Genomic DNA, 57671 nt, shown 5'->3' with positions numbered 1-57671 from the left:
ACTCTATTTCAGACCACAGATCACGGGACGGAGTGATCTCTCTTTCGTCAATCTGCTTTTTGATCTGATATTCAATATTATCTTTAAACGTTTTCATTTTTCACTTTTTTTGTTGTTGAAAGTAGATCTTTCTTAATTTTCTTTTGCCCTGAAAAGTTGTGTTTTACTCACGGCAATTGAAATCTGCAAAGTATCGGCAATTTCCTGATGAGAATATTCTTCCAGTACATACAGGTTAAAGACCATTCTGTAGGCATCCGGAAGCTGATCCAAAAGTTCCTGCGCATTAAAATCACAGTCAATCTCCGTTTCGTGGATATCTTCATGAAAAGATTGATTGATCTCATCCAGATAGAAAACTGTTTTATGACTTTTGATAAAATTCAGGCATTCATTGACCACAATTCTTCTTGCCCAGCTTTCCAGGTTCGACTCTCCTCTGAAGCTTTCTATATGCTTAAAAATTTTACAGAATGCTTTAATGAGACAATCTTCTGCCTGGTACAAATCGCTTACATAGCTTTTGCTTATACTCAGAAATTTCTTTACATTCTGTTCATAGAAAATCTTCTGTGCCGCCGGATCCTGTTTTTTCAGGAGGCTCAACAAGTCATTCTTTTTATTTCCGAACAAGAGTTTCATGCTTATGCTGTTTCTATACTAAAGACAATGAAAACAAAAAAGGTTACACGTTTTTAAAAAAGTTTATTTACAATCTGTTTTAAGCTTTTCAGAATCATTTAATTCCGAATAACAAAAAGTTTAAACAGTTTCTATATTAAAAAAGCTGCCTTGAAAGAGGCAGCCTTGCATTTATCCTGAGAATTCATCAAGCATATTTCTGGTAGGAACAAAGAAAAGCGTTCCGGTAACGGCTGTGCTGAAGTCTAAAATCCTGTCATAATTTCCCGGCGGGTTACCTATAAACATGTTGGTCAGCATCTTTCTGGTTGTTGTAAATGTGCTTGCATAAGAAATAAAATAGGTCCCAAAGTCATTAGTAGAAGGGCTTCCGAAAGGCATATTATCCCTGACAATTTTCAATTCTTCCCCATTTTCACCTTCAATATTGGCTAAGGCAATGTGAGAATTGGAAGGTTTTACATCATCAGACATTTCAATATCATTTTCTTTTGATCTTCCGATTACTTTTTCCTGCTCTTCTGTGGATAATCCTTTCCATGCATCCATATTATGAAGGTATTTCTGTACAAAAAGATAGCTTCCGCCTTTATACTGAAGATCTTCATCTCCGATTTTTGCAAAGTAATCACGGTCGTCCCCATGCGGATTTTCAGTTCCGTCTACAAAACCAAGAATAGAACGTGCATCCCAGTATTTGAATCCGTGAATCTCCAGAATACTTTCGCCTACCGGGCTCAGCAGTTTGGATATTTCCACAGCCATATCAAAGATCAGGCTTTTGTTATCTGCTCTCAGGTGAAAATGGAGATCTCCGGGAGTGGAAACAGCGGTATGTTTTATTCCTTTTATTTCTTCAAATCTGACTAATTCCTTTGGAGGAGGTGTCGGAAGTTCCAGTTTTCTCCATGCCTCGGCACCAATTCCCATCACACAGCTTGCCCTGTTGTCCGGAAAACGGTTGAAAACCGAATTATTAAGATTTAAAACCAAAGCGCTTAGCCTCTGAAAAACATCCTTCAGCTGTGGACTTTCATTAAGTTTCCAGACCATAAAAATAGTATTGCTATTTGGATAATCTGTTACGTTCTGTGATTCTATCGTATTCATACCTCTTTTTTTGTGGTATTAAATATCCGAAACAGAAACCTGATCTGCAAAATATTGCTCAAGATCTTTCAGGGTTTCCGGGTTGGTCTGAATATCTTTTACCAAAAGACCTTTATTCACTACCACAATTCTGTTACACACTTCTGTGGTGTGAGAAAGATCATGGCTCGATATCAGGAAAGTAACTCCATCCTGTTTAGACAGTTCTTTGATCAGGTTTTTGAGCTTGATCTGCGTAGACGGATCCAGATTGGCAAACGGTTCGTCTAGAATAATAATCTCAGGATTCCCAATGATGGCCCCTACAATTCCCACTTTTTTCTGATTCCCTTTTGAAAGGTCACGGATATATTTGCCGGATTTAAGGATCTCCCCATTGAAAAAATCATGGAAAGGTTTCAGGAATTCATCTACAGATGCCTTGTTCTGGCCTCTCAGCTCCCCGATGAAGTAAAAATATTCTTCAGGAGTAAGATAACCGATGAGGAATGTATCATCCACAAAAGCTGAAACTTTATTCTTCCACGCTTCGGATTCGTTAACTTTAATGCCATCAATACTTACATACCCTGTAGAAGCCTGGATCAAATCCAGCATCAGGCTGAAAAGCGTTGTTTTTCCCGCCCCGTTATTTCCTACAAGACCAAATGTTTCCCCATTTGGAATTTCAAGATGTTCGATATTAAGAACAGTTGCTGTTCCGTATGTTTTGGATAAATTATGGATGTTGATCATGGCTTAACTTTTATTTTTAAATGCATCAAGTGTGCTGTATTTTTCTTTCTTATAATGTTTTACAATGATATCGAAGATCTTTTCTCTCAGGAAAAACCCGATAATTCCAATAACGGCAATACTTATTACTCCTGCGGTAATACCGGAAAAATATTTTGCCACCGCAAATACTCCCATTGGAAGAAGCATTTTTGGAATCAGCAGAAGCATTGCCACAAGATTGAAACTTCCTTTTTGCCCCATTCTTTTTTCTTTTGAATTCAGATCAATCTGGGTTTTGTTGAAGGCGCCAGACCATAAGGTAAACTGGGAGTTCACTCCAATATTGTATAATCCGGCTGCAAAAAAGGTAATGTAAACTTCCCAGCCAAAATACGCATAACAAAGAGCTATAATCACAGAAGCTGCTGTTACAATATTCATCAGCCACCATTTTGCTTTCAGATATTCTTTGTAAGGAACGTTCAGGGTCATCATCAACGGATAATATGAACTGTCAAAAGCCGGTACTCTCTGCCCGAACAGAAACTGGAAGCCTCCTGTTACAAAAAGCCCCATAAACATCATCATTGCCGGAGTTTTATACAGTGAGGAGGTAAACATCAGTAATCCGTAGAATAAGAACATAAAGCTGCCCAGCAAAATGCCTTTGGTCACCTTATTACGTCTCAGCATTTTTATATCATTATTGATAAATGTACCGGTAACTCCATACTTGTTTAGGAACGCTATATTTTCTGTTTTTCCAACGGTTTTCTTCGCTTCAAGTCCCTGATCAAGATAAAATTCGTTACGAAGGTAGCGGAAGCATATCCACCACAATATTACGAACAAAGCAACAGGAATCAGGGCAAAGTAAGGTTTTTCATAAAAGCTGAAGAAAACAGACTCAGAATAAGACAAAACCGGAATCATATTGTAATATCCCAACGCTCCTATTGTCAGGAAGCATATACCAATGATCACCGCCAGGGTCTCCTTACCGTTGAAGAAAATATTGATGAAATTATTCAGATAGAGTAATGAAATCACCCCTATAAGCCAGAGTACGATCCCGGGAATACTATATCCGTTGAATACAGCAATGAGTGAAAATGTAATGAAGAACAAAGAGCTCAACCAGCTGAATGCTGAAAGAAAAGTTTTAGCCAGCATATAATTGACCAATGTATTCTTCCTGATATTCAGGGTGAGAAACGGCTTGATATTCTGTGTAGGAATTTCCTGCCAGAGGTATTTGAGGGCAAGATCAATGATCCAGCCAACAATCAGAAATTTCGAAACCACTTTTAAAGGATTCTGGTGCATTTCCTCCTGCACGTAGAAAAAGCAATAAAAGCTCCTCCTACCAGACAGCCCATGAAATAAAGTATTCCGATAAACCGGAGTATTTTCATGGTTAAATTGATCCCTAAAGATGTACCACGGAAAAAGCTTTTGATTTCAAGCCTAAGGAACTTTAGAAACATATGTTAGTTTTTTTACATTAGTAAATATAATGTAAAATATGTTACAAATTTTTCAGTAAAAGTATGATTTTGCCACTATCCGATAAGCTCTTTCGCCTGGGCTAAAGCAGCTTCCGTAATTTTACTTCCGGAAAGAAGCTGGGCAATTTCATTCAGCTTTTCTTCGCTGTTCAAAGGAATAATTGTAGATTGTGTTCTGCCGGAAATATCCTGTTTCACCACTTTATAATTGTCATTACCTTTAGCGGCAACCTGTGCAAGGTGGGAAATAACAATGAGCTGCATGTCTTCAGACATTTCACGCATAAGGTTTCCGATTTCTTCTGCTACTTTTCCTGACACTCCGGTGTCAATTTCGTCAAGAATCAAAGTGGGAAGCTCGTCGCTTTCTGCAATAATTTTTTTTACAGCAAGCATCACTCTTGATCTTTCTCCTCCTGAAATAGCTGTCTGGATCGGCTTTAAAGGAAAACCGGAATTGGCCTGGAACAACAGCTGGATATTTTCCTTTCCAAACTGATTGAATTCATCAGCATCCTGCAGTTCAATATCAACTTTTGCTTTTTCAAGCCCTAATTTTTTCAGAAGACTTTCCGCTTTTTTAATAAAAACAGAAATATTCTTATGTCTGTTCTTTGAAAGTTTGGAAGCAAGACTTAGAAGTGTTTTTTCTTTTGAGAAATATTTTCTTCTGTTTCTTCAATCTGTGATTCCAGTTCTGAAGCTCCTTTCTGATCTCCTGCAAGCTGGTTTCGGATTTCTATCAGCTCATTCAGATCCGAAACATTATGTTTAAGGAACAGGGTATTGATTTTATTATTCAGATCGGTAAGGTATACGAGATTTTCCGGATTAATCTCTACTCTTTCCGCTTGATGTTCAAGTTCAGAAATAATGTCTTTAAGTTCAACAAAAGAGGTTTCCAGCCTTTCATCCAATTCTGCGAAACCGGCAGAAACTTCGGAAATTTTTGAAAGCTTATTGGTTGCCTCATTAAAGAAGGACAGAATTCCTATTTCCTCCTGATGAAACCTGGATAAGATCTGCCCAAGATTTTCAGAGATCATCCCTGCATTTTCCTGGACGGAAAGCTGGTTCCGGATATCTTCATAATCAACGTCATCAAGCTTCAGCTCTTCCAATTCGTTCAGTAAAAATTCTTTGTAATCACTTTCTTTATTGGTTTCAGAAAGTTGCGTTTTCAGTTTTTTCAGCTGCAGTTTAAGATTTTGAAAATCAGAAAATTCCTGCTGATATTCTTCAATGATCTTTTTATTTTCAGATAATCCGTCGATAATTTTAAACTGATATTCAGAGGTGAAAAGATTGGAAGTTTCAAACTGGGAATGGATATCGATCAGTTGAGAAGAAAGCTCTTTAAGAATATCCAATGTTACCGGCACATCATTAATGAATGCACGTGACTTCCCTGAAGGAAGAATCTCTCTTCGGATAATGGTCTGAAGCTCGTAATCCAGATCGTTTTCTATAAAGAATTTCTTAAACTGGTTATTGAGTGAAAATTCAGTTTCCACCACACTTTTTTCTTCAGTTTTAGCGATAGATTTTACATCTGCCCTCTCTCCTAAAATAAGCCGGAGAGCACCTAAAATAATAGATTTTCCAGCTCCTGTTTCTCCGGTAATAACCTGTAAACCATTTTTCAATGATACTTCAAGGGTATCAATCAGGGCAAAGTTTTTAATGTAAATTCTCGAAAGCATTGATAATCCGGGTTATAATCCAATTTCAGTTTGAAATGTAAAAATAAGTTTTTTTTTAATGAATTGAGAAAATGTTTTTCACTCCGCTCACCAATAATGTCGAGTATTTAACTTATCCGGAATTTCTAGACTTTCCACTTATTCCATTTATTGTCTATATTTTTTGGCGAAAGGATGATCATTGTTTGTTTTAGATCATTGAGAATCAAACCTCCGTTATTTCCGGAATTGAAAATATTGAAGATTTCATCACTTTTGGTATCCATGAACAGGTTAAAGAAAAATGCCTGCTGAAAACTGTTCTCATACATTTTCAATTGCATCAGGGCATCAAAAATCACTTTTTTTCCAGGCGTCTGGTCCTGATTGAAAAGGTTATCCAGTCCTGCTCTGTGGTAGGTATAAATGGTAGAACGTAACTGACTCCAGTTAGGGTTCATGATTTCGTTAATCAAAATAGAACGGCTTCTGGGCTCGTTGATGGTATTCCATCCCTCATAGTTTCTGTTTTGGGAATTCTGGGCAATCTGTTGTGCTTTTGCATACCATTGCGATCCTCCCATAGACTGAAAGCTGTCTGCATCCATCCCCAGAATCACATAAATATAGAAACTGATTACATCTGTAAGGTTTTTTCCTGAAAATTGTCTTTCATTAAAAATAAGGCTTTCATTCTCAATATATTCAAAAGCAAATCTCTGATCCTGAAGATTCAGCAGGGGAGATTCATAGGTAGTATTATAAACAGGCCTTACTGCCTGAATAACAATAGATCCCTTGAACTTGTTAACATCCCTTTCCGAAATAACAATGGAAAAACCACATTTTATTTTTTCAAAATTCTGAAGTTTTTTGCCTGTCCAGCTGGTATTATTGATAAAGTCTCTGAGACTTTTCTCCAATGCCTTATACGCCTGCTGGTTACTTCCTCCCAACTGCTGGGAGTTTACCTGCACCGTTGCCAGCAGCTCCTGGGAAAAACTTTGGGTGTATAGAAAAAACAGAAAAAATAAACTTATAATTTTTTTCATTGTCTATTAAAAATTGAGAACGGAAATTTATTAAAATTATTTTAAAAGTTGAGACTCAACAAAATCGAGAATATCTTTTGCCACATCATCTTTGGATTTCAGGTTGAATTCCTTCTTTTCTGTTTTGGTAAATATCCTGATTTTATTGGTGTCATTTTTAAACCCGGCTCCTTCGTCACGCAAAGAGTTCAGAACAATCATATCCAGATTTTTCTTTTCTAACTTCCCTTTTGCGTTTTCCTCTTCATTTTGGGTTTCAAGCGCAAATCCTACCAGAAACTGATGGGTTTTCTTTTCTCCCATCGTTTTAAGGATATCCGGATTCTTAATCAGTTCTATGGTAAGGTTTTCATCATTCTTTTTGATTTTTTCCTTAGCCACCTCTTTGGGGGCATAGTCTGCTACGGCAGCACTTGCAATTCCGATGTCTATCCTGTCGTAAAATTCAAAAACTTTTGCCAGCATTTCTTTTGCAGAAGTCACTTTATGAAGCTCAACATTCGGGTCGTTAATAGTTTGAGAACTTGGACCGGAAATCAGAATAACTTTTGCTCCTCTTTTTGAAGCTTCCCCTGCAAGAGAAAACCCCATTTTTCCAGAGGAATGGTTCCCGATGAATCTTACCGGATCGATAGCTTCGTAGGTAGGTCCGGCTGTAATTAAAACTGTTTTCCCCTCCAGGCTTCCGGAATGGTTTTCTGAAGTAAAATAATGTTCAACAGTATTAAAGATCGTAGCCGGCTCAGCCATTCTTCCCTGACCGATCAGTCCGCTTGCCAGCTCTCCGTTCTCTGCAGGTATAATGATATGCCCGAAGCTTTCTGCCAGCGACAGATTATTTTTAGTGGAAGGATGCGCATACATATCAAGATCCATGGCAGGAGCAATGAACACCGGGCATTTTGCAGACATATAAGTTGCAATAACCAGATTATCACACATCCCATGGACCATTTTGGCTAAGGTATTGGCTGTACAGGGAGCTACAATCATGATATCTGCCCATAAAGCCATTTCCACATGGCTGTTCCATGTTCCATTATCTCCATAAAAATCTGAATACACCGGCTTTCTGGATAATGTAGACAGGCTTAATTTTGTTACAAAATTTTCTGCATCAGGAGTCATTATTGTCTGTACTTCGGCACCATTCTTCACAAAATCCCTGATCAGGAAGTGAATTTTATAAGCCGCAATTCCTCCGGAAACAGCGATAAGTATTTTTTTACCGGAAACACTCATTTAGTTCTAATTTTTTGAAATACTAAAGTACTTATTTTTTCCCACACAATGAGGCTTTAAAACAACAAAGGTCATAAAAGAAGTGAATTCCTTTATGACCTTGATTTATTAAAACACAGACGATTACTTTCTCTCTTCTGTTTTTCTGAAATAGACTTCATCGTTTAACCATTCTTCAATAGCAATTGAAGTAGGCTTTGGAAGCTTTTCGTAATGTTTAGAGATCTCAATTTGTTCTCTGTTTTCGAAAACCTCTTCTAATGTAGAATTGTGAACAGCAAATTCATCCAGTTTATTGTGAAGTTCCGTACGGATCTCCGCATTAATCTGCTCTGCTCTCTTTCCCATGATAACAATAGCTTCATAGATTGAACCTACTTTATCTTCAATCTTATCTTTATCGTAAGTAATTGTATTTACTTCTGCTTTTGTATCTTTTACACTCATTTTGAGAAAATTATTTTTATTTTAAGATGGCAAATTTACGAATTATCTTTGAATTTTGAAAGTCGCTGCCGGAGGAGGGGTCTTAAGTGCTGCACTGTCCCTCTGTAACTGCATTGCTTTCTTTTCATTGCTGATCTGATCTTTAATCTGCTGCTCGGTTTTATCTTTATCTGCCAGTTTTTCAGCTTCTTTTTTCTGTCTTGCTGTTAAGGCTGCCATTCTCGCTTCAGTCTGTTTTTTAACAACAGCAAAGTTCTGTTTTTCCTTTTCCAGTTTTCCTCTCAGATCTACAGCAGTTTTAGAATATTCCGTATCCGGAAGTTCTTTTTCTACCAGTTTTGTATAGGTTAAAGCACTCTCAATACGTTCTTCTTTAAGATTATACACGGATTTCATTGCCAGCTCGTAACGGGACTTCATGATATAATCATAAATTTTTGAACGAAGTTTTGTACTTGGAAAATCTTCCAGAACATTATCAAATGCTACATTTGCTGCTTTATATTCACCCATTTTGTAGTATTGTCTTGCATTTTCATAAGCCTTAAATTCCAGCTTATAAGACAATTCATCAATTAACTGGCTGATGTTCTTAGATCTTTCAGAGTTAGGATAATTGTTCAAAAAGTCCTGAAGCTCATTGATTGCCAATTCTGTACTTGACTGATCCAGGTTGTAATCCATAGATCCTTCATAATAGCATAATGCAGACATATATGCTGCCTCTTCTGCTCTCGGGTCTTTGGGAAAACTTACTGCGAAATTTTTAAACTGATGTCCTGCCAACTTATAACTTTTGTCATAATAGTTGGCGTACGCTGTATTGAAACCTACGTTAGGGAAATCATCTGTTCCCGCCACAAGATTAGCAAGTCTGTCATAAAGAGCCAATGCATTTTTCCACTTTTTCTTGGCGAAATTTTCATTAGCAGCTTTTAAGATAAAATCTTTATCAGCACTCCTCATTGCTCTTTCCTGCTGGCTTACACAAGACGTAACCACCGCTACAGCAAAAAGACCTAAAATATATTTTTTCATATAAAAAATTCAACAGTTTTCGGATTATACAGCCGATTTACTAATTTGCAAAAATATAACTTTTTTGTCAATAGATTTTTTTATGAATATTTAACGTAATTTTAGTCTGCAGCGTATCCCAAAATTGCAAAAACACTTAATAAAAGATTCATTCTCACCTTTTTCTCAGCTTCTTTTGCATAGGTTTCTTCATTTTTACTGGGAACATACAGTTCGTAAAAGTTTTTATTCCTGATCACAAATAAAGTAGAGCCTATGATCATCGTAAGAATATCCTCAGGCTTGGGAGTAAATGTAAAAACACCTGACGCAACTCCTTTTTTAATGACATCATCCAGCTTTTTTACAAACAGCTGATAGAAATCAAGCAGCTCATCCTTCAGGTTTTCTGTATGACGGAGCTCCTGGGTCACAAACCCATGGAAATAATTATACTTGAAAAGCTGGGCAACGATATACTTAATCATCTCGCGAAGCTGCATTTCCGGTTTGCCGTCTTTGATGGTATCTGCAAATTCTGAAAAGTTCTCTCTGGTCTTCAAAACCCTGTACTGATAGAGATAGGACATCATTTTCTCTTTAGAACCGAAGTAATAAGAGATCATGGCGACGTTGATATTTGCTTTAGAACAAATATCTCTTACAGAAGTTCCCTCGTATCCTTTTTTTGCAATCAGCTCTTCTGCAATATCCAGTATGTGAATCTGTTTTTCTGTAAATTTTTTTTTCATGAAGTGTACTTTGAGTAAAGTTAAGAAATTTTTAACACATTTATAAACGATCGTTTAATAATTTTAGATTAAATCTGAAATTACTTATTTTTGAATATGGATTTTTTTGATTTTCATCATCATAAGAAATATATCAGAAACGGAATTTATAACCTGGAGATCGGCCAGATGCCACCTAATTTTCCTTATTCTATCGGAATTCACCCGCAGGATATTGACGTTAACAATATAGAGGAGCAGTTTTCCCGGATGAAAAGCACGATATTCCAAAACTGTTTTGCCATTGGTGAATGTGGTTTGGATTCTTTGGTTTCTGTGGACCAGAAAATCCAGGAGGAAGTTTTTTTAAGACAGATAAAGATCGCCAATGAAGTAAAAAAACCTCTGATTATTCATTGTGTAAGAAAATTTTATGAGGTCATTTCATTTAAAAAGAGGACGGAACAGCCTATGATCATCCATGGTTTTAATAAAAAGCGTCAAATTGCGGAAGATCTTCTTTCCAATAATTTTTACCTGAGTTTTGGAAAAGCTGTTTTGTATAATTTATCTTTGCAGGATATTTTGAAAAACACTCCATCAGACAAGATCTTTTTAGAAACTGACAATGAAGATTTTAACATCGAAGAATTGTACCATAAGGTTTCGGAAATAAAAGGAATTTCTTTGGAACAACTCAATGAACAAATTTTAGAAAATTTACACACAATAAAAAATGGATAAATACTGGCTGGAAAGAACTGAACTTTTGATAAAGGAAGATGGATTGGATAAACTGACCAAAGCCAATGTACTTGTTGTAGGCTTAGGCGGGGTAGGTTCTTTTGCCGCAGAATTTCTGGCAAGAGCCGGTGTAGGGAATATGACCATTGTGGATGGTGATACGGTAGATATTACAAACATCAACAGACAGCTTCCTGCACTACACTCTACAGTTGGAAAGCATAAAGTAGAAGTGGTAGCTGAAAGGCTTCTTGACATCAACCCGGAGCTTCATTTAACCAAAATCAACGAATTCCTGAATCCGGAAAGGATGGATGAAGTGCTTGATTCCGGAAAGTTCGATTATGTCCTTGACTGTATCGACAGCGTAACGCCGAAAATCTGTTTGATAAAAGCTGCAAGAAGAAGAAAAATCAAGATTGTAAGCTCAATGGGCGCAGGAGGGAAAACCGACCCAAGCATGGTAATGGTAAGGGACATCAGTAAAACCCACAACTGTTTCCTTGCAAAACAGGTGAGAAAAAGGCTGAAGAAAGAAAAATCAATAAAGGGTTCAGATGTGTATTCTCCAATGAAATCCAGAAAGAGGAAAGCCTTAAGATGACTGACGGGAGTAATTTCAAAAAGTCATTCTACGGTACTATCAGTTTTATTCCTGCCATTTTCGGGTTGTATGCTGCAGCTGAAGTAATTAATCATTTAGTGAAGAAAAAAGATTAATGCAGAATTCCAAATATCCCAGAGCGGAAAAGCTCAAAAAAATACGGAGATCAGTTTGCTTTTTGAGAAAGGCAAATGGAGAACCAGCGGAAATCTGAGAATTATCATTCTGAAAGACAAGCCCGGTCTTCCTGTATCATCAGGAAAATTTGGTGTTTCTGTATCTAAAAGATATTTTAAACGGGCTGTTCACAGGAACCGTATCAAGAGATTGCTGAGAGAATGCTACAGGCTGAATAAAGAACTGTTTAAACAATCTTTCGGAAAGAAAACAATGGCTATGCTGTTTTGGGTTTCTTCTGATATGCCCCCAAAATTCCAGGATGTGGAGGCTCAGTTTATCAAACTTTGTGAAGCGCAGAAAAAATAATCTGTTTTCAATGATCTGATATTAATAAAATTCTGCTGAAGTTTATTTTTCCACGGATGACACGGGTAAATACAGATGATTGCACCAATGCTTTTTTTATTCAAGAACAGTAAAGTTCACATCACACATCACTGGGCCCCGGCTTAAAAATTAGCAGCACTTAATATCATATAGTTTTTGTAATTTAGGGAAAACAATAAATCTGAAAATTAATATGTTAGACAATGTTCCCTATTTTTCTTATATCATCAGTGCATTTATCGGCATTGGACTCGCTGCAGCTACGGGCTTCCGGGTGTTTCTCCCTATGTTTATTGTAAGCATTTCCTCTTATTTCAACTGGATCCCTATGAATGAGCATTTTGAATGGCTTGCGGGCCTGCCAACGCTTATTACCACCGGAATAGCCACCATTGTTGAGATTCTGGCTTATTATATCCCTTTTATTGATCATTTGCTGGACACCGTATCTATTCCTATGGCAACGGTTGCCGGCTCTATATTATTTGCCAGTCAGTTTACTGAGCTCGGAACCTTTCCGCAATGGGCATTGGCTTTAATAGCCGGTGGAGGTACAGCAGCTACCATCAGTTCCGGGTTTGCAGGAATACGGGCCGCCTCTACAGCCACTACCGGAGGATTGGGGAATTCTGTGGTAGGAACAACAGAAACTGCAGGTGCAGGTCTTATGTCTGTTCTCGCAATGGCCGCTCCTGTTATTGCTGCAATCTTCGCCGTAATTACATTAATTCTTGTTATTGTATTTGGACGGAAGGCCTGGAAAAAGCTGAAAGGAAGTAAAAACGATTCCCAGAGTTTATAAAAATAAAAGGTACTGTTCTGATCAGTACCTTTTATTTTTAATTTTTACTTCTGAAATCCTTAATATCCTGAATTCTGGATTCAAAATATTCTTTTTTCTCAGGAGTCTTTTTGATTAATATTTCAAACGCCTTTATTGCTTTTGTATATAATTTCTGTTCAAAATAAAGATTAGCCAGTGTTTCTGTCATCAGATGCGAGATATCGTCATTCTTTTCTTTTACTACATATGTACTTTCTTCTTTTAACTGACTGATTCTCGGATTATTTTCAATAAAGGTTTCAATAGCCTTTTCTTTAATTACCGACTTTTCCTTTTCGATTTCCTGCTTTCTGTCTATCTTCAGCCAGCTTTGCCATGTATTGATAAAACCGGGAACATTGCTGTCTATTGGTGACTGAGTCGTATTCTTCATAGTTACCTCCTGTACTTTTTCCACAGGCTCTTCTTTCTTTTCCTCCTGCTTGTCTTCAACTTTAAGTGTAGAAATATCGGTTCCGAAGAATGAAACATTCATTACAGGAACATCTTCTTTTAAGGTTTCTGTTTCAGTTTTTTCTTCTTCAACGGCTTCAGTTGATACAGATTCTTCCTGAGTTTCTGCTGACTGCTGAACTTCTTCCTGAGCAGCTGTCTTAACATCTTCAACGGCCTCAGCATGCTGTGCCTCTTCTATAACAGCTTTGCGTTCCACAACAGGAGTTACTTCTTCTGCCGGAGCTTTTATTTCTGGAACTGATACTTTTTCAGATTTATTGATTAAAGAATCCGGCAAATTAGATTCTACACTCATTGGTTTCCATGCTGACTGAACTTCAGGTACTTTTTCTCCTTTTTCTTCTGCAGCTTCAACGACAACATTTTCATCTACAGGCAATTGGTTTTCAATAATTTCTTCCTGTACCGGCTCTTCTTTGATTTGCTCAAGTTTTTCTTCGCTTGTTGACCAAAAATGAAAACTCTGGGTCTCAGCAAAGCTAATTTCATGATCTTCAACGGATTCAGGCTCTGTTTTTTCTTCTTGCGAAACAGACTTAGTCTCCTTCATCTTTTTCTCAACCTCTTCGATCAGACGTCTCATTTCCTCTTCATGTTTATTAACATTCGGCTGGGAAATTTCAACGGTCTCAATAGTTTCCTCATTATTTGCCTGGATTTTAACGTCCGGCATAAATGAATCGGTACCATGGAAGCTTACTTCAGCATCAGATATATCTGCGGAATGCGTTTCTTCATTACTATTTCCTTCTTTTGAAATCTGATCTTCATCAATAATGATTTCCGGTGTAAAGCTTTCTCCTGCATGTTCTGCTTTTTGCTGAGCAGGTTTTTCTATATTTTATTTTCAATGTCTTCTTCAGGCAATAAAGGTGCTACTTCATGGAAGCTTGTATTTTCGTTTTCTTCAATTTTTTCTTCTTCTTTCTCTGAAGATATCTGATTTTCATGAATGATCGTTTCCGGAGTAAAGTTTTCTCCTGCCTTTTCCTCTGTTTCAGCCTGTATTTCTTCTTTTGATTTCTGAACAGGTTGTTCTGCTGGCTCAGCCTTTTGCGTCACCAGAGTTCCTGATTCCAGAGTGGATTCAATATCTATTGTTTCAGAAGTCTGTTCATTCAGGAAATTTTCTTCTCCTTCAAATAAAATCCTGTTTCGCTCACCATTTACATAAATATGCTTAACCTCATGTGCAATGGGTAAAACACCTGCTTTTTCCTTCTCTTCTGCCAGTTTCTCTGCCGCAACTTCTTCTTCTCTTTTAATAGGAAAAGACTTCGTTTTCGGGGCCAGTTGTGCAGGCTTTTCAACTGTTTTAGATGGTTTCTTTTCTTCAGCAATTTCAGCTCTTGGTTCCTGCCTGATCTTTCCGTTGATCAGCTGATACAGAATTTTTTTATCTGTAGTATAGGCCGCTGTTGTAGAAAGCTCTTTCTGATAGTTCTCTTTTTCGTACAGGTGCACTCCATACAGATGGAGCGCCCTGATATTCTGGATATAAGGAAAAGTGTGAATCTCTTCTTTCAAAAGACCAAGGTCTTCCAACTGAATATTTTTCGGATTTTTTATTAATTCTAAAACTCTCGGATTCATCTTACCAATTCGCTACAATGTCGTTAAATATCTTATTAATAATTCTATCTGTCACCAGCTTTACCTGCTGGTCTTCGATCTGGCTTAGAGATACATCACTGTTGAATGCAGCTTCATCAGAATACGTTCTGTCAAAACTCGCATCCGGATGAATTTTATTTTCATAATGTACCTTTACTGTAATCGTAAGTTTATTCTGTGCCTGCTGAACTACTCCGCCCGAAGGATTTGTCTGGGTATTGGAGCTGATTGTGGTAGGGGTAATGGAATAGTCCGTAATTTCACCTTCAATCAGGATATCAGGATTTTCTTTTGTTCCCTTTAAAGTTGTTCTCTGAAGGAATCTGTTTTGTATTGCCGTAGAAAACTGCTGTGATAATGCAGGGTTTACAAGAGGTGCATTATTGGGAAATTCATTGATCTGAACTGTTTTCTCGTCTGTAAGAGATGATCCCGTAAAACTGTAGCATGAATTTAAAACTCCCAGCAATGCAAAAAGCATTACCGTTAGCAGCGACTGTTTCAGGCTGATATTTTTAATCCTGATATTCATTTTTGTGGTATTTCCTGTTATTTAAAATCTTAAATCTTCATTTTTGATTTTAATCTTCCAGATTATATTGTTTTATTTTTCTGTATAAAGTTCTTTGTGAAATTCCCAATTCATCTGCCGCTCTGTTCCTGCGTCCCTTATGCTTCTCCAATGCTTTGATAATCAAATCTTTTTCATTATTCTGAAGAGAAAGAGATTCCGGTCTGTTTTCTTCAATTTCAATATCTTCAACATCTTCGTAACTGTCTTCAGGATTTGAAATAATTGTAGGAGTCTGAACTGTCGGTGTATCATTATTGTTCTCAAAATATAATAACGATCCGGAATTCATCTGCGACTGACTTTCAGGGGTATAAATCCTGTTAATAAGGTTTTTCTCATGATTACTCAGATCTGCAGTTCCTCTGTTCTTGATCAGTTCCGAAGTTAAGGATTTTAAATCATTAATATCATTCCTCATATCAAACAGAATTTTATACATAATTTCCCTTTCGCTTCCGAAATCATTCTGCTTTGAGGTGCTCTGGTTATTTACCACCATTGGAAGATGTGTTTCCATTGGAATATATTCAGCAAGCTTCTCTGCAGTGATATTCCGGTTTCTTTCCACAACGGTCATCTGTTCCACTAAATTTCTTAGCTGACGGATATTTCCCGGGAAAGAATAGCTTTCTATGTAATGAACTGCACTCGGCTCCAATTCAAGCTCAGGCATTCTGTATTTCTCAGCAAAATCTATTGCAAATTTTCTGAATAACAAATGAATATCCCCTTTTCTTTCTCTTAAAGGCGGCATATCAATCTGAACAGTATTCAGACGGTAATACAAATCTTCACGGAATCTTCCGTCGTGGATGGCCTTCATCATATTAACGTTGGTGGCTGCCACAATTCTTACATTGGTTTTCTGAACCTGTGAAGAACCTACTTTCATAAATTCACCGCTTTCCAGCACTCTTAAAAGACGAACCTGGGTCTGCAGAGGAAGTTCTCCTACCTCATCCAGAAAGATGGTTCCGCCATCTGCCACTTCAAAATAACCTTTTCTTGTAGCTGTAGCTCCTGTAAAGGCTCCTTTTTCGTGTCCGAAAAGCTCAGAATCAATGGTTCCTTCCGGAATTGCCCCGCAGTTTACGACGATATAAGGCTGATGCTTTCTTCTGGATTCTGAATGAATGATTTTCGGAATAAACTCTTTTCCCACTCCACTTTCTCCGATCACCAGTACAGAAATGTCTGTAGGTGCAACCTGGATAGATTTTTCCAGGGCACGGTTGAGTGCAGGAAAGTTTCCGATAATTCCGAAACGGTTTTTTATGTTTTGTAGCTCGTTGCTCATAAGTAAATTTTTGATTATTGATTTAATGTTAATCTTCTACAGCGTTTCAATCTGTTGTCTGTAGACTTTGTTAAAGTGATGAGTGTAGACATCTTTCATTGTCTTTCCTTCATCATACGTTTGTAAGGCTAACTTTTTTAAATCCAAATAATCTTTGTTTCTGATCTTAGAAACTTTACTTTTAAAGTATATATTCTCAGCAAAGTCGTATTCTTTGCTTTGTTTTTCAAAATTTTCCAGGGCTCTGTCATATCTTCCCAGCTCAAAATAGGTAACTCCCAGCTGATAATGATCAAACATTCCTTTCACATAACCTCTGGTAGCCAGAAGCCTTTCTATAATCCCTGCGGCTTTTTCTTTCTCCCCTAGCGCACTGTAAGACATGGCTCTTACCACATCCAGATTATAATCGCCATTCTGGGATCTTCCAGGGTCCCCCGGGTAATATTTTTTTAATTGTTCTAAATCCTGAACAGCTCCTTTATAGTCTCTTAAAAACTGAAACTTTGTCCAGCCTCTGTAACCAAGGTACGTTTTGGGATCTAAGGCAACTGCTTTATCAATCAGAATCTTCCAGGTTACGAAATCCCCGTTTTTAAGATATGGAACTGCCTTTTCCATATAAGCATGGGAGAAATCAGGGCAAAGTTCAATAGCTTTATCAAAGCCTTCCTGGGATTCTGCGAAACCTTGTAAATCTGAAGCCCAGTTGTATAACCCGCACGCTTTTTTGCAGTTCTCACCCTCTACTGCATTACAGTTGACCTGTGCAATAGTATTGGTGTAAACTATAAGTAGCAAAAAGCTAAGGTAATACCTCTGAAACTTTTCCATTTTCAATTTTATAGGTTAAATACTGATAATAATCTACTTTTAAACCTTGTATCTCTTTCGGCATCCAGCCATCGAGTGATTTTGTAAACTGCAGCAATTTTTTTCCAATTCTTCATCCGGCACAGAATCTTTCAGATCCGGACTCATATGCCGTAATCTAAACAGGCCTGTCTTTCCTTCACAATTTACTAAAAATCTTACGGTAATATAACCGTTGATGTTTTTTCTGAATATATATTTTCTTTTTAAGTTTTTCAGTGATTGCGATCTTTTCTCCTCTGTAGCTAAATTGCTTTGCACCCTGATAGTACTGAAAGCTGACGCGTCCCCATTTTTCTGAACCGCACTTTTTAAAGTCAGGATCATCCTGTCTTTTATCAAACTCAATATCACCTACGGTATCAGGATACTTTTTCAGTTTGTTTTCTGTCTGGCAGGAAGCCATAACAAAAGCAAACAGGGCAAAAAGATAAACCGCTTTAATCAAAACTTACATTTATTCCGCTGTTCTCCCTAAAAGTGTGCCCTGCGTATTGTCATACACAAAAACGTTCACAATGTCACCTATTTTCTGTCCTTCAAGCTTATCAAAGACACATACGGCATTCTGAGAGTTTCTTCCCTTCCATTGGTTTTTATTCTTCTTTGAGATACCTTCTATCAGAATCTGATGTACTCTTCCCACATAGGATTTCATTCTCTGTTTGGAGAGCTCACCCTGAAGAGCAATTACCTCTGCAAGGCGTCTCTGCTTTACATCAGCAGGAATATTGTCTTCCATTTTTTTATGTGCAGGGGTTCCCGGTCTTTCTGAGTAAGCAAACATATAACCGTAGTCATATTCCACTTCTCTCATCAGGCTTAGGGTATCCTGGTGATCTTCTTCTGTTTCGTTACAGAATCCCACAATCATATCCTGTGAAAATGCTACTTCCGGAACAATTTCTTTTGCTTTTCTGATCAGATCAAGGTATTCTTCACGGGTATGCTGTCTGTTCATCGCTGCCAGCATATTATTGCTTCCGCTTTGTACGGGAAGGTGTACATATTTGCAGATGTTGTCATGTTTTGCCATCATTCTGAACACCTCAAGACTCATATCCTGTGGATTTGAAGTAGAGAACCTGATTCTCAGTTCAGGAACAGCTTTAGCTACGAGATCAAGCAACTGGGCAAAATTAACAGCTGTTGCTTTCTGCATTTCAGATGCCTTGGCAAAATCTTTTTTAGGACCGCCACCATACCAAAGGTAAGAGTCTACGTTTTGTCCTAAAAGGGTAATTTCTTTGTATCCGTTATTGGCAAGATCTTTACACTCTTCAATAATAGAGTGCGGATCACGGCTTCTTTCTCTTCCTCTGGTAAAAGGAACCACGCAGAATGTACACATATTGTCACAGCCTCTTGTAATGGTAACAAAAGCAGTCACTCCGTTCCCTCCTAAACGAACGGGATTGATATCTGCATAGGTTTCTTCTTTGGAAAGAATTACATTGATGGCATCTCTGCCGTCATCCGTTTCTTTTAAAAGATTAGGCAAGTCCCGGTAAGCATCCGGGCCAACTACAAGGTCAACCAGTTGTTCTTCTTCCAGGAATTTAGTTTTCAATCTTTCCGCCATACATCCCAAAACCCCAACCGTCATATTCGGTCTCTCTTTTTGAGATTTTTGAACTGGGAAAGACGCATTCTTACCGTTTGTTCTGCCTTTTCACGGATAGAGCATGTGTTTAATAGAATCAGATCAGCTTCTTCCACTTTCATCGTTGTATTGTATCCCTGTTCGTTAAGAATGGATGCAACAATCTCAGAGTCAGAGAAGTTCATCTGACAACCATAGCTTTCTAAAAACAGCTTTTTAGAATTTTCCGGTCTTTCGGCAATAGCAAAAGCTTCGCCCTGCTTTGTTTCGTCTATATATTTTTCCTGCACGATAATCAATTTAAAGCCCGCAATAGTAAATTACGAACAGATAAGTTTGCAAAGATACAAAATATTGTGACAGAATGTCAGCGGTATTATTTTAACAAAATCATAAAGTTACAGCTATCCGGAAAGTAGAGACTGACGGCATCCCCCGAAAAGATTCCGGTTCCCATTTTTCTGTAATCTGCTCTACAGCTTTTGTGATTTTATTTCTGATATCTTCCTGCAAATCTTCAGGTCCTATTTTAATATCGTTTAAAACCCCGTTTTCACTTATTTTAAATTGTATTTCAGCTGTTATCCCATCTGCATTCTTGATGTTCTGCTTTTCAAGATTAGAGATCAGTCTGTTTCTAAACGCTCCCATTCCTCCCGGAAATTCAGCGTATTTTTTAAGCCCCTGAGTAGTGTAATTTTCTTTAAAATTATCGAAGTAATCAATCGGATAAAATATAATAGAAACAGATCTCTGTACGTCTGAGCCTTTTTTCCATTTTTTCAATTTATTGATCTCCTCAAAAGCCTTTACAAAAATACGGGTAGGACAATCATCAGAAAGATTCTTATTTATAATTTTTGCCTGTCCTTTTTCGATTTCAATTTCAGCCAGAAACATTTCAGACATTCTGTTATTGCAGTGTTCAGAATTATTTTTGACCAGAATTGTATTTAAATCTTTATAAAACTGCTCAGCACCTCCTTTATAAGGACTCATATCCCCCCGGAGAGATCAAATGTCTGTGCTTTTCCTACAGCAAAAAGTAAAATTAATCCCAATAACTGTAGGATTTTTCTAATCATGATCATAAGTAAGTCTTCTCCTTGTTGAATCTGAATCTGAGCTTTGGTTTCTTGTGATAATCCTTTAACCCCTAGATAAAATCAAGAGATATTTTATCATTTATCGGTATTAGTCAATGTCCGTTGAGATTGAAGAGAAATTCATTTTAACTTTAATCTGTGAAGCCACAGGCTGCCCGTTACAGGAAGCCGGAGACCAGTTTTTTTTGATTCGCCTTACTACATACTGCATGTCGTCAAAGAAAACTTCGCTGTTGGCCACTTTAGGCATTCCCTTCACATCCACTACTTTTCCTTTATCATCAAGCACCAGAGTAAACGTAAAATCACCTGTAAGGGCATAGAAGTCAGAATTCAGATATGCATACATATATTTGTTCAGGATATCTTTATAGGCTGCAACGCCTCCTTCATAAGCTGCCGGTTTAAAATCAGTACATTTCACGGCAACCTGCATAAAAGGTTCTTTGATATCTATTTTTAAAAGATTTTTATTGCTTTCCCGGATAAAAGAGTCATCACGTTCTTCCTGATCCTGTGCAAAAGAAAAATTCACCGCACATAAGGCCAAAAATAAAAGTATCGTTCTCATAATTTACTAATAATAAACAAAGGTAAATATTTAGCCCTGTTATAAAAAAGAAAAACTTCATACAATGTATGAAGTTCTATAATATGAATATCCTGAGTTCAGAATGTATTTTGAAATAAATACCCTTAGACCTTACAGCAGACCTTTAATATGCTTGTAATTGGTTTTTACCGTCTCAAAAACCTCATCCATTTTACCTCCCAGCATCAGTTGTGCCATAGATTTGGTCATTCCCATAATTTGGTCAAATTCAATCTTCGGAGGAAGGGCCAGCGCATTAGGATTCGTAAAAATATTCAGAAGATAGGGTCCGTTGTAATCCAGGCATTCTTTGATAGCGCTTTCTACATCTTCCGGCAGATGAACGTTTTTACCCGGATACCCCATTGCATGAGCCACCATCGCAAAGTCAGGATTAATCATATCTGTTTCATTATCGGGCATGCCGCCAACTTCCATTTCGAGCTTTACCATTCCCAGAGCTCTGTTGTTGAAAACAATCAGTTTTACGGGTAATTTATATTGAAAAATTGTTGCCATATCACCTAATAACATGGATAATCCGCCATCACCACACATTGCAATAACCTGCTTTTCAGGATGAGCCAAAGCCGCCCCGATAGCCATTGGCATCGCATTGGCCATTGAGCCATGATTAAATGATCCCAGCATTTTCCTTTCACCGGTTCCTGTAATGAATCTTGCCCCCCAAACACAGCACATCCCTGTATCTACTGTAAAAACAGCATCATGCTTAGCCAGTTTATCTAAAGTATAGGCAACGTATTCCGGCTGGATTGCATTTTCTTTTCCCGAATCTTTTACATACTCCAGCTGGCTTTCTTTTACTTTTTCGTAAAATGCAAGCTGTTCATTCAGAAAATGGTCATCTGTTTTTTCTTCCAGCAGAGGAAGCAATGCTTTAATTGTTTCTTTGACATCGCCGGTAAGTCCCAATTCCAGCTTTGCTCTTCTTCCTAATCTTTCGGGGCTTTCATCGATCTGTACTATTTTATTTTTTACAGGCATGAATTTCTGATACGGGAAATCTGTACCCAGAAGAATCACCAGGTCAGCTTCATGCATGGCATGATAGGCAGAAGGAAAGCCCAGCAGCCCTGTAAGCCCCACTTCATTGGGATTATTCGGCTGAATAGCCATTTTCCCACGGAATGAATATCCTACAGGTGCTTTTAAATGCTTTGATAATGCAATGACTTCCTCACTTGCTTCAGCAGCACCGATTCCGCAATATAAAGTCACTTTTTTACTATTGTTTATAAGCGATGACAAGCTTTTTAACTCTCCGTCCGAAGGCCTTATTACAGGATTGGTTTTAAAGATCTGCGCTGAAGTAGTTCCTTCTTCTGCTTCCAGTTCCGATACGTCTCCCGGAAGGCCTATCACAGCAACTCCCTTTTTGGAAATGGCATGCTGAATAGCCGTCTGAACGGTTCTCTGTACCTGTTCCGGCCTTGTAATCATTTGATTATAATAGCTGCAGTCATCAAACAGCTTTATTGTATTGGTTTCCTGAAAGTAATCCATTCCCATTTCATCACTGGGAATTGTAGAAGCAATAACCAGCATCGGAACATGAGAGCGGTGAGCCTCATAAACCCCATTGATCAGATGAACGTGTCCCGGTCCGCAGCTTCCTGCACATACAGCCAGGCCATCCAGCTCAGCTTCTGCAGCTGCCGCATAAGCACCTACCTCTTCGTGGCGTACATGAATCCATTGGATACTGCTTTTTTTAACAGCAATATTCAGATGGTTGAGGCTGTCGCCGGTTACTGCATAAATTCTTTTCACATTGGCATTTTCGAGCATTTCAACAATCTGCTCTGCTATGTTTTTGGCCATAATTACTCTGTTTTGGTGGTTGTTCTTTTATGAAAAATAAGAATTGTAATGGGTATAAATCCCTACTTCTATCAAATTTAGCTAATAAAGTTGGAACTATCACCCCGTTTCAATGTTAAAACTTTGTAATTTTTGTGGTGGAAGCTTATTGTTTATTTTTATTTTCACTCAAACCTTATAGGTTTAGAATATCAACAAATCATACACAGGCTCAATTAAAACAAAACAGCCACCCAAAATGGCGGCTGTCATATATTATATTTGAGAATTACATCACTATTTCGATCTGATTTCTCAGCAGGTCTTCAAACTCATCTCTTTTACGGATAAGATGAGCTTTTCCGTCCAGGAATAAAACTTCAGCAGGTTTTAATCTTGAATTGAAGTTGGAACTCATTTCAAAGCCGTAGGCTCCTGCATTATGGAAGGCAAGAATATCTCCTTCTCTTACCTCATTCAGTTTTCTGTCCCAGGCGAATGTATCTGTTTCGCAGATATTTCCTACTACTGTATAAATTCTTTCTGCTCCTTTTGGATTGGATAAATTCTCTATCAAATGGTAAGAATCGTAGAACATCGGACGGATAAGATGATTGAATCCTGAATTTACGCCTACAAATACGGTAGCGGTCGTCTGCTTGATTACATTAGCTTTCACCAGTAAATATCCGCTTTTTCCCACCAGGAATTTCCCTGGCTCAAACCATAATTCAAATTTTTTACCGGTAGATTTTGAAAACTCAGAAATTACTTTTTCTACTTTTTTGCCTAATGTTTTCACATCCGTTTCTTCCTCACTGTCCTGATAAGGAATTTTAAAACCACTTCCCATATCCAGGTATTTCAGGTTCGGGAAATGCTCAGAAAGCTCCAGCATAATATCCAGAGCCTGCAGGAATACATCCGGATCTTTAATTTCACTTCCTGTATGCATGTGAAGTCCTTCCACATTCAGATTCGTGCTTTTCATCACTCTTTCGATATGACGAACCTGATGAATGGAAATACCGAACTTACTGTCGATATGCCCTGTTGAAATTTTATAGTTACCCCCGGCAAAAATATGCGGGTTTATTCTTACCAGAATAGGATATGTATTACCATACTTATTCCCGAACTGCTCAAGAATAGAAATGTTATCAATGTTGATATGAACTCCAAAAGTCATTGCTTCTTCTATTTCAGCCAGGTCAACACAATTGGGAGTAAACAATATTTTTCTTTCGGAAAACCTGCTTTTAACCCAAGTTTAACTTCGTTAATAGATACACAATCCAAAGATGCTCCCAGGTTCTTGACGTACTTAAGGATATTGATATTTGTCAAAGCCTTCGCTGCGTAGAAGAACTTAGTATGTTTTAAAAATGAAGAGGTAAGTTTTTCGTATTGAATTTTGATGGACTCAGCATCATAAACATACACCGGGGTGCCAAACTCATGGGCAATCTTTAATAATTCTTTTGAATTCATAATTTCATTTTAACATAAAAAAAGGCAGATTCTTCGGAAAAGAGCCTGCCACAATGATTATTTTTTATGCAAGACAACTCTTTTAAATATTCCAAACCTTAGAGAACTTTACAGCTCCCTTTTTTCCAGTTTTATTTTGTTTAAAATTTTGCATTGCTTCTATTTATTTTTCTGCAAAAATACTATTTATTTTTTTATTCTCAGAAAATGATTTGAGCAGCCATTCTTCTGAATAAAACGGTAAAGTGTTAATTTTTATATTATTTTGGCAGCGGTAAGGTTTCAAAATCGCCGCGAAGTAAAGCCAGCTGTAATTCATTATTCAGATCTGTGGAGGATAACTGGAGATCGATTTTCAGCTTCGCTAGCTTACTCAAAGTCTGAATCTGCGTAAACAGCTCATAAAAGCCGAAAGAAACTACTTTTCCGTTTTCTATAATTAAAAATAATTTTTCACCAAGCTTTCTTCCCGGTCCCAGCCAAAGCTCATTCCTTTTTCTGAATTCAATTTTCTGTCTCAATACGGAAAAATCATTAAACTCTTCCTGAGAGCCAATAAACTGAACGGCCTTTGTTCCCTGGGTAAACGATCTGAATTTTAAAACCGGTTTTTCAGTTTTATTGAGCTTATTTTTTCAACAATATATTTATTGTTTCTGAAATAAAGCCCGAATGGTAATATTTCTTTCTTTCTGATATTCTTTGAATTCAGAATCAGTTTTGCAATAATATCTGTTCCGGTAAGCTCAAAATTGATCTGCTCAACATCTTTCTGAATCTGCTCCCATTTTTTTGATTTGGAGTTGAAAACCTTTTTGAAAATTTGTTGATATCCTGAACATAATCCGAGAACATGATACGTCCTGCCTCATCCTGAAAGTATACAAAGCCTTTATCATTCGGAAGATCCTGAGTAAGCTCCTTGATTTTATTGATGTAGGTTTTGGCATTAGACTCTTCATGCTGCTTCTGAATAATTTCATTTTCAGTATCCTTGGAAATCAGTAATTTAAAGAGTTCCAAGGTGGCTCTTGCATCACCTTCTGCCCTATGATGGTTGGTCAAAGGAATTCCCAGCGATTTTACCAGCTTTCCCAATGAATAGCTTACCTCATCCGGTATCAGTTTTTTTGCTAACGGAATTGTATCTAAAGTGTTGATTTTAAAATCATAACCAAGCCTCTTAAATGATTGGCGAAGCATTCTGTAATCAAAATCAATATTATGCCCTACCAATGTCGTATTTTGAGTTATTTCGATGACTCTTTTGGCAATTTCATGAAATTTCGGAGCCGTTTTGACCATTTTCGGGGTAATGCTGGTCAGTTTCTGCACAAAAGGAGTGATATCACCTTCAGGATTTACCAGCGATATAAACTGGTCGGTAATTTTCTGACCATCATATCTGTAAATGGCGATATCTATAATGCATTCATTTCTATAACCTGCACCATTACTTTCTATATCTATAATCGAATACATTGAATGTGTGTTAACTGCTGTTTGTCGTTCGTATTTAAACCCGATGTATTATTCCCCAATAAACCTGGTTTTAGTATTAATGTTATAAAGATAACCTGCTAAAATAACAAAAAATATATCAAAGCAAGGCAGGTTATCCTTCAAAATTATCTTCTCCTGCCTCCTAAACCAAACATTCCGAGGATAGCTTTTGCTCCTTCTCTCATTAATGTATTGGTAAAGGTACGGCCTGCTTTACTCTGTAATACCTGCTCAAACATTCCCGGCTCTTCTTTTACCGGTTTTGTTTTTTGTGTTGGTAATGGATTTTGCGCGGCCTGCTCCATTCTGTTCGTAAGCATTTCGTAAGCAGATTCTCTGTCAACAGCCTGCTCATACTTGGCAACAAGAGCTGACCGAGCTGTAAGTTCAGAGATTTCGGCTTCGCTCAGGACATCCATTCTTGACTCCGGAGAGATCAGGTAGGTATGAACCAATGGTGTAGGTATTCCTTTTTCATCCAAAGCCGTTACAAATGCCTCTCCAATTCCTAAATTCTGGATAAGGCTGGAAGCATCATAATATTGCGTTGTAGGGTAGTTCTCAACAGCTTTGGTGATTTCTTTTTTATCTTTTGCTGTAAAGCCTCTCAGCGCATGCTGTATTTTCAGTCCTAACTGAGAAAGCACATTTTCAGGTACATCTCCGGGAATCTGAGTAATAAAGTAGATCCCTACTCCTTTGGAACGGATCAGCTTTACCATCGTTTCAATTTGTGAAAGAAGAGCTTTTGAAGCTTCATCAAAAATCAGGTGCGCTTCATCAATGAATAACACCAGCTTTGGTTTTCCACTGTCTCCTTCTTCCGGGAAAGTCATATAAATCTCCGCAAAAAGCGAAAGCATAAATGTTGAAAAAAGCTGCGGCTTATTCTGAATATCTGATACTCTTAAAATATTGACAACTCCTTTTCCGTCTCTTGTTTCCAGCAAATCCTGAACATCGAAGCTTAGTTCTCCGAAGAACCCTGCCGCTCCCTGCTGTTCCAGGGCGACAATTGACCTTAAAATCGCTCCGAGAGAAGCCGGTGCGATAGATCCGTAATTGGCAGCAAGCTCTGCTTTTCCCTGTGCATTATCCGTTACATACTGCAATACTTTCTTCAAGTCATTAAGATCAATCAAAGGAAGCCCTTTATCATCACAGTATTTAAAGACAATAGACATAATGCTTTGCTGAGTATCATTAAGCTCAAGGATTTTGCTCAATAAAACAGGACCGAATTCTGTAACGGTAGCTCTCAACTTTACGCCTTTCCCTCCTGAAATACTCATCAGCTCTACCGGAAATCCCTGCGGATTGTAAGGCAACTGGGTTTTAGCATACCTTTCTTCAATAACTGGATTCATTTGTCCCGCTTCTGCAATTCCGGAGAAGTCACCTTTAATATCAAGGACCAATGAGGGAATTCCTGCATGGGAAAGCTGTTCTGCAAATACCTGTAACGTCTTTGTCTTACCGGTTCCTGTTGCTCCGGCAATAAGACCATGGCGGTTAATTGTTTTCAAAGGGATTGTTACATTCACTTCAGGAACCACTTGTCCGTCAAGCATTCCTTTTCCTAATATAATGTGTTCTCCTTTCGGAGTGTATCTTGCGTTGAGTTCTTCAATAAATTGTGTTTTGTCTGCCATCTGATCGCTTTTTAACTTATAAATATAAAATTTTTGCAGAATATTTAAAGATATTTTCCAATGAACTTATCTTTATTCCACGAAAGAATAAATTTTATACTGCATAAGCAAATTTTAAACCAGATACAGTATGAAGCTTTTTAACCTTTAATAATGCAGACGTTATGAGTTAAATCCACCGGGAATACAGGAATAGACCCGCTACACCCGACACTGACGCGTTGCCGGAACTCAGATCCAGCATCAAAGGATTTCTACTCCAAAGGGGAGCCCCTTACTTCTCCAGCCTTACCGTCACCGCTTTATGCCCACGCTGCCGGAATGACAGTGTATAATACAGCAACAGTAAATAGCTTGTCCCCAGGGCTATATCTGAGTGACAATTCCGTTGTGGATGCTACAACGCGCAACCAGTTTCAGGTAGGGATCTGCAATTCAAACGGATACAGGGGGGATGACGGCCGGTCTGTAGGATTTGTTATTGTCGGATAGTAAAGCAATCCCGGTTCAGACGGAGAGGTATTGGGCTCCGGATTTTCATTCCCATGTGTTTCCTGAAATATAAGTGAACGGCGAAGTATTGGTCTGTGGGGCCATCATTTAATACCTTTTGGAAGAACGACCGGAACAAATAGAGATAGCAGCCAGCCCGAAATCAGCACCACAAAGAGTTTTATGGATTCTGCTGAAAATTTATCAGTCGGGAAATTTTAATATGTAGTTTTTGGGCTACATGTCATGTATTTAAAATGACAGTGAGTATTATCAATTTTTACAATATTTTTTTTCTGTTATTATTGATTATTGAGATATTTGCGTACAAAGATGTTTAAACTTCTTTAAAGAAAGAGTTTCCAGAAAATCAGCAATTAATAGCAAAGAAAATCCACGTAATGGAATTTGGCTTTATTGTTTTGTTTCCCAGGAAAATAAAAGTTTAAACAAGTTTTATATTAACTGAATTCCAAACCTGTAAAACTAAGCAACATGATAAAAAACAGCATTTGCAAATTGGCAGGTCGTAAGGCATTCTTTTTGCTGAAAAGCATGTGCATTTTAACAAGTATTGAAAGAAACTATCAATGGAATTTAACATTTCATTTAGAATTTATCTAATACTTCGTATCTTTAACTCATTAAAAAAAGACCCAATGAAAATTGAACAAATATATACGGGCTGTCTGGCTCAGGGTGCCTATTATATTGTATCAGAGAATGAAGCTGCCATTATTGATCCTTTAAGAGAAGTAAAACCTTACCTGGATCGTCTGGAAAAAGACAATGTCACTTTAAAATATATTTTTGAAACCCACTTTCATGCAGATTTTGTATCGGGACATCTTGATTTAAGTAAGAAAACCGGCGCTCCGATTGTATACGGACCTACAGCAGCTCCTGAATTTGAAGCCATTATTGCAGAAGATAATCAGGTTTTTGAAATTGGGAAAGTAAAAATAAAGGTTTTGCACACTCCGGGTCACACCATGGAAAGCAGCACTTACCTTTTAATAGATGAAAATGGTGTTGAAACGGCAATCTTTACAGGTGACACGCTGTTTTTAGGTGATGTCGGAAGACCTGATCTGGCGCAAAAGGCAACCAACCTTACCCAGGAAGATCTTGCGGGTATTCTGTATGACAGCCTTCAGAACAAAATCATGCCACTGGATGACAGTATTACGGTTTATCCGGCTCACGGGGCCGGTTCTGCCTGTGGAAAGAATATGCAGAAGGAAACGGTAGATATCTTAGGAAACCAAAAGAAGACCAACTACGCTCTTAATCAACCGGACAAAGCTTCTTTCATCAGAGAAGTTCTTGATGGCTTAACAGCACCCCCGAAATATTTCGGAATGAATGTCGCATTAAACAAAGGAGGTTATGAAAGCCTTGATGTTGTCATGAAGAAAGGACTGCACCCTGTTGCACCGGAAGATTTTGAAGCCGTAGCAGAAGAGACAGGAGCATTAATTTTAGATACAAGAGGAGCTGCAGACTTTCATAAAGGCTTCGTTCCCAATTCTATCAATATAGGACTGAAAGGAGACTTCGCTCCATGGGTAGGAACTCTTATTGTTGACGTAAAACACCCTCTATTACTGGTAACAGATGAAGGAACTGAAGAAGAAGTTATTACCAGACTAAGCAGAGTAGGATTTGATAATGTGGTAGGTTATCTGAAAGGAGGATTTGAAAGCTGGAAAAATGCAGGGAAGGAAACAGATGAGATCAGAAGAATTTCCCCGTCTGAATTTGCAGAACAGTTTACTGAAGATGCTACGGTAATTGATGTAAGAAAACTGACTGAATACTCAGCTGAACACATTGATAACGCATACAATAAGCCATTGGATACCATCAGTGACTGGGCGCGCACTATTGACGACTCTGAACATTTCTTCCTTCACTGTGCAGGCGGATACAGAAGTATGATTGCAGCAAGCATTCTTAACTCTCACGGAATCAGGAATTTTACTGAAATAGAAGGAGGTTTCAACGGGATCAAAAAACGGAAAAATTCCCTACTTCGGATTTTGTATGCCAGTCTAAAACTTCTTAAGATCATAAAAACTAAACTATGTCACAAAAATTCCAGGAAATCATTGATTCTGAAAGACCCGTACTTATCGATTTTTTCGCCACATGGTGCCAGCCTTGTAAAGTGCAGTCTTCGGTACTCAATACAGTAAAAGAAAATATCGGTGAGGGTGCCAGAATCATAAAGGTGGATGTTGATCAATATCCTGCCTTAGCCGCTCAATATGGTGTACGTGGAGTACCTACACTGGCTATTTTCAAAAAAGGAGAATTATTATGGAAGGAAAGTGGTGTTCATGATGTGAATACACTCACAAAACTTTTACAAGAATATGCTTAAACTGTGATTTTTCACAGTTTTTGTTTTTTTAATTCCCACAGATCACCCGAATCTCCACAGCTGTGAATGTTATTAACACCTGCGAAATCTGTGGGAAAATCTTAAAATTCAATAGAAAAAGAATCCCGGTCATTCAGAAACTGGAAATGTGTTCTGAAATCTTTCAATTCGTCCATATTTAATTCTGCGAACACAAGATTACCTTGCTTTTCGGAAATTTCTTTTCCGTCAGCAAAGAAGCAGTGGGAGCTTTCCTGATAAAACAGATTATTTCCATCTGTTCCGATTCTGTTTAAGCCAAATACAAAAGACAAATTTTCAATGGCTCTTGCTTTCAACAGATGTTCCCATGCTCCTACCCTTTTCTCAGGCCAGTTGGCAACATACAAAACAGCATCATAATCATCATTATTTCTTGCAAAAACAGGAAAACGCAGATCATAGCACACCTGAAGTAAAAACCGGATCCCCTGATATTCAACAATTACCCTTTCTTTTCCCGGTGTATACACTTTATCTTCTCCCGAAAAGGAAAACAAATGTCTTTTATCGTAAAAACACATTTCACCGTCAGGTCTTACAAAATACATTCTGTTATAAAACTTCCCGTTCTGTTCTACAGGAGCACTTCCACAGAATGCAGCATTTTTTTCTTTCGAGATCTTTTTCAGAAATTCAAATGATTCCTCATTTCTGTCTGACACTTCAGAAGCATCCATGCAAAAGCCCGTCGAAAACATTTCAGGTAGAAGAAACAGATCAGCTTCAATATGCTGAAGCCCGTTTTCTATGAGTTTAAAATTTTCAGTTTTATTTTTCCAGATGATATCTAAATTAAGCCCTGCAACTTTCATCTTTTATTCTTTTTAAGTTATTCCGAATCTGACGTATAAAAATACAGCTTTTATTATTACAAAGAAGATTAAACTGCTGAAAGAAGAGGTTCTTCCCTGAAAACAGGGCTATATTTCTTAATAATTTATTAAAGTCAGCCTTTTTTAGAATACTCACATTCTTTCGGTTTCATTTTTGATAGAGATATTTTTTATTAAAATCCTTAAAAATTTAAAATTTATGAAGAAATTGTTTTTTATGGTAATGATCTTCTTTTTGGTGCAATGGCTAATGCCCAGGCATGGACAGGTAAAGGGGATCAGAAAATACAGCTGGGGCTGAGCGCCTGGGGATATGGAACCGGAATAACGGGAACTTATGACTACGGACTCAATCAACTTATTTCAGTAGGAGCCGGGATCAATGGCTACTTCGACAATTATAAAAACAACGATAAGGATAATCGCGTTTTTGTTTTCGGAAGACTGAACTTTCATTTGCAGGAAGCCTTGAATCTGCCTTCAAAATGGGATATTTACCCGGGAGTAGACCTTGGAGTTGTTGGAAAAGATTTCGGAGTAGGTGCTCACATCGGAGCCCGATACTTCTTCACGGATAAAATAGGAGTGTTTGCCGAGGTAGGTAATAACGGCAGCCTTGGGGTTTCTTTCAATTTATAAACAAATCGTCTTTAAATATGACAAAGCTTCCCGTTTCGGGAAGCTTTTTTATTTGGCATAGTTTTGATAATTGTTACCTTTGCAAATTAAAATCTAAAATTTATTAATGGAAATAGCAATCAAACTTTTTCAGTTCATTCTGAGCATCTCTATACTTGTGCTTCTTCATGAGCTTGGGCATTTTTTACCGGCAATATGGTTCAAGACCAGAGCAGAGAAGTTTTTCCTGTTTTTTGATCCTTACTTCTCCATATTCTCCATGAAGAAAATCAACGGAAAATGGCAGTATAAGTTTTTATCAAAGAACCTGCCGGATTCTGAAGTAATAGAGGTCAACGGAAAGAAGGAAGAAGTTCCTGTCGATATATCTAAACTTCCGGACAATGACTGGAGAAAACATCCAGAACAAACCAAATACGGTATCGGATGGCTTCCTTTCGGAGGATATGTAAAAATTGCGGGGATGGTGGATGAAAGCATGGATACTGCCCAAATGAAAAAACCGGCAGAGCCATGGGAATTCAGATCAAAACCAGCATGGCAGAGGCTTATTATTATGTTGGGTGGAGTTACCGTTAACTTTTTCCTTGCATGGTTAATCTACAGCTGTCTTTCATTCTTCAACGGCGAAACGTACACAGATATTACAAAATTCAGTAACGGTATTGAAGCTACTGCCGCAGGAAAGAAAATGGGCTTCCAGAATGGTGACAAAATCATCAGCGTAGATGGAAAGCCGGCAGAAAGACTTGAAAACACATCAATCAACATTCTTTTGGGAGATCATGTTACTGTACTGAGAAATGGCCAGGAAGTTACATTCCCGGTAAATGCTGATGGTGTAGCTGATGTTCTTAAACAAAGAGAGGCAAAACTGTACATCACACCAAGAGTTTCTATGGTTATTGATTCATTGGCGACTCCTTCTTCTCAGGCTTCAGGATTAGCAAAAGGAGATAAAATCGTAGGAATCAATGGTAAAAAGGCCGTATTCTTTGATGAAGTAAGCACTCTTCTGAATGAAAATAAAGGAAAAACAGTTTCTGTTGACGTTGAAAGAAACGGAGCTTTACAAACATTACCGGCAGTTTCTGTTGACAAAAACGGAAAATTAGGTATCGCCATTGATACAAAAAGTATTGCAAAATCTATCGTAACCAATAAAAAATATTCTTTCGGAGAGGCTATTCCAAGAGGATTTACGAGAACTATTGAGGCATTAACTACTCAGGTTAAGCAGTTCAAGATTATGTTTAACTCTAAAGTTCAGGGGTATAAGAATGTCGGAGGCCCTATTGCGATTGTAAAGAATATGCCTGTAGATAAAGACGCTGACGGAAGCTTTAAAATCAACTGGGTAGCTTTCTGGAGCTTTACTGCAATGTTCTCCGTATGGCTGGCATTTCTGAACCTGATTCCTATCCCGGGGCTTGATGGCGGACACGTTTTATTTACGTTATATGAAATTATTGTAGGCAAACCGGTTCCTCAGAAAGTTTTGGAAAACGCACAGATGATTGGGGTTATCTTCCTGTTAGGATTGATGTTACTAATCTTTGGAAGCGACATTTTCAAGGTATTTACAGGGAAATTATAATTTTTTTAAAATTTTTCTAAAAAATATTTGTAGGGTATAAATATTCGTCCTATATTTGCACCACTTAAAACAAAGGACATTCCTCCTTAGCTCAGTTGGTTAGAGCATCTGACTGTTAATCAGAGGGTCGCTGGTTCGAGCCCAGCAGGAGGAGCAGAAAGACTTACAGAAATGTAAGTCTTTTTTTGTTTTTATATCCTTACTTTAATTTAAAAAAGACAGATATTTGTAATTTATCTCAACCCTTATGAATTATTTATCTGTTTTACTGAATATTATTCTCCTTCTCAGGTATTTTACATGTAACGATTCCTTTAATAATCCGACTATTCTTTTAAGAAGTATATGGGTTTGAAAAATCTGCGTCCCATCAATACTTTACAACCAAAAGCATAAAAAATCAATATTATACTATTGCATCATATCAAGTTATACCATGAAGAAAACTATTATTTCGTTACTCACAGCATTTTCTATGATCGGGATTTCGGCACAGGAAAAATCCTATTTCTTATCAAGTCCTTCGTTGAGCCCTGATGGCAGGACGGCTTATTTTTCTTACGACGGCGACATCTGGAAAGTCGATTCCAACGGTGGAAGTGCCTCAAGGATTACCGCTCTGGACGGCGAAGAAATTAACCCCCGCCTTTCTCCGGATGGAAAATGGCTTGCATTCAGTTCCAATCAGTACGGAAATTATGACCTTTATATAATGCCTTCAGAAGGAGGAACGATCAAGCAGCTGACGTTCCATACCGGAAAAGACGAAATGGAAAGCTGGTCCTGGGATAGCAAAACAATTTACTTTACTTCAAGCAGAAATAATAATTTCGGAAGTTTTAAAACCACAATTGAAGGAAAAACTCCACAAAAGCTTTTCAGCAATTATTTTAACAATACGAATGGCCTGGCAGAAACTCCGGCAGGAGAATATCTTTTCACAAGTTCATCTGAAAGCGCATATCAGGTACAGCGTAAGCGCTATAAAGGAGAAAACAATCCCGATATTTTAGGATACAATCCAAAAAATAATACGTTTAAGCAGTACACCAACTATGAAGGAAAGGATTTTAATCCAAGTGTAGATAAAAACGGTATTATTTATTTTATTTCTGATGAAAATAACGGAGAATACAATCTTTATAAAATTGAGAATGGTAAAAAAACGGCTTTGACCCAATTTGACACTTCTATTAAAAAACCTTTTGTATCCGCAGACGGCTCTAAAGTTATTTTTGAAAAAGACTATCAGCTTTATACTTACGATGTAACTTCAAAAAACACAAGGCTTCTTAACGTTAATCTGAATACCAATAAAACACTGGAGAAAGAACAAAACTTCAATGTGGAAAATAATATTTCCTATTATGATGTATCCCCGGATGGTAAGAAAATGGCATTTATAAGCCGGGGTATTTTATTTGTTTCTGATGTCGAAGGAAAATTTGCACAGCAGGTTACCGATGGAAAAGAACGTGCTATGGAAGTAAAATGGCTGAAAGATAACCGCACTTTGCTTTATAATCAGACTTATAACGGATATCAGAACTGGTTCACTGTTTCTGCAGATGGAAAAGGCCGGCCCAAACAGCTCACTCAGGATTTAAGAAACAACCGAAGCATTACGCTTAACAACGATCTTTCAAAGGCGGTTTACTTAAGCGGCCGTGATGAAGTAAGATTACTGGACTTGAAAAGCTTTAACTCAACAACCATTGTAAAAGATGAGATCTGGGCATTCCAAAACTCAAAACCCTCTTTTTCTCCCAATAATGAATATGTCTTGTTTTCAGCGAAACGAAATTTTGAGCTTGACATCTTCATCTATAACATCAAAAAAGAGCAGACTCTCAACCTTACCAATACCGGTGTTTCAGAAGAAGATCCTGTTTGGTCGCCTAATGGCAGGTACATTTATTTCGCCAGTGACAGAACCAATCCGTCCTATCCTTTAGGAATGCAGAAGTCTAATATTTACAGGATGGCTTTGGATTGGTTTGACGAACCTTTTAAATCTGAAAAATTCGACAGCCTTTTCACTGAAGAAGAAAAGGAAACAAAAACTGATACAGCCAAAGATACCAAAGGCAAAAAGAGTAAAAAAGAGGAAGACAAGAACAAGGAGAAAAAGGAAGAGAAAGAAAAAGAGCCGGTAATAAAAGAATTGAAAGTCAATCCTGAAGATACACTGGACAGAATTGAACTGGTTACCGACCGTTATGGATATCAGGACGACCCTGCGGTTTTTGCAGACGATAAAAAGGAGATCCTTTTATTTAACTCTAACCAGGATAACGGAAAAAGACAGCTTTTCAAAAAGGTATTTACTGATTTTGAACCCGCCAAATCTGAAAAAGTTTTTGATAAAGCGGCTTATTATCTGACTAAAAATGATAAAAATCTATTTGCCCTGATTGAAGGAAATATTTATAAAACAACTGTATCAGCTTTAAAACCTGAAAAAATAAACATCCAATATAGTTTTGATAAGGATTTAGCATCCGAATTTACCCAGATGTATGCTGAAGCATGGACGGGTGTTGAGGAAAACTTCTATGATGAAAAATTTCATGGAATTGACTGGAAAGCAAAAAAAGAACAGTATGCAAAATATCTTCCGTACGTACACAACAGAAATGATCTGCGAATTTTACTCAATGATCTTTTAGGTGAACTTAATTCTTCCCATACAGGATTTTCTTCATCCGGAAAAAGAAGAAGCAATGTTCCTGAACTATTTTACCAACGAAACGGGGATTATCTTCAAAAAAGACCAGCCTTATGTAGTAGAAAGTATCCTAAGGAAATCTCCCGCCTTCCGCACCGGTGTTGATATTAAACCAGGAGACCAGCTGATTGCAGTGAACGGAAGAAAGGTTGATCCTGATGAAAACCGCGAAACTTATTTTACCACTCCTAAAAAGCAGGAGGAGATCGTTCTTACATTCAGCCGTGGTGGTAAAAATATAACAGCCAAAGTACATCCTATTTCAAATATTGAATTAAAATCATTGCTTTACGATGATTGGATCTACAATAACCATCAGCGTGTAGACAAGCTCAGCAATAACCGCATTGCTTATTCATGCATGAAAAATATGTCTACTGATGAGCTGGACCGTTTCCTTCTGGATATGGTAGAACAGGAAAACAGAAAAGACGCTGTTATTCTTGATTTACGTTATAATACGGGCGGAAATGTTCATGATAAAGTACTGAATTTTCTTTCTCAAAGGCCTTATCTGCAATGGAAATACCGTGAAGGAAAAATAACAACACAGCCTAATTTTGCCCCTTCAGGAAAACCTATTGTTCTCCTGATTAATGAAGCCTCATTAAGCGATGCTGAGATGACAGCAGCCGGATTCAAGGCGCTTAAGCTGGGTAAAATTATCGGCCAGGATACTTATCGCTGGATTATTTTTACATCAGCAAAAGGTCTGGTAGACGGCTCTTCTTACAGGCTGCCTGCATGGGGAACTTATACTCTGGACGGACAAAACCTTGAAAAAACCGGTGTAAAACCTGATATTTATGTAAAAAACACTTTTATGGACCGTCTTCAGGACAATGATCCTCAATTGGAAAGAGCTGTTCAGGAAATCCTTAAAGATTTAAAGAAATAACATATTGTTTTAATATCCGGCCCTGAAATAACGTTACTTAATCATTTATGTCAGGGCCGGATTAAAATAGGATATATTAGCACAACCAGCATAGCTTATTTCCTCTATCTGCCGGGACTTACTGAAAAAAGATAAAATATTTCTTATTGAAATTCAATACATTTAGTTAAAAATCTTTAAGAATAAAGGATAAAACTTGCTTGGTACCAATATTCATATTATATTTGCACCACTTAAAACAAAGGACATTCCTCCTTAGCTCAGTTGGTTAGAGCATCTGACTGTTAATCAGAGGGTCGCTGGTTCGAGCCCAGCAGGAGGAGCAGAAAGACTTACAGCAATGTAGGTCTTTTTTATTTTTCTAATTCCTTAAAAGTATCGGAACCGACTTATAAAGACAGTTGCATTATCTATTTATTAATCCTCTGATTATTATCCTTTAAGCGTTAAATTTCCTATTATTTTTTCAATAGTACTTATATTATTTTCGTTACTTTTGTCGTTTTATAGGGTAGAATAAAAATATTTTATTTTTTTACCTTTTTTTAAATAAACTGCATGCTTTTTGTTTATGCTAATTGCCTGAAGAAACCAATGATGTTAAACAATAACTCCAAAAACACTATCTTTTATTTTTTTCCTGATTATCTCCGGTTCCGTATGCGCTCAAAACAAGGCCAGCGGCAAGGTGGTTGACGAAAAGAACAATAAAGAACTGAATAAAGTTGATATTTTCATCAACAATAATACTACCCCTTCCCTGACGACAACTTCAGGCAGTTTCACCGTTCAGTCAGACAGCATTATTCATCAGTTAAGATTTTCCAGAAAAAACTATGTTACGGAAACCCTTGATATTACTCCCGAAAATGCTGAAAATATTTTCGTACAGCTTTCACAGGCCAAAGTAAGTGATATCCAGGAGATTGTCCTCCAAAGCGGCAAACCAAAATACAAGAATAAAAAAGAAAACCCGGCTTATGCCATTATGCAGAAAGTCTGGGCGCAAAAAAGAAATAACGGATTAGAAAAATTCGATACCTATTCCTACAAAGAATATGAAAAAACACAGTTTGACCTGAATAATCTGGACAGTGCGTTCATGAAGAAAAAGATTTTCAATAAACTGGATTTCATTTTCAGTTATGCGGATTCTACTGCGAGTGGAAGACTTGGTCTTCCTATCTTCCTGAACGAAGCCGTTTATGAAAATTATGGTAAAAACAAGCCGGATAAGGATAGCAAAAGAACTTTGGTTGCTCAAAAGACTTCGGGTTTCCAGGACAATCAGGTAATTACCGTTTCAGCTAAAAACCTGTATCGTGATATTAATATTTACGATAATACCCTGAATTATTTTGACATTGGATTCCAGAGCCCTGTAGGAACAGATGGTTTCAGTACCTACGATTACAGCCTTATGGATACCATTACGATCCGTGGGGAAAAGCATTCCAGATAAGATACCAACCCAAAAGGAAAGATATCCTTGCATTCCAGGGAAATCTTTATATTGATACAGATACTTATGCTGTATTAGGAGCAACATTGAAGTCAACACAGAAAATCAATGTCAACTTTGTCAACAGTGTCTATACTCAGGTAGAATATGACAATCCTGATGATGCTACTTTTCTTCCTAAAAAACTGGTTACTGAATTTGAAATGAGTCCTTTTTCAAAAAGAAAGGAGCCAAAAGCATCATCGCCAAAAGATCTGTAGATTATTCCGATTATCAGTTTAATCAACCTCTAGATCCAAAGGTTTTCAAACGTACTGAAGAAGAGTATGAAGACCAATTTACCAATAAAGATGAAGCCTATTGGACCAAAGTCCGACCTGACACTTTATCCAAGGCAGAGCAGGGCGTTTACAACATGCTTGACCAGCTTCAGCAGACTCCGAAATTCAACCGGATGGTAAAACTGTTTGAAACCCTGGGTTCGCGTTATTATAATGCCTTCAAAGGAATAGATATTGGTCCCATATTTTCAATTTACGGAAGAAATGAAGTAGAAGGAGACAGAATACGATTGGGAGCAAGAACCTATTTCGGATTGAATGATACGTGGAGAGCCCAGTTTTATACAGCCTATGGATTCAAAGACCAGCAGTTTAAATATGGCGTTGAAGCAAGGTATATGTTCAATAAGCTGAACCGTTTTATGATTGGGGCAGGAACCAGCAGGGATATTGTTCAGCTCGGAGGACAGCTCACATCCGGTGATGGTGTTACGCCACAATCTTCATCTACCAGTACCTTTTTTGCAAGAGGAGAAAATATTTCTTTAAGCTCTGTTAATAAAACAAGTGTTTTTGCAGCTATTGAACCCTGGAAAAACTTTCAGATAAGAATAGATGGAGTGATGCAGAGTATTAAATCTGCAATTCCTGAAAAATTCAATCTGATGTATTATAAAGACGGCCAGCTAAGAAAGACTGTTAACGATTCACATGTTACCATCAGTTTAATCGCAAAGCCCGGCGCTAAGTTTTCCCAAACCGGATTGATCGTTACCAGGCCAGAAACCTGGCACCAACTATTGTTTTAAGATATACCAGAGGTATTGAAGGTTTATTCAATGCTGATTTTAATTATGACAAGCTTCAGTTTATGCTTTATAAACCATTTTTGATTGGAAGCATGGGAAAACTGGTTGTCAATTTTGAAGCAGGAAAGAATTTCAGCACTGTTCCTTTGGCATTACAGAATATTATCCCTGCCAATCTTTCCTATGGTTTGGTACCCAATACATTCTCACAGCTTAATTATTATGAGTTTGTTACAGATGCTTATACCACCCTTCAATTAGAACACCATTTTAACGGTAAGATCCTTTCTTACATTCCTTTGATTAAAAAACTGAAGCTTAGAGAAGTCGCATTTATCAGAGGTGCATACGGAACTTTAAGTGATGCATCCAAGGCTATCAATGTGGAAGGGTTTAAATATTCTGCACCTAGCGAACATATTTATTATGAATACGGATTCGGGATTGAAAATATAGGAATCGGAAATCTCAGAATTTTCAGAGTGGATTTTAACTGGAGAGGAAATTATCTTGACAAACCGGATATCTCAAAATTCGGTGTTAAAGCAGGATTCCAGGTAGGATTCTAAATAATATAAAACAGTTTCGGCGGCTTCTTTGAAGCCGCCGAAACTTTATTTGCCTTATATTATATAATGCAGAGGTTATTAAAAGCACTCACAACCTTCTACATCGAGCAGGCATCGCATTTTCTGCTCATTTGTAAGTCCGCACCATACACTACATGATGTAATAGGCTTTGCCGGACACCATACCTCACCTCCGTTAATACTTCTCAGACTTTTTTCGTTAATTTTCTTAAATTTTTCATGATTGCTTAGTTTTATTTATTGCCTACTCTTGATGCTTTTCGGCTTCCGCTTAGTTCTTTTCATTTGAAGTCGGATAAATATATAAACATTTCACTTACACAGGATATTATTTAAGTATTTTTAACTAAATAAAAAACTGAACCACCCATGGCTCAGCTCTACTAAAATCTCAAAAGGTAAATCTATTGATATTATTCAAAACACTCTGTACATGGCTCAGACAAAATACAGTGTGATTTCTGCCATGGAGTCCAGCTGCACCATTCTTCGCATGACTGAAACATGGAAGGGCAATTGGCAGCTACTCCGCCGGTAATTTCTTTTAAATTTTTTCTGGTTAATTTCTTTACATTTTTCATAGCTATTGTTTTTAATGTTGCCTACTCTTGATGCTTTTCGGCCAGCTCAACTGTCTGGCAAATTTGGCAGTGAACAAATATAAAAATATTTCACGGGTAAATGAATACTATAGCAATCCGTAAACAAAAAAAACCTCAGTAAAAACTGAGGTTTTAATTTTTATAAAACGCTTACAAAATTATGCGTTTGGCTCTACAGATACGAAAGATCTGTTGTTTGCTTTCTTTCTGAAAACTACTTTACCATCTACTAATGCAAACAAAGTGTGATCTTTACCGATTCCCACGTTATCACCTGGGTGGTGCTGAGTACCTCTTTGTCTAACAATAATATTTCCGGCAATAGCTTCTTGTCCTCCGAAAATCTTCACACCTAATCTTTTAGAGTGAGACTCTCTACCGTTCTTGGAACTACCGACTCCTTTCTTGTGTGCCATTTTATTACTGGATTATTTATTAAGTGCTTTAAATTGATCAATGTTCTTAATGATAGCAGCATCTACTTCTTCATGAGTAAGAACATTCTTTTCTAATTCAACTTTAACTGCTTTACCTAAAGTAATTAAAGTTTCTCTGTTCTCTTTAGACTGAGACAAGTTGTTTTTCTTTAAATGATAGTTCAACTCGTGATCTTCACCAAAGTTAACAGTTGCGTTGTCAGAAAGAACTTCACCTTTCACAGTTTCTTTTTTAGCAGCAGCTTTTTAGCTCCACCTTCAAATCCTGTAATACCAGTGATTACGATTTGGGTTAAAGATTGTCTGTGACCGTTTTTCACTTTGTAACCTTTTCTTCTTTCTTTTTGAAAACGATTACTTTATCAGCTTTTACGTGGTCAAGGATCTCTGCTTCAACAGTGATTCCGTTTACAGCTGGGGCGCCTACAGTGATTGCACCGTTTACAGTAAGAAGAACTTTATCGAAAGAAACCTTTCCTCCTTTATCTCCTTTTAAACGGTTTACAAACAACTTCTGGTCTTGCTCAACTTTGTATTGAAGCCCTGCTATTTCTACAATTGCAAACATTGTTTATAAATTTTTAGTTATTTCGAGGTGCAAATATACATATAAATTTCTAAATAGCTTACAATCAAAGCAATGTTTTTTTAATTAAAATCCTATTCACTATGTTTTGAATAATTTTTTACAATAAAGTACTCACAATTAAGAGATAATTTATTACCTTCGTTTCACCAAATTGAATTTATATATGAAAAGAAACTTTAATCTCTGCTTATTAGCAGGTGCCATTGCTGTCACTTCATTGACGGCATGTAGTGATGACCAAATGGACAGCAATGTTCAATCTCAGCAAGAAGCACTTAGTGCAAAAATTGATCAACCGGGAAATACTGAAAAAGGATGCTCTTACGTTGATAACAACTGGAGCTCCAGTTCTGTTTTACTGACAGGACTTCAAAACTCCACAGACACCAATTTTATGAATGGTCAGATGACTAAAATTGCAGGCATGTGGGGAAGAACCGCTCCTACACTGCGATTTGTAAATGACCCTTCCAATTTCAACTCCACGTACAATGCTATTTCCTATTCTACAGGAAAGATCTATTACGGATACGCTATCTATTATGATGCAAAATCAAAAGGTGGCGATATTGTAAACGCAATGATCCTTGCCCATGAATATGGACATCAGCTGCAGTACATCTTCAATCTTCCTTCTGTATCAGAGTCAACATACAGACCGAATGAGCTTGAAGCAGATGGCTTTGCAGGATATTATCTGAGAAGACCTAATGGTTACAATAAAACCAGCTTCCCGGAAATTGCAGCAGCTTATGAGTTTGCCCAGAGCATTGGCGACTATCAGACGACCAGTGTCAACCATCACGGAACACCGGCACAGAGAAGATCAGCAGTTCGTTTAGGATTCCTTTTAGGCCAATACGATCTTAATGCTTCCAATTTCGATTATAACTTCTTCTATTACTATCAGGGAGTTTTGAACGGTACGTATAAGATGGCTAAAAACACAGTAAATCCTGAAATCGATGCTTATATGAGTCAATATATAGATGAGCTGAGAAAAATTCAGTCAGGAGAAATTTCTGCAGAAGAATTTAAACATCTTCAATAAACAAGAACATTCATTTTTAGCATATTTAAGAAAGGAGGCGGGCAGTATGTTCCGCCCCTTTTTTGTTTTAAAAAATCTTTTATGTTTTAAACAGTCAATTTGTTTGTATTTTTGAGCCACAACAAAAGAACTTCCAACCCATCTAAAATGAACAGAGATCTATATATTGATTTCGCCAAAGGACTGGCAACACTTTCCATCATATTTATCCATACAGCTTTCTGGTCTGGACAGTTTTATATTCCTGCAGAAGTAAGAGTTTTTCCCTTGTTTTTGACGTCGCTCTTTTTTATGCACTGAGCGGCATTACTTCAGGTGCCAATATTGAAAAAACACTGTACCGACTGTTGAAACTGCAGATCACATATATGATATTTGTGACTTTCCTATTCTTTTTAGATTATTTGTTTAAAGTTTTCGGGCTGAGTTTCTTTTCTATGGAATGGCTCCAGAACTTTTATTCCACATTCGGTTCCAAATATTCCACTACCAGCATTTCAGCGGTTCCTCACTGGGAAAACCTTGGAAACTGGTATCTTCATCAGTATACCAATGCTGATACCTTTCCGGTTGTCATGGGAAGTTTCTGGTACCTTAAAGTGTATTTTATTTTAACCGTTTTCGGAGTTCTGATCTTAAGGTTTTTCCCGAAACATATCAACTGGTTTATCGGACTTTGCATTGCTTTAACCTTATTATTCAACATTTTCCCGGAATATTATCCAACAGGACAGGTGGGATATGTTGCTTTTTATCTTGCCGTATTTTTAATCGGGAACAAAATGCGAGGAAAAAGGATTCCTGCCACAGTAATTCCTGTCTTATATGCACTCGTTGGAGCTGCTCTTGTATGGATGTTCTGGTACTATGGAGAAGATATTTTCTATAAAATCAACAAAAATAAATTCCCTCCAAAAATCCCGTATATTATCTGGGCATTATTCTCTCTGGTGACATTATTTGTTCTCTATAACCGGTTAAAGATCACAAAAGAAAATTTCATCACTTATATCGGCAGGAATGCCATATTCTTCTATTTTGCACAGGGAATAAGCTCTTCGCTGGTCTACTTTATGGTGATTCCATTAAAAGAAAATATGCCCTGGTGGATTTTGATGCTCATTATCTATATCATTAATATCATTTTAGCTTTTATAATTTCTGCGGGGCTGAAAAAGGTTGATGCCTTAGGCTGGAATATTTTGGAATTCCTAAGAAGGAAGACTGCCTCTTAAGACTTTAATGATCAAATTGAAATAAAGTCACATTTCTTACCTCAATTTGTTTAAATTTACAAAAATTTACAACATGTTTAAGTTGAAACTACCTACCGACCCAAGGTGGGCAAATATTGCAGAAGGAAACATTGAAGAAATTTTAACAGATCATGCCTGGTGCGAGCAAAAAGCAGCTACCAATGCTATTGGACTGATCACGATGCTTCCCGAATACCCTGATATTGTAACAGAACTTCTTGCCATTGCACAGGAAGAGTTGGACCATTTCAATCAGGTACACGAGATCATCAAAAAGAGAGGCTATACTTTTGGAAGAGCCAGAAAAGATGATTATGTGAATGAACTGGCAAAATTTATCGTTCAGGGAAGCAGAGAAAACCTCATCGTAGATAAAATGCTGTTCGCCGCTATGATTGAAGCCAGAAGCTGTGAAAGATTCAAAGTTCTTACGGAAAATATCAAAGATGAAGAGCTTAAAGTTTTTTACAGGGAATTAATGATTTCCGAAGCCAATCACTATACTACTTTTATCGGATTTGCAAGACAGCTCGGTAATCCTGAGAAAGTAAACCAGCGCTGGGAAGAATGGCTGGAGTATGAAGCCGGCATTATTAAATCCTACGGAAACAAAGAAACCATTCACGGTTAAAATACAAACAGTAAAGAGTATCCATTGAAGAAGCCAAGCTTTGAAAATATTGCCAATCTTTTCCTGAAGAATTTTTTCAGGGATTAGTAATTATTGGTCCTATCGGGCTTACCATTTTTGTCATCTGGTATATTGTAAGCGCCATTGACAATCTGATTCCTTCACTTGCCAAGCAGGTGCCGGGGCTTGTTTTCGTATCTATTATACTGTTTACTGCTATTCTGGGATATTTAGGAAATAAATTCGTGGTTGGGAGATTCTTTTTCGACACCATGGACAGCTTACTGGAGAAGACTCCGGGAATAAAACACATTTACACTCCTACGAAAGACGTCATGTCTTCATTTGTAGGTGACAAGAAAAATTCAACGATCCTGTATGGGTAAAGACCAATGAAAATCCGGAAATCTGGAGAATCGGTTTTTTAACTCAAAAAGAAATGTCAGACGTTGACAAGCATAATTACGTTGCGGTATATCTTCCCCACTCGTATGCCATCTCGGGCTGGGTAATTGTTACTGAAGAAAAAACATCAAACCTGTAGTAGGAATGACAGCTGCTTCTGCCATGAAGTTCGCAGTGAGCGGTGGTGTAGCCGGATTCCATTCTGATGAAAATATATTTAAGGCTCCGAATAAATCTCTTCCGCCTTATATATACTTTGATGAAATTTGAAAAATTATTTTCAAGAACATTTTCTTTACAAACAATTTAAAACATATTAACTCATGAATTTACCGTACGCGGAACCTTTCCGCATCAAAATGGTGGAGGAAATCTACCAGTCTACCAGAGAAGAAAGAGAACAGTGGCTTAAAGAAGCTAATTACAACCTTTTCAATTTAAGATCTTCTCAGGTTTATATTGACCTGCTTACCGATTCCGGAACCGGAGCGATGTCCGATAAACAATGGGCAGCTTTAATGACCGGAGATGAAAGCTACGCAGGATCACGTTCATTCGAACAATTACAGAAAACCGTTGAAAGGATCACAGGATTCAAATATTTATTACCAACCCACCAGGGAAGAGCAGCTGAAAACGTACTTTTCTCAGTGCTGGTAAAAGAAGGTGATGTCGTTCCGGGAAACTCACACTTTGATACGACAAAAGGCCACATTGAATTCAGAAAGGCACACGCAATAGACTGTACGATTGATGAAGCGTTTGATATCAATAACCTTCATCCTTTCAAAGGAAATATCAATCTTGAAAAACTGGAAGAAGTTTATAAAAGCCACCCGAAAGAAAGCATTCCTTTCTGCTTGATTACCATTACCTGTAACTCATCGGGAGGCCAGCCAGTTTCTTTGGAAAACATGAAGGCAGTAAAAGCTTTATCGGATCAATATGGAATTCCTGTATTTTTTGATTCGGCAAGATTTGCAGAGAATGCTTACTTCATCAAAAAAAGAGAAGCAGGACAGGAAAACAGAAGCATTAAAGACATCTGTAAGGAAATTTTCTCTTACGGAGACGGAATGACCATGAGTTCCAAAAAAGACGGACTGGTAAACATTGGCGGATTCATCGCTTTGAATAATGAAGACGTTTTCAGAAAGGCATCAAACTTTACCATTATTTACGAAGGCTTTATTACTTATGGAGGAATGGCCGGAAGAGATATGGCAGCACTGGCCGTAGGTCTTGACGAAGCTACTGAGTTTGCTTACCTTGAAAGCAGAATCTCCCAGGTTGAATATCTCGGTAATAAACTGATCGAATATGGAATCCCGGTTCAGAAACCAATCGGGGGACACGCGGTATTTATTGATTCTTTAAACTTCCTTCCGAATGTTTCCCGCGAAGAATATCCGGCTCAGACATTAGGACTTGAAATTTATAAGGAAGCAGGGATCAGAACGGTAGAAATCGGAACACTATTGGCAGACAGAGATCCTGCCACAAGAGAAAACCGTTATCCGAAGTTAGAACTGGTACGTCTGGCAATTCCAAGAAGAACGTACACCAATAACCATATGGATTATATTGCTGCAGCAATCAGAAATGTGTATGAAAGACGCGAAGAGATTGCAAAAGGATACAGGATTACCTGGGAACCAGAAATCTTAAGACACTTTACTGTTCAGCTTGAAAAGCTTAATCAAAAAACCGGAACTTTTTCCGGTTTTTTGATGTTTTAAATTTTTTACGGAAATGAACTGCATCATTCAGCAGACTCAAAACCATTCAAATATTGGAAATAAATATAAATCAATCATATACTTTTATAACCGGCAATTACATCATCTTTTTTATTTTATTTTTAAGGAAACCGAAAGCAAATTGATTCATTTTTTGAAATAGTGAATGTTTTTAAGTTAATTTTGTATCCATCTTATAAAACAGATCAAAATACTTAAAAAACAACCTGAAAAAAACCGTTATTCCGAATGAAGAAAATTGCTGTCGTGGGCGCCGGTATCTCTGGCTTAACCATGGCAAATTACTTAGAAAAACACAAGATCGATTATCATATTTATGAAAGAAGAAAAATGAAAGACCAGGCCGGGCACGGCTTCCTCATTCCAAAAGAAGGGATGGACTATCTTTATCAGATAATTGATCCTGAAATTCTTCTCAAACATGGAAATTTTCTGAAAAAATATACCCAGTATTCCCGTACAGGAAAAACCCTGGCAGAAAAGGAACTGGATCATGTTTTTGCCATTTCAAGACACTCATTAATACATCTCCTGGCACAAAACATTTCTCCCGAAAAGATTACTTATGAAGAAACTATAATTCCTGATAATCAACAGACCGGAAAACTAAAGCTTTCTGACGGAACCGATATTGATGCTGACATTGCTGTCATTTCTGATGGTTCTAAAAGCCGTATCAGAAGGGATCTTTTTAAAGATGAAAAAATGAGCGTGGTAAGAGAAAGTGAAGTGGTCAATATTATACAAAATAAAGAGATCGCAGATTCTGTTGGGAATAACTTCATAAAATTTCATCATGAGGAAGGCGGACTGACGTTTGGGATCCTCAAGCTTTCGGGAGACACTATTCTGTGGTATTCACAATTTGATAACGAAAAATATATGATCAACGCATGTACGGCAGAAAACCTAAAGAAATACATGCTTGAAGTGTTTGAAGACTGGCATCGTTTGATTCCTTCCATTATACAGAAATCAGACTATAAAAATGTGCATTTATGGTGTGTTTATGAATTGGAAAAATTAAATCCGTTTTATAAAGACAATATTGTTTTCATCGGGGATGCAGCACATCCACTGATCCCCTTTACCAGTCAGGGCGTTACTTCCGCATTAAAAGACTCCTTCATTCTCACTAAATATTTATCCGAGGAAGAAAACACAGAAAAAGCTTTCAAAAAATATGAGGCAGAAAGAAAACCAGAAATTGAAACCCATATCAATAACGGAAGAATCCTGTTAGAACAGTTCCTGCGTCCTCTTCGTCAACAATCAGAAAATATTTTACCTATATCCTATAAATAAATATGTTTACCCATAACGATATCAATTTTGAAGCACTGAAAAGAAAAGCCTACAACGGAAGATGGGCTACCTTAGAAGATGGAATTATCCCCCTTACAGCTGCTGATCCGGACTTCAGGACAGCACCTGAAATAGAACAGGGAATTATTGAATACCTTAAAGACGGCTATCTCAGCTACGGACCATTTTCCGGACTGCCGGAATTCAGGAAAAGCGTAGCTGATCATTTCAATCAGGAAAAGCACGGCCGTTTTACGCCTGAAAATGTCCTGGCTGTGAACAGTGCTGCCCAGGGAATGTTTCTTATTGCATCTTATGTTCTTAAACCGGGCGATGAAGCAATTATTCTCGATCCGGTAGATTTCCTTTTCAAAAAATCAGTGGAAACAGCCGGGGGAAAGGTAGTGCTCTGCCCTGTTGATACAACATCCGGTGAAATTGATTTTGAAAAACTGGGTTCTCTAATCAGTTCCAAAACCAGGCTGATCAGTATATGCAACCCGCACAATCCACTCGGGAAGGTTTATTCTAAAGAAATCTTGATAAAAATAGCTGAGATTGCTTCCGCCCATGATCTTTGGGTAATGAGTGATGAAATCTGGAGTGATATTGTTTACGGCAATAAAGATTTCTATACCTATTCTTCTGTTTCAGAAAAGGCGAAGAAAAAAGTTTTACCGTGTATGGATTTTCAAAATCATTTGGAATTGCCGGCCTGAGAATTGGAGCTGTATTATGTAATGACCAGGACATTCTTGAAGATTTTACTGAAAAATCCAATTTCAATTCAACAATAGAAGGAGTTTCTACCTTATCACAAATTGCAGCAAGTGTAGCCCTGGAGAAAGCAAAACCCTGGTACAGAGAATTTTTAGCACATTTACAAAGCAACAGAGATCTTGCATTTACCCTGTTAAGCCAATCCGACATTGTAACGCCTAATCTCCCTGAAGCCACTTTTGTACTATTTCCAAAGATCAAAAACGGAATGACCAGTGACGAATTTGCACGGCATGTTCTGCTGCAGGGAAAAGTTGCAATAGTGCCCGGTTCAGAAAGATGGTTTGGAAAAGGAGCGGAAGGACATATCAGAATTTGCTTTTCCACTTCACGGGAAATTTTAGAAGAAGGAATTAACAGAATCATTACAAGCTTTTAATGTTAAAATTTTTCATTAAAATTGAATATTAAGTTACTATTTTACCGAAATTAACACAAATCAATAGCAAATTGAGATTTTCATACTAAATATTTAATTTTGATATTGATTTAAAAATAAATATTGATAATTTTGATTGAATCACCACTCAAAATTATCAATATGAAAATAAAATACATCAGCATTATTTTCCTTGGGGCTTCTACCCTTTCCTACGCCCAGCAAATAAAGGATACTTTAAAAGAATCAAAGATAGACGAAGTAGCCATTACCGGAAGCCGGAATAAAAAAAGAACAGTTGTTAATACCCCTGTTCCTATTGATATCATCGATATTAAACAGGTAAGCCAGTCAACCGGCCAGGTGGAAGTCAACCAGCTCTTACAGTTTTCCGCCCCCTCTTTCAACTCTAACAAACAATCAGGATCCGACGGTGCTGATGCTGTGGATCCCGCCACTTTAAGAGGTCTAGGCCCCGATCAGACCTTGCTTCTGCTAAATGGGAAAAGATACCATCAGTCTTCACTGATTAACCTTTTTGGGACCAAGGGAAGAGGAAACACCGGATATGACATGAACACCATTCCTATTGGCGCCATCAAAAGAGTGGAGGTTCTTCGTGACGGAGCTTCTGCCCAATACGGATCAGATGCTATCGCAGGGGTAATTAACGTGATCCTTAATGATCGTGACAAAGGTTTTGAAGGAAATGCATTCTATGGAATGAACCTCTTTAAAAGTCCCGGGAACAATGATGTTGTCTCCGATCACAAAGTAGATGGAACTACTTTTGATTTCAGCGGGAATTTTGGAACTAAAATAGGCTCAAAAGGCGGTTTTGGAAATTTCACTGCAGAATTTATCAACAAAGATTATGCGATACGTAATGCTAATCCCGACATCTACAATAAGCCGTCTCTGGCACCCAGACAGCGCTTCGGAGATGCTAAGGCTCAAAATATTTATTTTTTCGGCAATGTTGAACTTCCTTTATCAGACGGATTGAAATTTTATTCCCGTCAGGGCTTTTCGCATAGAAACACCAAAGCCTATGCGTGGACCAGAGCAGCAGATGCAGATGGAAATATCCCTGAAGTATACCCTTCAGGATTTAACCCGATTGAAAATACGAGCATTTCAGATTTTACTTTTGATAATGGTTTAAAATTTAAAGTCTTAGACTGGGATGTGGATTTTTATAATGCTTTTGGCAACAACAGATTCACCTATCAGATTGACAATACCATCAATGCTACTTTGGGAATCAAATCACCGACAAGCTTTAATGCCGGAGGACATTCGTTGCTGCAGAATACGACCGGTTTTAATGCCGTGAAACAATTTAAGGTACTGGAAGGCCTGAACATTGCTTTCGGATCAGAATTCAGGTATGAAAAATTTAACATCATCAAAGGTGAAGAAGCTTCCTACACGATGTATGATAAGAACGGAAATCCTGTCACACCAGATACTCCTGAAAATTTACTTGTTACCAATCCTCTAAGTGGCAGTGTAAGACCTGGCGGATCGCAAGGATTTCCCGGGTATTCAACCGATATCGGCAAAAGCAGAAATAATTTTGCAGCTTATATAGACACCGAACTGGATGTGACTAAAAACTGGATGATAAGCGTTGCCGGAAGATTTGAAAACTATAATGATTTCGGAAGTACCCTGAATGGTAAGTTTGCTACAAGATATGCGATTACACCGCAGTTTGCATTCCGTGGATCTATTTCTACAGGGTTCAGAGCCCCTTCTCTGGCACAAAAGTATTATAGCCAGCAGTTCACCAACTTTCAAGGTGGTAAATTAGTCACCATTCAGCTCGCTTCTAATGACAGCAAGCTGGCAAGCAGCCTTGGAATCCCTCAGCTGAAACAGGAAACATCTGTGAATGGAAGCGCCGGATTCACCTTTAATACAGGAAAATTCACAGCAACAGTAGATGGTTATTATATTCAGGTGAAAGACAGGATCGTTCTTACCGGATATTTTGCACAGGAAGACTTGCCGGCAGAAGTTCAGGCAGAGAATCCATTTATTGACCAGGTGCAGTTCTTTTCCAATGCAATAGATACCCGTACAAAGGGGTTGACCTTATTTTGAGCTATAGTGAAAATATAGGCTCCGGAAAACTGACCGCCACTTTAGCCGGAAACTACAACGATATGGAAATTACCCAGGTGAATACTTCGGAACAGCTGGCAGGGAAAGAAGATATTTATCTGAGCGAAAGAGAAAAGGCTTTTATCCTGGCTTCCGCACCGAAGACAAAAGTTAATTTAAACCTGAATTATAAAATCAACAAATTTAATGTGAATCTGCAGATGGTAAGATTTGATAAGGTAACCCTGATCGGCTATGATGATGCGGAACAGGTTTATAATGCAAAAGTAACAACCGACCTCTCTTTTGGTTATGAATTTTCTAAAAATCTGAATCTGACGCTGGGAAGTAAAAACCTATTCAACCGATATCCTACTTTACAGACGACTCAGGTGACCACCGGAAATACAGAATCCGGAGGTATTTTTGATCCTGTACAGATGGGATTTGCCGGAAGACAGGTTTTTGCCAGACTTAATTTTAAGTTTTAAGAAAATGAGGGATGCCAGATGATGGAAAATAGTAGTTATATCAGGGAGAAATTCATATTAAACCACTATAACTTCCAGCCTTCAGCTTCCTTACAAAAGCCTACAGAAAATCTCTGTAGGCTTTTTCTATTTTTTGGAAATTTTATAAAGCTTACCACTGTCTGTTACGGCATACAGATTTCCGTCCATACCATTCAATACATCCCGGAAACGCTCTTTCTGATCTGCCAGAAGGCGTTCTTCTCCTACGACTTTATTATCTTTCATTACAATTCTGTCGATATGTTCACCGCTTAAACATCCGATAAAGAGGTTTCCTTTCCATTCATCAATATTTCCGGTGTAAAAAGTAACCCCGCTTGGAGAGATGACCGGATCCCAATAATAAACCGGCTGTTCTGTTCCTTCTCTTTGTGTAATTCCCCGGCCTACCTTATCTCCGGAATATTCAATTCCATATGTCACATCTCCCCAGCCGTAGTTTTTACCTGGCTTAATGAGATTGATTTCATCACCTCCTCTTGGTCCCATTTCAACATCCCATAAATTTCCATCAGGATCAATTGCCAGCCCTTGCGGATTACGGACGCCATAAGCATAGATCTCGGGCTTATAGCCTTGTTTTCCGATAAAAGGATTCCCGGGTGCAGGTTTACCATCTTTTGTAATTTTCAAAATTTTTCCAAGATAATTATCCGTTTTCTGGGCATATGCCCTGGTTACTTTATCCGATCTTTCTCCTGTACTGACAAATAAATTTCCATCTTTATCAAAAGCAAGACGGCTTCCGTAATGTTTATCTCCATCATAGGAAGGTTCTGCGCGGAAAATAACTTTAACTTCTGAAATATTTTTAAGATCTGAGGACAGCTTTCCTTTGGCGACAGAAGTTAAGTTTCCTTTTCCAAACGGCTCAGAAAAGCTGAAGTAAATTATATTATTGGTTTTAAAATCGGGATCAAGAGCTACATCCAGCATTCCGCCCTGTCCTTTAGAATCTACTTTTGGAAAGCCTTCTATTTTTAAAATTTGTTTTCCGTCTGTTGACACAACATTCATATGTCCATTCTTGTCAGTAATGAGAAACCTTCCGTCAGGCAAATTGATAATTCCCCAGGGTCTTCCCAGATCTTTATTCAAGACTTCTACGTTATATGCTGTTGTTGTCTTCACAGCCTTAATTCTTGTCTGTCCCTGAAATGCCGGCTTATAGTCAGAATTAGGATTTTCTGTCTCTACACTGCCATCATTTCCGGTTTTCTGGGCATTTGCATGATTTTCCTTACATGAAGATAAAATAAGAAAAAGGCTTATTGCCGGGACATAAAATTGATTGACTTTCATAGCATTATGATTAGGTGTTAGAAAAATGAATGGAAAAATAATGCCATAAAGTTTGTGTATATTAATTTTTATTCTACATTTGTAGAACTAATTACAAAATTGTAGAATGAAAGAAATTAAACTTACAGATTCTGAAAAAGTCCTTATGGAAATTCTTTGGGAAAAGAAAACCGTTTTCATGAAGGATATTCTGGAAGCTTCACCAGAACCAAAACCTGCACCATCAACAATTGCTACATTGCTTAAAAGAATGCAGAATAAAGAACTGGTTGGCTATAAACTGTATGGAAATTCCCGCGAATACTATCCAAAAGTAGAGAAAGGGGAATATTTCAAGGAAGAAATGACTTCCATGATTGACCGTTTTTTTAACAGCTCCGTGACACAGTTTGCCTCGTTTTTTACTTCCAATGCAAAACTTAGCCAGAAGGAACTGAAAGAGCTTCGTGACATTATTGACGAACAGATAAAAGAATAAAGATGACTGCTATTGTTTTAAAAATAATCCTTTGCTCTTCTATTTTCATCACCGTCTATTATCTGTTTTTGGAAAAAGAAAGAGTCCTCAGATTTAACCGGATGTATTTGCTAAGCTCATTATTGCTTTCATATGCAATTCCGTTTGTTACCATTACTCTGCCAACCCATCACAGCGGGAAAACACCTCAATTGATTATTGAAAAAACTGCACAACAACTCGCTGTCATCCCGCAGGAGCAGGGAAGTTTTAACCTGACGAATGTGATGTGGGGAATTTATATATTGATCACATCTTTTCTGTTGCTGAGAAGCCTTATTTCCTTTCTTAAAATCAAAAAAATATCCGGAAAGAAACATGTTTACCACAACCATACTATATTATTGACAAAAGAAAATCTTTCACCCTTCAGTTTTTGGAAAACAATTTATATGGGGGAAAGCTATATGAATAATAACGGGATAGATCCAAGAATTTTCATCCACGAAAAGACCCATATTGAACAAAAACACAGTTTAGACATGCTGGTTTTGAATGCTTTAAGGATTTTCAGCTGGTTCAACCCCATTCTTTTACTGTACAACAAAGCTATAATCACAAATCATGAATTTCTGGCAGATGAAGTTGTTATGAAAAGCAATTACGACATCAGAGAATATCAGAATCTTATTCTTGAAGAAATTCTTAATCATCAAAACCCACCTTTGACTCATTCATTTAATTTTAATAACACCAAAAAAAGATTTATTATGATGAAAACAAAAAAACAAAATTTAGTCTGTTAAAAAAAACAGCAGGTATCACTGCTTTAATTTCTGCAGTAGCCTTATTCTCTGAAAGAACATATGCTGAGAATCCCAAACATTTTCTTTTTTCTGAAAAAACAACAGAAATGCCAACCCAAATTGGAGATCAAAGACCCTATCAAACCAGTTTAATTACTCCTTCATATCATGAAAAAACAAAAAAGAAGGGCATGCATCCACTATAACGGATTTCAAAAAAGAGGAGTTAAAAAAGTTTCGGATACAGTAGTTCCAAGAACAGATGAAGGTAAAAACACAAATACAGCTATCAATACTCAACAGATTTCTAATGAAATTCCGGCGCAATATCCTGGTGGGGATAAAGACTTTAAAATCAAAATAAGCAGAAATGTGGATGTAAGTAATTTAGGAAGCTATAACGGACCTATAACATCTACCGCCTATATTCATATCAATGAAATGGGCAAAACAACAGAGGTAACGACTTCGGGAGAAAACGAAATCCTTAACAGGGAGCTTCTAAAAGCAGTCACTGAAATAAGTAATGAAACCAACTGGAAGCCTGCAATGAAGGATGGAAAAGCCATTGCTTCAGTATTAAAGGTTCCAGCAACAATGACCTTTACACGTCCATAACAACAAAGTGCTAGTAATTAGCACTTTTTATTTTTTCAATTGTTTTGTTTAGCTTCAAAAAATCAAAACTGCAAGGATAATCTGTTAAAATTTTATTGTCAAAATATTCACCTTCAAAACATTATACAGCCTTATGATTTCTTTTGTATTTTTGTTGTATGGATTTTAAACTTCAATCGGAATATAAACCTACCGGAGACCAGCCCCAGGCTATTGAGAAGCTTACTGAAGGAATAGAGATCGGTGAGAAATATCAGACGCTTCTGGGAGTAACTGGCTCCGGAAAAACCTTTACTGTTGCGAATGTTATACAAAACGTTCAGCGTCCAACATTAGTTCTGGCACACAATAAAACACTGGCAGCACAGCTCTTCATGGAGTTTAAAGAATTCTTTCCGGAAAATGCGGTGGAATACTTTGTGAGTTATTATGATTATTACCAGCCTGAAGCATATATTGCGACTACCGGAACGTATATTGAAAAAGATCTGAGCATTAATGAAGAGGTTGAAAAATTGCGTCTTTCTGCTACGGCCAGCCTTCTTTCAGGAAGGAGGGATGTTTTGATCGTTGCCTCAGTTTCATGTATCTATGGTATCGGAAATCCAACGGAGTTCCATAAATCATTGATTTCTATTGCTATTGGTGAGAAGGTAACGAGAACCGCTCTGCTCCACTCACTTGTTAATGCTCTATATGCCAGAACATTAAATGAATTCCAAAGGGGGACATTCCGTGTAAAAGGGGATGTAATTGATGTTTTTCCGGCGTATGCAGACAATGCGATCAGAATCCAGTTCTTTGGGGATGAAATTGAAAAGATTCAAAGTTTTGATCCTTTAACAGGAAATGTAGAGTCTAATTTTGACCAGATTCAGATTTACCCTGCCAATCTCTTTGTAACTTCAAAAGAAACCTTAAACGGTGCTATCAGAGAGATTCAGGATGATATGGTAAAGCAGGTTGACTTCTTTAATTCTATCGAGAAACCTTTGGAGGCCAAAAGACTTCAGGAAAGAACTGAACTGGATCTTGAGATGATTAAAGAGCTTGGCTACTGTTCCGGAATTGAAAACTATTCCAGGTATCTGGATGGGCGTCTTCCGGGAAGCAGACCTTTCTGCCTGATTGATTATTTCCCTAAAGATTTCCTGATGGTGATTGACGAAAGCCACGTAACGGTTCCACAGGTTCATGCCATGTATGGTGGTGACCGGAGCCGTAAGGAAGCATTGGTAGAATACGGATTCAGACTTCCTGCTGCAATGGACAACAGGCCTCTAAAGTTTGAGGAATTCGAAGCTATGCAGAACCAGGTGATTTATGTTTCTGCAACACCTGCCGATTACGAACTGGAGAAAACCGGAGGAGCTTATATAGAACAAATTATCCGTCCTACGGGACTTCTTGATCCTATCATCGAGGTAAGGCCTACTTTAAATCAGATTGATGATCTCATGGAAGAAATACAGAAGAGAGCTGATGCTGATGAAAGGGTTCTGGTGACTACTTTGACGAAGAAAATGGCAGAGGAACTTACCAAATACTTCACCAAATTCGGAATCAGAACAAGATATATCCATTCTGATGTTGAGACCCTGGAGCGTATTCAGATTATGCAGGACCTTCGTTTAGGACTTTTTGACGTGCTTATTGGAGTAAACCTCTTGAGAGAGGGATTAGATTTACCGGAAGTTTCTTTAGTGGCTATTTTAGATGCAGATAAAGAAGGAATGCTGAGAAGCAGAAGATCAATGATCCAGACGGTAGGCCGTGCTGCAAGGAATGTGAACGGGAAAGCGATTATGTACGCCGATAAGATCACCAAATCTATGCAGGCAACCCTGGATGAAACGGAATACCGCCGTGCCAAGCAAATGAAGTATAATGAAGAACATGGACTTCAGCCAAAAGCTTTGAATAAAAAGATTTCTGAAAACCTTGTCGGAAGAAGCAAAGATTTCCCGGATGAAAAATATACTCAGAAAGAAATCCTTCAGAAGGTTGCGGAAACAAAGGCCAGCTATGCAAGTGAAGATATTGATAAAATGATTGCCCAGAAACAGAAAGAAATGGAAGCTGCGGCAAAAAATCTTGACTTTATTAAGGCAGCGAAGCTGAGAGATGAAATTGAAGCTTTGAAAGCTTAAATAATTGGTTATAAAAAAGTTTCGGCGGCATCTTCGATGCCGCCGAAACTTTTTAACCGGTTGATATATTTCTTTTACAATCCATTCCTTACTGCTGCTCTGATAGGAATTAAAAGATCCATCAGTCCGTTCAGCTTGATTTCATAGACGGTTGAAAGCTGCATTCCCAGTTTTCCTTTGGGCATTCCGCTTCTGTTGAACCATTCCAGGTAGCTGACCGGAAGATCTGCAAGGACTGTTCCTTCGTATTTACCGAAAGGCATTTTAACAACGCAGATTTCTTTTAATATTTCGGAATTTATACCTTCCACT

At 37.7% G+C, this 57671-nt stretch carries 46 protein-coding genes, 2 tRNA genes and 12 pseudogenes (1 of these 60 cut by a window edge); 27 read left to right on the top strand and 33 right to left on the bottom strand.

Annotated elements, in window-relative coordinates; all coding sequences use genetic code 11:
* From OWR28_RS24710 to OWR28_RS24655, 12 genes and pseudogenes are all read right to left on the bottom strand, one after another.
* On the bottom strand, positions 1-97 hold the 5' end (the start) of the coding sequence (locus tag OWR28_RS24710) for a hypothetical protein (protein WP_332388911.1). Its footprint begins 137 nt before the window's first position; only the first 97 of its 234 coding nucleotides appear in the window; the start codon lies at positions 95-97; its stop codon lies beyond the left edge, outside the window.
* Positions 98-132: 35 nt separating this feature from the next.
* Complete coding sequence (locus tag OWR28_RS24705) at positions 133-642, bottom strand: RNA polymerase sigma factor (RefSeq protein WP_332388910.1); 510 nt, start codon at positions 640-642, stop codon at positions 133-135.
* A gap of 171 nt (positions 643-813) precedes the next feature.
* Positions 814-1752: a Dyp-type peroxidase gene (locus OWR28_RS24700; protein ID WP_332388909.1), complete on the bottom strand. Its 939-nt coding sequence runs from the start codon at positions 1750-1752 to the stop codon at positions 814-816.
* A gap of 18 nt (positions 1753-1770) precedes the next feature.
* Entirely contained in the window at positions 1771-2487 is a 717-nt protein-coding gene (locus tag OWR28_RS24695) for an ABC transporter ATP-binding protein (protein ID WP_232722987.1), read from the bottom strand.
* A gap of 3 nt (positions 2488-2490) precedes the next feature.
* Positions 2491-3774 (bottom strand): DUF5687 family protein, encoded by a 1284-nt coding sequence (locus OWR28_RS24690; RefSeq protein WP_332388908.1) that lies wholly within the window; start codon positions 3772-3774, stop codon positions 2491-2493.
* Positions 3775-3776: 2 nt separating this feature from the next.
* Positions 3777-3956: a hypothetical protein gene (locus OWR28_RS24685; RefSeq protein WP_332388907.1), complete on the bottom strand. Its 180-nt coding sequence runs from the start codon at positions 3954-3956 to the stop codon at positions 3777-3779.
* Positions 3957-4031: 75 nt separating this feature from the next.
* A pseudogene (locus tag OWR28_RS24680) lies at positions 4032-5680 on the bottom strand (DNA repair protein RecN).
* 125 nt (positions 5681-5805) lie between these two features.
* Complete coding sequence (gene porD / locus OWR28_RS24675; protein WP_332388906.1) at positions 5806-6711, bottom strand: type IX secretion system protein PorD; 906 nt, start codon at positions 6709-6711, stop codon at positions 5806-5808.
* Positions 6712-6747: 36 nt separating this feature from the next.
* Positions 6748-7953, bottom strand: coding sequence for a bifunctional phosphopantothenoylcysteine decarboxylase/phosphopantothenate--cysteine ligase CoaBC (gene coaBC, locus OWR28_RS24670; protein WP_332388905.1), 1206 nt, complete (start codon positions 7951-7953; stop codon positions 6748-6750).
* Positions 7954-8076: 123 nt separating this feature from the next.
* Complete coding sequence (locus OWR28_RS24665; protein WP_332388904.1) at positions 8077-8400, bottom strand: DNA-directed RNA polymerase subunit omega; 324 nt, start codon at positions 8398-8400, stop codon at positions 8077-8079.
* 42 nt (positions 8401-8442) lie between these two features.
* Positions 8443-9438 (bottom strand): outer membrane protein assembly factor BamD, encoded by a 996-nt coding sequence (locus OWR28_RS24660; protein ID WP_002983983.1) that lies wholly within the window; start codon positions 9436-9438, stop codon positions 8443-8445.
* Between the two features lie 101 nt (positions 9439-9539).
* Positions 9540-10169, bottom strand: a complete 630-nt coding sequence (locus OWR28_RS24655) for a TetR/AcrR family transcriptional regulator (protein WP_002983985.1) — start codon at positions 10167-10169, stop codon at positions 9540-9542.
* Between the two features lie 96 nt (positions 10170-10265).
* On the opposite strand from OWR28_RS24655, the gene OWR28_RS24650 reads away from it, so the two are divergent.
* The 4 genes and pseudogenes from OWR28_RS24650 (at position 10266) to OWR28_RS24635 (ending at position 12805) form a co-directional block, all read left to right on the top strand.
* Complete coding sequence (locus tag OWR28_RS24650; protein ID WP_332388903.1) at positions 10266-10892, top strand: TatD family hydrolase; 627 nt, start codon at positions 10266-10268, stop codon at positions 10890-10892.
* Positions 10885-11612: pseudogene (locus OWR28_RS24645) on the top strand (tRNA threonylcarbamoyladenosine dehydratase). The gene OWR28_RS24650 and the pseudogene OWR28_RS24645 overlap by 8 nt, the downstream one beginning before the upstream one ends.
* A 55-nt stretch (positions 11613-11667) precedes the next feature.
* Positions 11668-11982, top strand: a complete 315-nt coding sequence (rnpA, locus tag OWR28_RS24640; RefSeq protein ID WP_332388902.1) for a ribonuclease P protein component — start codon at positions 11668-11670, stop codon at positions 11980-11982.
* A gap of 214 nt (positions 11983-12196) precedes the next feature.
* The gene (locus tag OWR28_RS24635; protein ID WP_332388901.1) at positions 12197-12805 is read left to right on the top strand and encodes a DUF4126 domain-containing protein; all 609 of its coding nucleotides are present in this window, start codon (positions 12197-12199) and stop codon (positions 12803-12805) included.
* A 37-nt stretch (positions 12806-12842) separates the two neighbouring features.
* On the opposite strand, the gene OWR28_RS24630 is transcribed toward OWR28_RS24635, so the two are convergent.
* The 14 genes and pseudogenes from OWR28_RS24630 to OWR28_RS24560 form a co-directional block, all read right to left on the bottom strand.
* A complete protein-coding gene (locus tag OWR28_RS24630; RefSeq protein ID WP_332388900.1) occupies positions 12843-13976 on the bottom strand; it encodes a hypothetical protein in 1134 nt (377 codons plus the stop codon).
* 161 nt (positions 13977-14137) lie between these two features.
* Entirely contained in the window at positions 14138-14896 is a 759-nt protein-coding gene (locus tag OWR28_RS24625; RefSeq protein WP_332388899.1) for a DUF8458 domain-containing protein, read from the bottom strand.
* A gap of 1 nt (position 14897) precedes the next feature.
* Positions 14898-15449 (bottom strand): LptE family protein, encoded by a 552-nt coding sequence (locus OWR28_RS24620; RefSeq protein WP_002983999.1) that lies wholly within the window; start codon positions 15447-15449, stop codon positions 14898-14900.
* 49 nt (positions 15450-15498) lie between these two features.
* Positions 15499-16788 (bottom strand): sigma-54 dependent transcriptional regulator, encoded by a 1290-nt coding sequence (locus OWR28_RS24615; protein ID WP_332388898.1) that lies wholly within the window; start codon positions 16786-16788, stop codon positions 15499-15501.
* A gap of 36 nt (positions 16789-16824) precedes the next feature.
* Positions 16825-17622, bottom strand: a complete 798-nt coding sequence (locus OWR28_RS24610) for a tetratricopeptide repeat protein (RefSeq protein WP_332388897.1) — start codon at positions 17620-17622, stop codon at positions 16825-16827.
* Positions 17594-17719: a hypothetical protein gene (locus tag OWR28_RS24605; protein ID WP_332388896.1), complete on the bottom strand. Its 126-nt coding sequence runs from the start codon at positions 17717-17719 to the stop codon at positions 17594-17596. Before OWR28_RS24605 ends, OWR28_RS24610 begins: the two co-directional genes overlap by 29 nt.
* An 81-nt stretch (positions 17720-17800) precedes the next feature.
* Entirely contained in the window at positions 17801-18109 is a 309-nt protein-coding gene (locus tag OWR28_RS24600) for a hypothetical protein (protein ID WP_332388895.1), read from the bottom strand.
* A 9-nt stretch (positions 18110-18118) separates the two neighbouring features.
* Positions 18119-19554 (bottom strand): annotated as a pseudogene (miaB, locus tag OWR28_RS24595) (tRNA (N6-isopentenyl adenosine(37)-C2)-methylthiotransferase MiaB).
* 100 nt (positions 19555-19654) lie between these two features.
* Complete coding sequence (locus OWR28_RS24590; protein ID WP_332388894.1) at positions 19655-20263, bottom strand: hypothetical protein; 609 nt, start codon at positions 20261-20263, stop codon at positions 19655-19657.
* A 195-nt stretch (positions 20264-20458) separates the two neighbouring features.
* Entirely contained in the window at positions 20459-20941 is a 483-nt protein-coding gene (locus OWR28_RS24585; protein WP_332388893.1) for a hypothetical protein, read from the bottom strand.
* Between the two features lie 132 nt (positions 20942-21073).
* The gene (locus OWR28_RS24580) at positions 21074-22807 is read right to left on the bottom strand and encodes a thiamine pyrophosphate-dependent enzyme (protein ID WP_332388892.1); all 1734 of its coding nucleotides are present in this window, start codon (positions 22805-22807) and stop codon (positions 21074-21076) included.
* Positions 22808-23075: 268 nt separating this feature from the next.
* Positions 23076-24277: pseudogene (gene lysA, locus OWR28_RS24575) on the bottom strand (diaminopimelate decarboxylase).
* Between the two features lie 260 nt (positions 24278-24537).
* Positions 24538-25759, bottom strand: a pseudogene (locus tag OWR28_RS27390) (3'-5' exonuclease).
* Between the two features lie 146 nt (positions 25760-25905).
* Positions 25906-27432 carry a helicase HerA-like domain-containing protein gene (locus tag OWR28_RS24560; protein WP_332388889.1) on the bottom strand — a complete coding sequence of 509 codons (1527 nt, stop codon included), beginning with the start codon at positions 27430-27432 and terminating at the stop codon, positions 25906-25908.
* Positions 27433-28583: 1151 nt separating this feature from the next.
* On the opposite strand from OWR28_RS24560, the pseudogene OWR28_RS24555 reads away from it, so the two are divergent.
* Both OWR28_RS24555 and OWR28_RS24550 read left to right on the top strand, forming a co-directional pair.
* Positions 28584-29992, top strand: a pseudogene (locus OWR28_RS24555) (MBL fold metallo-hydrolase).
* 18 nt (positions 29993-30010) lie between these two features.
* Entirely contained in the window at positions 30011-30310 is a 300-nt protein-coding gene (locus OWR28_RS24550) for a thioredoxin family protein (RefSeq protein WP_002984022.1), read from the top strand.
* Positions 30311-30411: 101 nt separating this feature from the next.
* Here the strand turns inward: OWR28_RS24550 and OWR28_RS24545 are convergent, their stop codons facing one another.
* Positions 30412-31164 carry a nitrilase-related carbon-nitrogen hydrolase gene (locus OWR28_RS24545; RefSeq protein WP_332388888.1) on the bottom strand — a complete coding sequence of 251 codons (753 nt, stop codon included), beginning with the start codon at positions 31162-31164 and terminating at the stop codon, positions 30412-30414.
* Between the two features lie 264 nt (positions 31165-31428).
* On the opposite strand from OWR28_RS24545, the gene OWR28_RS24540 reads away from it, so the two are divergent.
* The 8 genes and pseudogenes from OWR28_RS24540 (at position 31429) to OWR28_RS24500 (ending at position 40168) form a co-directional block, all read left to right on the top strand.
* Positions 31429-31824, top strand: coding sequence for a DUF6646 family protein (locus tag OWR28_RS24540; protein WP_332388887.1), 396 nt, complete (start codon positions 31429-31431; stop codon positions 31822-31824).
* A 106-nt stretch (positions 31825-31930) separates the two neighbouring features.
* Positions 31931-33421: an RIP metalloprotease RseP gene (rseP, locus tag OWR28_RS24535; RefSeq protein WP_332388886.1), complete on the top strand. Its 1491-nt coding sequence runs from the start codon at positions 31931-31933 to the stop codon at positions 33419-33421.
* A gap of 80 nt (positions 33422-33501) precedes the next feature.
* Positions 33502-33575, top strand: a tRNA-Asn gene (locus tag OWR28_RS24530).
* Between the two features lie 282 nt (positions 33576-33857).
* Positions 33858-37047 (top strand): annotated as a pseudogene (locus tag OWR28_RS24525) (S41 family peptidase).
* Positions 37048-37296: 249 nt separating this feature from the next.
* A tRNA-Asn gene (locus OWR28_RS24520) sits at positions 37297-37370 on the top strand.
* Positions 37371-38035: 665 nt separating this feature from the next.
* Positions 38036-38769, top strand: a pseudogene (locus OWR28_RS27385) (DUF5686 family protein).
* Between the two features lie 155 nt (positions 38770-38924).
* Complete coding sequence (locus tag OWR28_RS24505; RefSeq protein ID WP_494168525.1) at positions 38925-39599, top strand: DUF5686 family C-terminal domain-containing protein; 675 nt, start codon at positions 38925-38927, stop codon at positions 39597-39599.
* Positions 39554-40168 (top strand): DUF5686 family C-terminal domain-containing protein, encoded by a 615-nt coding sequence (locus OWR28_RS24500; protein ID WP_332389005.1) that lies wholly within the window; start codon positions 39554-39556, stop codon positions 40166-40168. The genes OWR28_RS24505 and OWR28_RS24500 overlap by 46 nt, the downstream gene beginning before the upstream one ends.
* A 434-nt stretch (positions 40169-40602) precedes the next feature.
* On the opposite strand, the gene OWR28_RS24495 is transcribed toward OWR28_RS24500, so the two are convergent.
* The 4 genes and pseudogenes from OWR28_RS24495 to rplU all read right to left on the bottom strand — a co-directional run bounded on the left by OWR28_RS24495 (position 40603) and on the right by rplU (position 41796).
* Positions 40603-40770, bottom strand: a complete 168-nt coding sequence (locus OWR28_RS24495; RefSeq protein WP_332388883.1) for a bacteriocin-like protein — start codon at positions 40768-40770, stop codon at positions 40603-40605.
* A 179-nt stretch (positions 40771-40949) separates the two neighbouring features.
* Entirely contained in the window at positions 40950-41207 is a 258-nt protein-coding gene (rpmA, locus tag OWR28_RS24490) for a 50S ribosomal protein L27 (protein ID WP_002984034.1), read from the bottom strand.
* Between the two features lie 12 nt (positions 41208-41219).
* Positions 41220-41450: a hypothetical protein gene (locus OWR28_RS24485; protein ID WP_332388882.1), complete on the bottom strand. Its 231-nt coding sequence runs from the start codon at positions 41448-41450 to the stop codon at positions 41220-41222.
* A pseudogene (rplU, locus tag OWR28_RS24480) lies at positions 41447-41796 on the bottom strand (50S ribosomal protein L21). The gene OWR28_RS24485 and the pseudogene rplU overlap by 4 nt, the downstream one beginning before the upstream one ends.
* A 184-nt stretch (positions 41797-41980) precedes the next feature.
* On the opposite strand from rplU, the gene OWR28_RS24475 reads away from it, so the two are divergent.
* The 9 genes and pseudogenes from OWR28_RS24475 to OWR28_RS24435 all read left to right on the top strand — a co-directional run bounded on the left by OWR28_RS24475 (position 41981) and on the right by OWR28_RS24435 (position 51984).
* Positions 41981-42868 (top strand): metalloprotease, encoded by an 888-nt coding sequence (locus tag OWR28_RS24475; RefSeq protein ID WP_332388881.1) that lies wholly within the window; start codon positions 41981-41983, stop codon positions 42866-42868.
* Between the two features lie 147 nt (positions 42869-43015).
* A pseudogene (locus tag OWR28_RS24470) lies at positions 43016-44103 on the top strand (acyltransferase family protein).
* 73 nt (positions 44104-44176) lie between these two features.
* Positions 44177-44755: a tRNA-(ms[2]io[6]A)-hydroxylase gene (locus OWR28_RS24465; RefSeq protein ID WP_332388880.1), complete on the top strand. Its 579-nt coding sequence runs from the start codon at positions 44177-44179 to the stop codon at positions 44753-44755.
* Positions 44756-44844: 89 nt separating this feature from the next.
* A pseudogene (locus OWR28_RS24460) lies at positions 44845-45430 on the top strand (DUF502 domain-containing protein).
* Between the two features lie 53 nt (positions 45431-45483).
* Complete coding sequence (tnaA, locus tag OWR28_RS24455) at positions 45484-46899, top strand: tryptophanase TnaA (RefSeq protein WP_332388879.1); 1416 nt, start codon at positions 45484-45486, stop codon at positions 46897-46899.
* A gap of 249 nt (positions 46900-47148) precedes the next feature.
* On the top strand, positions 47149-48225 hold the full coding sequence (locus tag OWR28_RS24450) for an FAD-dependent monooxygenase (RefSeq protein ID WP_332388878.1): 1077 nt from the start codon (positions 47149-47151) through the stop codon (positions 48223-48225).
* Positions 48226-48227: 2 nt separating this feature from the next.
* The gene (locus tag OWR28_RS24445; protein WP_332388877.1) at positions 48228-48944 is read left to right on the top strand and encodes a pyridoxal phosphate-dependent aminotransferase; all 717 of its coding nucleotides are present in this window, start codon (positions 48228-48230) and stop codon (positions 48942-48944) included.
* The gene (locus tag OWR28_RS24440; protein WP_332388876.1) at positions 48905-49384 is read left to right on the top strand and encodes an aminotransferase class I/II-fold pyridoxal phosphate-dependent enzyme; all 480 of its coding nucleotides are present in this window, start codon (positions 48905-48907) and stop codon (positions 49382-49384) included. Before OWR28_RS24445 ends, OWR28_RS24440 begins: the two co-directional genes overlap by 40 nt.
* Before the next feature lie 162 nt (positions 49385-49546).
* Positions 49547-51984: pseudogene (locus tag OWR28_RS24435) on the top strand (TonB-dependent receptor plug domain-containing protein).
* A 126-nt stretch (positions 51985-52110) separates the two neighbouring features.
* Here the strand turns inward: OWR28_RS24435 and OWR28_RS24425 are convergent.
* Positions 52111-53328, bottom strand: coding sequence for a PQQ-dependent sugar dehydrogenase (locus tag OWR28_RS24425; RefSeq protein ID WP_332388873.1), 1218 nt, complete (start codon positions 53326-53328; stop codon positions 52111-52113).
* A gap of 106 nt (positions 53329-53434) precedes the next feature.
* On the opposite strand from OWR28_RS24425, the gene OWR28_RS24420 reads away from it, so the two are divergent.
* From OWR28_RS24420 to uvrB, 4 genes are all read left to right on the top strand, one after another.
* Positions 53435-53806, top strand: a complete 372-nt coding sequence (locus tag OWR28_RS24420) for a BlaI/MecI/CopY family transcriptional regulator (RefSeq protein ID WP_291902566.1) — start codon at positions 53435-53437, stop codon at positions 53804-53806.
* A 2-nt stretch (positions 53807-53808) separates the two neighbouring features.
* Complete coding sequence (locus OWR28_RS24415) at positions 53809-54591, top strand: M56 family metallopeptidase (protein WP_332388872.1); 783 nt, start codon at positions 53809-53811, stop codon at positions 54589-54591.
* Between the two features lie 168 nt (positions 54592-54759).
* On the top strand, positions 54760-55209 hold the full coding sequence (locus OWR28_RS24410; protein WP_332388871.1) for a hypothetical protein: 450 nt from the start codon (positions 54760-54762) through the stop codon (positions 55207-55209).
* A 158-nt stretch (positions 55210-55367) separates the two neighbouring features.
* Entirely contained in the window at positions 55368-57359 is a 1992-nt protein-coding gene (gene uvrB / locus OWR28_RS24405) for an excinuclease ABC subunit UvrB (protein ID WP_002984065.1), read from the top strand.
* Between the two features lie 74 nt (positions 57360-57433).
* Here the strand turns inward: uvrB and OWR28_RS24400 are convergent, their stop codons facing one another.
* The gene (locus OWR28_RS24400; RefSeq protein ID WP_332389004.1) at positions 57434-57661 is read right to left on the bottom strand and encodes a DUF3820 family protein; all 228 of its coding nucleotides are present in this window, start codon (positions 57659-57661) and stop codon (positions 57434-57436) included.
* Positions 57662-57671 lie beyond the last annotated feature (10 nt).

It is taken from the genome of Chryseobacterium sp. 1B4 (genome assembly GCF_036631475.1).
Classification (GTDB): domain Bacteria; phylum Bacteroidota; class Bacteroidia; order Flavobacteriales; family Weeksellaceae; genus Chryseobacterium.
Note: the sequence above shows the minus strand (reverse complement) of the source record. Positions and strands in the feature narration are given on the sequence as shown.

Coding starts and splice junctions, on each gene's coding strand:
- OWR28_RS24705 (WP_332388910.1), bottom strand. CDS start 642: ATGAAACTCTTGTTCGGAAATAAAAAGAATGACTTGTTGAGCCTCCTG.
- OWR28_RS24700 (WP_332388909.1), bottom strand. CDS start 1,752: ATGAATACGATAGAATCACAGAACGTAACAGATTATCCAAATAGCAAT.
- OWR28_RS24695 (WP_232722987.1), bottom strand. CDS start 2,487: ATGATCAACATCCATAATTTATCCAAAACATACGGAACAGCAACTGTT.
- OWR28_RS24685 (WP_332388907.1), bottom strand. CDS start 3,956: ATGTTTCTAAAGTTCCTTAGGCTTGAAATCAAAAGCTTTTTCCGTGGT.
- porD (WP_332388906.1), bottom strand. CDS start 6,711: ATGAAAAAAATTATAAGTTTATTTTTTCTGTTTTTTCTATACACCCAA.
- coaBC (WP_332388905.1), bottom strand. CDS start 7,953: ATGAGTGTTTCCGGTAAAAAAATACTTATCGCTGTTTCCGGAGGAATT.
- OWR28_RS24665 (WP_332388904.1), bottom strand. CDS start 8,400: ATGAGTGTAAAAGATACAAAAGCAGAAGTAAATACAATTACTTACGAT.
- OWR28_RS24660 (WP_002983983.1), bottom strand. CDS start 9,438: ATGAAAAAATATATTTTAGGTCTTTTTGCTGTAGCGGTGGTTACGTCT.
- OWR28_RS24655 (WP_002983985.1), bottom strand. CDS start 10,169: ATGAAAAAAAAATTTACAGAAAAACAGATTCACATACTGGATATTGCA.
- OWR28_RS24650 (WP_332388903.1), top strand. CDS start 10,266: ATGGATTTTTTTGATTTTCATCATCATAAGAAATATATCAGAAACGGA.
- OWR28_RS24635 (WP_332388901.1), top strand. CDS start 12,197: ATGTTAGACAATGTTCCCTATTTTTCTTATATCATCAGTGCATTTATC.
- OWR28_RS24630 (WP_332388900.1), bottom strand. CDS start 13,976: ATGCCGGACGTTAAAATCCAGGCAAATAATGAGGAAACTATTGAGACC.
- OWR28_RS24625 (WP_332388899.1), bottom strand. CDS start 14,896: ATGAATCCGAGAGTTTTAGAATTAATAAAAAATCCGAAAAATATTCAG.
- OWR28_RS24620 (WP_002983999.1), bottom strand. CDS start 15,449: ATGAATATCAGGATTAAAAATATCAGCCTGAAACAGTCGCTGCTAACG.
- OWR28_RS24615 (WP_332388898.1), bottom strand. CDS start 16,788: ATGAGCAACGAGCTACAAAACATAAAAAACCGTTTCGGAATTATCGGA.
- OWR28_RS24610 (WP_332388897.1), bottom strand. CDS start 17,622: ATGGAAAAGTTTCAGAGGTATTACCTTAGCTTTTTGCTACTTATAGTT.
- OWR28_RS24590 (WP_332388894.1), bottom strand. CDS start 20,263: ATGAGTCCTTATAAAGGAGGTGCTGAGCAGTTTTATAAAGATTTAAAT.
- OWR28_RS24585 (WP_332388893.1), bottom strand. CDS start 20,941: ATGAGAACGATACTTTTATTTTTGGCCTTATGTGCGGTGAATTTTTCT.
- OWR28_RS24580 (WP_332388892.1), bottom strand. CDS start 22,807: ATGGCCAAAAACATAGCAGAGCAGATTGTTGAAATGCTCGAAAATGCC.
- OWR28_RS24560 (WP_332388889.1), bottom strand. CDS start 27,432: ATGGCAGACAAAACACAATTTATTGAAGAACTCAACGCAAGATACACT.
- OWR28_RS24550 (WP_002984022.1), top strand. CDS start 30,011: ATGTCACAAAAATTCCAGGAAATCATTGATTCTGAAAGACCCGTACTT.
- OWR28_RS24545 (WP_332388888.1), bottom strand. CDS start 31,164: ATGAAAGTTGCAGGGCTTAATTTAGATATCATCTGGAAAAATAAAACT.
- OWR28_RS24540 (WP_332388887.1), top strand. CDS start 31,429: ATGGCTAATGCCCAGGCATGGACAGGTAAAGGGGATCAGAAAATACAG.
- rseP (WP_332388886.1), top strand. CDS start 31,931: ATGGAAATAGCAATCAAACTTTTTCAGTTCATTCTGAGCATCTCTATA.
- OWR28_RS24505 (WP_494168525.1), top strand. CDS start 38,925: ATGCTTGACCAGCTTCAGCAGACTCCGAAATTCAACCGGATGGTAAAA.
- OWR28_RS24495 (WP_332388883.1), bottom strand. CDS start 40,770: ATGAAAAATGTAAAGAAATTAACCAGAAAAAATTTAAAAGAAATTACC.
- rpmA (WP_002984034.1), bottom strand. CDS start 41,207: ATGGCACACAAGAAAGGAGTCGGTAGTTCCAAGAACGGTAGAGAGTCT.
- OWR28_RS24475 (WP_332388881.1), top strand. CDS start 41,981: ATGAAAAGAAACTTTAATCTCTGCTTATTAGCAGGTGCCATTGCTGTC.
- OWR28_RS24465 (WP_332388880.1), top strand. CDS start 44,177: ATGTTTAAGTTGAAACTACCTACCGACCCAAGGTGGGCAAATATTGCA.
- tnaA (WP_332388879.1), top strand. CDS start 45,484: ATGAATTTACCGTACGCGGAACCTTTCCGCATCAAAATGGTGGAGGAA.
- OWR28_RS24450 (WP_332388878.1), top strand. CDS start 47,149: ATGAAGAAAATTGCTGTCGTGGGCGCCGGTATCTCTGGCTTAACCATG.
- OWR28_RS24445 (WP_332388877.1), top strand. CDS start 48,228: ATGTTTACCCATAACGATATCAATTTTGAAGCACTGAAAAGAAAAGCC.
- OWR28_RS24425 (WP_332388873.1), bottom strand. CDS start 53,328: ATGAAAGTCAATCAATTTTATGTCCCGGCAATAAGCCTTTTTCTTATT.
- OWR28_RS24420 (WP_291902566.1), top strand. CDS start 53,435: ATGAAAGAAATTAAACTTACAGATTCTGAAAAAGTCCTTATGGAAATT.
- OWR28_RS24415 (WP_332388872.1), top strand. CDS start 53,809: ATGACTGCTATTGTTTTAAAAATAATCCTTTGCTCTTCTATTTTCATC.
- OWR28_RS24410 (WP_332388871.1), top strand. CDS start 54,760: ATGAAAAAACAAAAAAGAAGGGCATGCATCCACTATAACGGATTTCAA.
- uvrB (WP_002984065.1), top strand. CDS start 55,368: ATGGATTTTAAACTTCAATCGGAATATAAACCTACCGGAGACCAGCCC.